Annotated in this window: 43 protein-coding genes, 1 pseudogene and 1 riboswitch (1 of these 45 only partly in view); of the genes and pseudogenes, 21 read left to right on the top strand and 23 right to left on the bottom strand. The window is 34.7% G+C overall.

All coding sequences use genetic code 11. From position 1 onward, the window contains the following. The first annotated feature begins 124 nt into the window (after positions 1 to 124). Positions 125 to 988, top strand: a complete 864-nt coding sequence (locus IC221_RS15565; protein WP_188169850.1) for an AraC family transcriptional regulator — start codon at positions 125 to 127, stop codon at positions 986 to 988. 15 nt (positions 989 to 1,003) lie between these two features. Then, positions 1,004 to 1,114 (top strand): annotated as a pseudogene (locus tag IC221_RS29920) (AraC family transcriptional regulator); the annotation flags it as partial. 64 nt (positions 1,115 to 1,178) lie between these two features. On the opposite strand, the gene IC221_RS15555 reads toward IC221_RS29920, so the two are convergent. The 4 genes from IC221_RS15555 to IC221_RS15540 are packed head-to-tail and all read right to left on the bottom strand — an operon-like array spanning position 1,179 to position 6,341. Further along, complete coding sequence (locus IC221_RS15555; protein WP_188169849.1) at positions 1,179 to 2,252, bottom strand: YncE family protein; 1,074 nt, start codon at positions 2,250 to 2,252, stop codon at positions 1,179 to 1,181. A gap of 6 nt (positions 2,253 to 2,258) precedes the next feature. Next, complete coding sequence (locus tag IC221_RS15550) at positions 2,259 to 4,205, bottom strand: TonB-dependent receptor (RefSeq protein WP_188169848.1); 1,947 nt, start codon at positions 4,203 to 4,205, stop codon at positions 2,259 to 2,261. Further along, positions 4,198 to 5,334: an InlB B-repeat-containing protein gene (locus IC221_RS15545; RefSeq protein WP_188169847.1), complete on the bottom strand. Its 1,137-nt coding sequence runs from the start codon at positions 5,332 to 5,334 to the stop codon at positions 4,198 to 4,200. The genes IC221_RS15550 and IC221_RS15545 overlap by 8 nt, the downstream gene beginning before the upstream one ends. Positions 5,335 to 5,387: 53 nt before the next feature. After that, on the bottom strand, positions 5,388 to 6,341 hold the full coding sequence (locus IC221_RS15540) for an InlB B-repeat-containing protein (protein ID WP_188169846.1): 954 nt from the start codon (positions 6,339 to 6,341) through the stop codon (positions 5,388 to 5,390). A gap of 122 nt (positions 6,342 to 6,463) precedes the next feature. After that, positions 6,464 to 6,647: riboswitch (cobalamin riboswitch) on the bottom strand. A 342-nt stretch (positions 6,648 to 6,989) separates the two neighbouring features. Between IC221_RS15540 and IC221_RS15535 the strand changes: the two genes are divergently transcribed. From IC221_RS15535 to IC221_RS15515, 5 genes are all read left to right on the top strand, one after another. Beyond that, entirely contained in the window at positions 6,990 to 9,209 is a 2,220-nt protein-coding gene (locus tag IC221_RS15535; RefSeq protein ID WP_188169845.1) for an NADP-dependent isocitrate dehydrogenase, read from the top strand. Between the two features lie 313 nt (positions 9,210 to 9,522). Next, a complete protein-coding gene (locus IC221_RS15530) occupies positions 9,523 to 10,173 on the top strand; it encodes a bifunctional 2-polyprenyl-6-hydroxyphenol methylase/3-demethylubiquinol 3-O-methyltransferase UbiG (RefSeq protein ID WP_188169844.1) in 651 nt (216 codons plus the stop codon). A 41-nt stretch (positions 10,174 to 10,214) separates the two neighbouring features. After that, complete coding sequence (locus tag IC221_RS15525) at positions 10,215 to 10,748, top strand: OmpH family outer membrane protein (protein ID WP_188169843.1); 534 nt, start codon at positions 10,215 to 10,217, stop codon at positions 10,746 to 10,748. Positions 10,749 to 10,821: 73 nt separating this feature from the next. Next, positions 10,822 to 11,337 carry an OmpH family outer membrane protein gene (locus tag IC221_RS15520; protein ID WP_188169842.1) on the top strand — a complete coding sequence of 172 codons (516 nt, stop codon included), beginning with the start codon at positions 10,822 to 10,824 and terminating at the stop codon, positions 11,335 to 11,337. Between the two features lie 35 nt (positions 11,338 to 11,372). After that, entirely contained in the window at positions 11,373 to 11,879 is a 507-nt protein-coding gene (locus IC221_RS15515; protein ID WP_188169841.1) for an OmpH family outer membrane protein, read from the top strand. A gap of 89 nt (positions 11,880 to 11,968) precedes the next feature. Here the strand turns inward: IC221_RS15515 and IC221_RS15510 are convergent, their stop codons facing one another. From IC221_RS15510 to IC221_RS15480, 7 genes are all read right to left on the bottom strand, one after another. Continuing rightward, on the bottom strand, positions 11,969 to 13,081 hold the full coding sequence (locus IC221_RS15510) for a DEAD/DEAH box helicase (RefSeq protein WP_188169840.1): 1,113 nt from the start codon (positions 13,079 to 13,081) through the stop codon (positions 11,969 to 11,971). Between the two features lie 270 nt (positions 13,082 to 13,351). Beyond that, positions 13,352 to 13,822 carry a hypothetical protein gene (locus tag IC221_RS15505; RefSeq protein ID WP_188169839.1) on the bottom strand — a complete coding sequence of 157 codons (471 nt, stop codon included), beginning with the start codon at positions 13,820 to 13,822 and terminating at the stop codon, positions 13,352 to 13,354. Between the two features lie 161 nt (positions 13,823 to 13,983). Next, the gene (locus tag IC221_RS15500) at positions 13,984 to 14,847 is read right to left on the bottom strand and encodes a hypothetical protein (protein ID WP_188169838.1); all 864 of its coding nucleotides are present in this window, start codon (positions 14,845 to 14,847) and stop codon (positions 13,984 to 13,986) included. 154 nt (positions 14,848 to 15,001) lie between these two features. Next, complete coding sequence (locus IC221_RS15495) at positions 15,002 to 15,787, bottom strand: helix-turn-helix transcriptional regulator (RefSeq protein ID WP_188169837.1); 786 nt, start codon at positions 15,785 to 15,787, stop codon at positions 15,002 to 15,004. Between the two features lie 17 nt (positions 15,788 to 15,804). Further along, entirely contained in the window at positions 15,805 to 16,515 is a 711-nt protein-coding gene (locus IC221_RS15490; RefSeq protein ID WP_188169836.1) for a LuxR C-terminal-related transcriptional regulator, read from the bottom strand. A gap of 163 nt (positions 16,516 to 16,678) precedes the next feature. After that, positions 16,679 to 18,004: an NCS2 family permease gene (locus IC221_RS15485; RefSeq protein ID WP_188169835.1), complete on the bottom strand. Its 1,326-nt coding sequence runs from the start codon at positions 18,002 to 18,004 to the stop codon at positions 16,679 to 16,681. Positions 18,005 to 18,034: 30 nt separating this feature from the next. Beyond that, positions 18,035 to 18,826 (bottom strand): hypothetical protein, encoded by a 792-nt coding sequence (locus tag IC221_RS15480; protein ID WP_188169834.1) that lies wholly within the window; start codon positions 18,824 to 18,826, stop codon positions 18,035 to 18,037. A 595-nt stretch (positions 18,827 to 19,421) separates the two neighbouring features. On the opposite strand from IC221_RS15480, the gene IC221_RS15475 reads away from it, so the two are divergent. The 11 genes from IC221_RS15475 to IC221_RS15425 all read left to right on the top strand — a co-directional run bounded on the left by IC221_RS15475 (position 19,422) and on the right by IC221_RS15425 (position 37,373). After that, on the top strand, positions 19,422 to 21,296 hold the full coding sequence (locus IC221_RS15475; RefSeq protein ID WP_188169833.1) for a WG repeat-containing protein: 1,875 nt from the start codon (positions 19,422 to 19,424) through the stop codon (positions 21,294 to 21,296). A gap of 201 nt (positions 21,297 to 21,497) precedes the next feature. Further along, entirely contained in the window at positions 21,498 to 23,438 is a 1,941-nt protein-coding gene (locus IC221_RS15470) for a serine protein kinase (protein WP_188169832.1), read from the top strand. A gap of 75 nt (positions 23,439 to 23,513) precedes the next feature. Further along, positions 23,514 to 24,692, top strand: a complete 1,179-nt coding sequence (locus tag IC221_RS15465; RefSeq protein ID WP_044207405.1) for a DUF444 family protein — start codon at positions 23,514 to 23,516, stop codon at positions 24,690 to 24,692. A 48-nt stretch (positions 24,693 to 24,740) separates the two neighbouring features. Next, positions 24,741 to 26,129, top strand: a complete 1,389-nt coding sequence (locus tag IC221_RS15460) for a SpoVR family protein (protein ID WP_188169831.1) — start codon at positions 24,741 to 24,743, stop codon at positions 26,127 to 26,129. A 183-nt stretch (positions 26,130 to 26,312) separates the two neighbouring features. Then, entirely contained in the window at positions 26,313 to 28,097 is a 1,785-nt protein-coding gene (locus IC221_RS15455; protein ID WP_188169830.1) for an ABC transporter ATP-binding protein, read from the top strand. Positions 28,098 to 28,294: 197 nt separating this feature from the next. Further along, entirely contained in the window at positions 28,295 to 28,774 is a 480-nt protein-coding gene (ndk, locus tag IC221_RS15450) for a nucleoside-diphosphate kinase (RefSeq protein ID WP_044207472.1), read from the top strand. 867 nt (positions 28,775 to 29,641) lie between these two features. Next, entirely contained in the window at positions 29,642 to 32,752 is a 3,111-nt protein-coding gene (locus IC221_RS15445; protein ID WP_223241399.1) for a TonB-dependent receptor, read from the top strand. 12 nt (positions 32,753 to 32,764) lie between these two features. Further along, on the top strand, positions 32,765 to 34,333 hold the full coding sequence (locus IC221_RS15440; RefSeq protein WP_188169828.1) for a RagB/SusD family nutrient uptake outer membrane protein: 1,569 nt from the start codon (positions 32,765 to 32,767) through the stop codon (positions 34,331 to 34,333). Positions 34,334 to 34,351: 18 nt separating this feature from the next. Continuing rightward, complete coding sequence (locus tag IC221_RS15435; protein WP_188169827.1) at positions 34,352 to 35,566, top strand: glycan-binding surface protein; 1,215 nt, start codon at positions 34,352 to 34,354, stop codon at positions 35,564 to 35,566. 264 nt (positions 35,567 to 35,830) lie between these two features. Beyond that, complete coding sequence (locus IC221_RS15430) at positions 35,831 to 36,598, top strand: transporter (protein ID WP_188169826.1); 768 nt, start codon at positions 35,831 to 35,833, stop codon at positions 36,596 to 36,598. Between the two features lie 112 nt (positions 36,599 to 36,710). Continuing rightward, positions 36,711 to 37,373 (top strand): energy transducer TonB, encoded by a 663-nt coding sequence (locus tag IC221_RS15425; protein WP_188169825.1) that lies wholly within the window; start codon positions 36,711 to 36,713, stop codon positions 37,371 to 37,373. Between the two features lie 498 nt (positions 37,374 to 37,871). On the opposite strand, the gene IC221_RS15420 is transcribed toward IC221_RS15425, so the two are convergent. The 12 genes from IC221_RS15420 to IC221_RS15365 all read right to left on the bottom strand — a co-directional run bounded on the left by IC221_RS15420 (position 37,872) and on the right by IC221_RS15365 (position 50,534). Continuing rightward, positions 37,872 to 38,465 carry a DNA-3-methyladenine glycosylase I gene (locus IC221_RS15420; RefSeq protein WP_188169824.1) on the bottom strand — a complete coding sequence of 198 codons (594 nt, stop codon included), beginning with the start codon at positions 38,463 to 38,465 and terminating at the stop codon, positions 37,872 to 37,874. A 188-nt stretch (positions 38,466 to 38,653) separates the two neighbouring features. Then, complete coding sequence (rny, locus tag IC221_RS15415) at positions 38,654 to 40,252, bottom strand: ribonuclease Y (RefSeq protein WP_188169823.1); 1,599 nt, start codon at positions 40,250 to 40,252, stop codon at positions 38,654 to 38,656. A gap of 91 nt (positions 40,253 to 40,343) precedes the next feature. Further along, the gene (locus IC221_RS15410; protein ID WP_188169822.1) at positions 40,344 to 40,631 is read right to left on the bottom strand and encodes a cell division protein ZapA; all 288 of its coding nucleotides are present in this window, start codon (positions 40,629 to 40,631) and stop codon (positions 40,344 to 40,346) included. Between the two features lie 171 nt (positions 40,632 to 40,802). Then, the gene (locus tag IC221_RS15405) at positions 40,803 to 41,360 is read right to left on the bottom strand and encodes a hypothetical protein (RefSeq protein WP_188169821.1); all 558 of its coding nucleotides are present in this window, start codon (positions 41,358 to 41,360) and stop codon (positions 40,803 to 40,805) included. A 66-nt stretch (positions 41,361 to 41,426) separates the two neighbouring features. After that, positions 41,427 to 43,856 (bottom strand): phenylalanine--tRNA ligase subunit beta, encoded by a 2,430-nt coding sequence (gene pheT, locus IC221_RS15400; protein ID WP_188169820.1) that lies wholly within the window; start codon positions 43,854 to 43,856, stop codon positions 41,427 to 41,429. 156 nt (positions 43,857 to 44,012) lie between these two features. Further along, positions 44,013 to 45,071 carry a GAF domain-containing protein gene (locus IC221_RS15395; protein WP_188169819.1) on the bottom strand — a complete coding sequence of 353 codons (1,059 nt, stop codon included), beginning with the start codon at positions 45,069 to 45,071 and terminating at the stop codon, positions 44,013 to 44,015. Between the two features lie 27 nt (positions 45,072 to 45,098). Beyond that, on the bottom strand, positions 45,099 to 45,674 hold the full coding sequence (locus IC221_RS15390; protein WP_188169818.1) for a methyltransferase domain-containing protein: 576 nt from the start codon (positions 45,672 to 45,674) through the stop codon (positions 45,099 to 45,101). A 79-nt stretch (positions 45,675 to 45,753) separates the two neighbouring features. Further along, the gene (locus IC221_RS15385; RefSeq protein WP_188169817.1) at positions 45,754 to 46,344 is read right to left on the bottom strand and encodes a glutathione peroxidase; all 591 of its coding nucleotides are present in this window, start codon (positions 46,342 to 46,344) and stop codon (positions 45,754 to 45,756) included. Between the two features lie 83 nt (positions 46,345 to 46,427). Further along, positions 46,428 to 46,850 carry a hypothetical protein gene (locus IC221_RS15380; protein WP_188169816.1) on the bottom strand — a complete coding sequence of 141 codons (423 nt, stop codon included), beginning with the start codon at positions 46,848 to 46,850 and terminating at the stop codon, positions 46,428 to 46,430. Between the two features lie 15 nt (positions 46,851 to 46,865). Then, positions 46,866 to 47,840 carry a M28 family peptidase gene (locus IC221_RS15375; RefSeq protein WP_188169815.1) on the bottom strand — a complete coding sequence of 325 codons (975 nt, stop codon included), beginning with the start codon at positions 47,838 to 47,840 and terminating at the stop codon, positions 46,866 to 46,868. Between the two features lie 31 nt (positions 47,841 to 47,871). Next, a complete protein-coding gene (locus IC221_RS15370; RefSeq protein WP_188169814.1) occupies positions 47,872 to 48,510 on the bottom strand; it encodes a hypothetical protein in 639 nt (212 codons plus the stop codon). 197 nt (positions 48,511 to 48,707) lie between these two features. Beyond that, complete coding sequence (locus IC221_RS15365; RefSeq protein ID WP_188169813.1) at positions 48,708 to 50,534, bottom strand: DUF885 family protein; 1,827 nt, start codon at positions 50,532 to 50,534, stop codon at positions 48,708 to 48,710. Between the two features lie 162 nt (positions 50,535 to 50,696). On the opposite strand from IC221_RS15365, the gene IC221_RS15360 reads away from it, so the two are divergent. From IC221_RS15360 to IC221_RS15350, 3 genes are all read left to right on the top strand, one after another. Next, entirely contained in the window at positions 50,697 to 53,474 is a 2,778-nt protein-coding gene (locus IC221_RS15360) for a D-alanine--D-alanine ligase (RefSeq protein WP_367397774.1), read from the top strand. 36 nt (positions 53,475 to 53,510) lie between these two features. Next, positions 53,511 to 54,344 (top strand): PASTA domain-containing protein, encoded by an 834-nt coding sequence (locus IC221_RS15355; RefSeq protein ID WP_188169812.1) that lies wholly within the window; start codon positions 53,511 to 53,513, stop codon positions 54,342 to 54,344. Positions 54,345 to 55,079: 735 nt separating this feature from the next. After that, positions 55,080 to 55,349: the beginning of a porin gene (locus IC221_RS15350; RefSeq protein ID WP_223241398.1), read on the top strand. It continues 1,026 nt past the right edge of the window; only the first 270 of its 1,296 coding nucleotides appear in the window; the start codon lies at positions 55,080 to 55,082; its stop codon lies off the right edge, out of view.

Here is a 55,349-nt window from a genome sequence, read left to right as displayed (position 1 = left end):
TAAAAACAGCTTAATTTAGCATCCTTATATTTATACTTTTACCATTCGCAAATTTTTGGTGAGCGAAAGGTCAGTAAATTACATTTCAACTTCCATTTTATACGCTCAACAATCTCTCATCTTGATGAAAACAATTCGATTTCAACAAAGTACAGGCTCTGAATTATTAGATCAACTACAAAGATATTTTGGAGGTAATATCAACAAGAACAAACTAATTTTTGATAATAATAAAGTAAACGGAGAAGTTACTTTTTATAAGGTATTTGATGGTATGGAATTATTGACTTTTGATATCAACCATAACTCAGATATTGAATTTATAATTGAATCCATAGAAAATCAGGATGATAAACAGATGATTATTCGTTTTGAGTATTCTTCTTCATTAATTTCAGATATTGTTGAGAAAAAAAATATAGAAACTAACGGAATGTATATTCACAGTGCTAACATTCCTTTTGTATTAAAAAGTAAACCTTCAGATAGTACAAAATGGTTAAGTATTCGTTTGACAAAGTCTTATGTTGAAAAGTACTTAGAGGAGACTGAAAAGATTTTAAGTCAAACTTTCAGTACTGAAAAAACATGGGTGATCTACGATATAATTCCAGTTGAAATTCAATTGCTTTTGCATAGTATATTCACTATCCCCGATTCAGTTTCAATACCACTAAGAAAAGGAGTGATTTTCGGGAAGTCTATTGAAGCATTAGGTGTATTATTTGATAGAGTTTTGTCAAGAGAAGTACCTAATGAAAATGATGGTATAGGATTGCATTCAGATGATTATAAAGTCATGATTTCAATAAAAGATTATCTTTTAGAAAACTTGCATAAACAAATTTCTCTTGAAGAAATTTGCGAGAAGTTTTATGTATCTAACTCTAAATTAAGAAGAGATTTTAAGAAAGTATTTGGAACAGGCGTGAAACAGTTTGTGATCAATACAAAATTAGAGCAGGCTAAATATACTCTAATCAATTAAGGAGTTTCTGTCACTGAAGTAACAAGACTATATGGATATAACTCAATTTCTAAGTTTTCAGAAGCATTTAAAAAGAAATTTAATATTTCCCCAAAACAAGTAGCTAAAAAATATAGCTATTTATAAAGCTTGATTGATGAAAGGAAGATGCTTTTCTTTCATTATGAGGACTAAAATTATATTGATTTTCTTACTGAAACACAATTTCATTAGGAATTACACCCACCTTAAAAGAGTCTAACTTTACACCCTCTTGGTTGTATTTGAAAATCCAACCTTTCTGAACGTAATCAATCGCATCTGCAACATAGATATCATTATTACGAGGAGATACACCAAGTCCGTAAAAAAGGCGTTTTTCTTTTGGGATAATGGAAGTGGGAGTGGAGGTTTCGATGGGCAAAGCAAATACATCTTTTTGAATATAGTATAAAATGTCTTTTTCCTTATTGATACGAAGTCTGGAAGGCATACTAAGGTAATCATTTGCAGAGAGATCTAGGGTTTTTATTATTTCAAATTGAATGGGATCAACTTGAACAATAGCAGGGGTAAGCTGAACTAAACCTCCATTACAAAGCACCCATATTTTGTCATTTTTATCAACCTGAAGGTCAATAGGCCCGTAAGGAAGTGCTAAACTATCTACAATAGCATCGGTTTGTGCATTGATTTTTAATAAAAACTGTCCACCTTTTCGGCTGTCATATACTGTTCTGGTTTGTGTCATGTAAACGAAATCACCCACTTTACACATTTTTTCGGTCCACCCTGATGTTCTAACTTCTTTTTGAATAGTATTAGAATCAAGATTTAGAACATAAAAACGATCCGCATATAGTTCAGTTATGTAGGCTTTATTTTCATCTATTGGTAAAAGATAACGCGGACTACTTCTTGGAATTTCGATTCTTCCAATCCATTTAGCGGTTTTGGTTTCTATGATATCCACTCTCTCTGAATTATTGACACATATATAACCTTTTTCTCCAATAATGGTCATGGATTGAGCGACATTTCCTAATTCAAAATCATTCCTTTGTTTGTAAATTTCTTCATATACGCTATCCGATTCATATTTTTTGAACGAGAGTGTACCATGTCCCCAATCGAAATTACCCTCATTGATCACAAATAAACCTTCCTCAAAAGTAACTTCCTCAGGCACTTCTGGTGTGTTAGAAATAGGCATGCTGTCCTCAACAGTATTGCATGCATCAAAAGAAAGGGTAACTAATATGAAAATAAGAATCGGAAAACGCATATATGATTATAGTTTATAAGTAAAGGTGAGTTGATATACTCGGCCAGGCATTGGTTTTCTAGCAATAGACTGATAGTGGAAAGCGAAAACATTTTCGATTCGAGCCTTTAAGTCGAATCGATGTTGACGAAAGGAGAACTGCTTACCTATACTGAAATTTGTGAGATAATAAGGAGGTAAATATTCGCTTCCATCAGTTTGTGTTAATCGCTTTCCGTATATCTGCTGTTCCACTATCCCGTACCAAGATTTGTAATTTGCTTGTATATAACCTTGAGCACTAAAGACAGGAGTATATATTAATTGTGTGCCTACTGATTGGTCTAGTTCATCATAAGCCTCTAAGTTTTCTGACTTTACATAAGATACAGAAGCATACCCAATCCATTGCCAGTCACTCTTATGATAGGTCAACTGTAAGATTTGTTCAATACCACGACTGTGTACTTTCTTTAAATTTTCTGGACGCCATAAATTACTGACCGCCGGCTTCCAAACTATCCAGTTATGAATAATAGAACTGAATGCAGTGATGTCATAGCTCAATCTCCAATTATTTTTCCAATGCGATTGAATACCCAAAGTTCCTTCATAAGTCCATCCCTGTTCTGGTAATAGATCAGGGTTTCCAACAGGGTACCAATAGCGGTCATTCAAAGAAGGAGCATGGAAGTTTTTGGAAATATTACCTCTAAGACTATAAGAGTATTTTCCATTTTGATTCCATTGGTATTCTATCCCTAAGGAAGGCAAAATAGGTTTGAGATCACCATCTATCCATTGTTGTCGAATAAGAAAACTCATGGACAATTGTTCTATAGGGAAATAATCAAATCCACCATATAGATCAATGGTGTTTTGATGCACATCAATAATTGTTGAGTCGGATGAAGCTTGGTATTGATTACTGCTAATTTTGTCCCAAGTATAATCATAACCACCTCTTAAAAGCAGTTGATCATGAACTTGATACGACGCTCTAAGGTGTGATTGGTATTGATATGAAGTTGAATTAGAATGGGTGGTTTTTGGCGTTTCATCATTACTTAAAAGCTTTTCATACCATAAATAATCATGAATATAAGCGTTATTCCACTCCATTTTGAAATTGTCATGATTGACTTTCCAAGTGACTAATCCTCTAAATGATTCATCACCTTGTTTTGAATCACCATATCTACTATCCATAGAAGGCGTCAACTTTCGTTCACTATTCTGATACCAAATATTACCTTGTAGCGTATGGTTTTCATTTATTTTATAGCCGACCTCTTGCAATGCTCCATATTGTATTTGTCCGGAGTGATCATTGCTCCAGGTTGGGGTTTCAGGTTGTAATGGATTGACAAACTCAAAAAGGTTTCGACCGTCTTTATAAAATAGTTTGGTAGTACTGCTCCATTTTTCATTTGAAAAAGAGATGCTACCATTTGTGATTGAATTTTGTAATGTATTATAAGTTTGAGAGAAGATAACTTCCTGTTTTTTGTCCCAGTTTAATTTACTATTCATCTGTATGCCACCCCCTAAACCACCTGTACCATAAAGTAAACTGGATGCACCGTAATTGACAGTGACTTCATCGGTGAAAGCGACAGGAAATAGTGAAAGGTCAACCTGACCCAGCATAGGTGAGTTCAGGTTGATTCCATTCCAATACACTTGGGTGTGACTGGCACCCGTACCACGGAAAGAGGGAGTAGCCGTACCTCCCGCTCCGTAGCTTTTGATAAATATGGGAGTAGTTAGGGTTAGTAATTCTCCTAAAGAAGCTGACAAATACTGATCAATTTGCTCTTTGTCAATTTTAGTGTTTTTGAAACTGATTCTCTCAGGTATGCGTTGCCCGATGATTTCCACTTCGCTTAAGTAAGTAGTTGAATCAATTTGTGCATTTGCCTGCGAAAACCAAAAGCAAACGATCAGTAAAAGTCTAAACTTATAATTATTCATTTGTAGGAAGTAGACTGATATCTGCCGCTTTAACAATTTCTGGAGAACGCTCTCCAAGCCAGTGTGCAATTTCAGTAGTTGCTGTATATACTTTTACAAAGTCTATTGCAATAAGCTCTACTTTCTCTCCATTTTCATCTACAGCATTACTGATATCAAAAAGGTCTGCACTTCTTAAAATTCCTTCATTCTCATACCCTCTGTTGTCTGCATAACCCCAGTCGTAAGCAGGGTTGTGGTAATATTTCCACTCACCCATATCCTCAAACCAAGTATTAGACTTTAGTTTAGTACCTGTAAATGTGATTTCATCCTCTTCATAAAAAGTAGGGAACATAGGCTGTTCATGGAAAGGTTTAACTGGAGTAAAGTCCATTTCACCTTCGTTTTCAGTATCACCATACTTTTCTTTATATTTAATAATATGTTGATCTTCCTCTGGGCCAGGTCTGTAGTAAGTGATAGAATAATTGTGAGTGGTTTCATCTTTGTAATATTCACTCCCAGCTAATTCATACCAAGGCTCATCATCATCTGCTATGCCGTTGTGATTCAAATCTTGACAAACCATTACGATACCTGGCTCACTATTGTCTTCAAATGAATTTCCGTAAATAGCAATATCGTCTCCTTCTCCATTCATGATAGAGTGGTCAAATTTAAATGTGACATTTCCTCCAAAAGTCCCTAATGAGATAAATTGATACGAATCACCAATGATATTGACAACAGAGGCTTGGTCATCTACTTTGTTTAAAAATTGTCCTGGAGCAGGTGAGAAGTTTAATACTTCCGTGATATATGGGGTCGCATTTGGATTGACAATAGGAGTATAGATAGCATCCCACGTTGCCGTTAATGTAAATTCTTCTTTTACTGGTTCCCCAAAGTCATAAGGCATATCGTTTTTTAACCACGTTACAAATTCAGATCCATCCATAATTGGATCATTTGGTTTAGTAACTGTATCACCATCAATGATCAATTGTGATTCAACAGCTGAACCTCCTGCAGGGTCAAATTTCACTTCATGTAAAATGCTTTGATCTTCTTGAGAATCACAACTCGCAATTAGCCCAAGAATAGATAAGAATAAAAGTTTGTTTAGTATAGTAAGTCGTTTTTTCATTTTTAGATAAGTTCAATAGCTATTGCCCAAATTGAGCAATAGCTGATTTAAAATTATATATTGTCAGTAAATTGTAATTCTTCACCTCTTAAAACAGAAATCACTTTTCCGTCTACCTCAATAGTTTTTACAAACTTGTTTTGTCCTAACATTGCTTCAATTGTAGCAACATAGTCTTCGGAAACGTTATCATAAGTACCTTCTTCAGCTCCTAAAGTTTTGATATAAACTTCCGTTTCACCTATCAATACTTTCACTTCATCTTCGCTTGTGAAAGTCACTTCTCTTACATTACCTCTTACCACTTCATTAAAAAACTCAATACCATAACGCATTGGAGCTAACCATTTTGAACCATTGTAAGCATTTGTTCCTGTTTCATCAAATTCTTCATTTCTTCCATACCCAAATCCTAGTTGAGGAGAAGACATGTAAACATCTTTTACCAAATCAAAAACAAAAGTTTGACCTTCAATGTGTGTATCATTTTTAGTGAATTTCAACGGGAAAGAAAACATTCCGAAATTGGAGTGATCATAGAAGTCTTTTGAGCTGTTGCCTTCAGGATCAGTAATGTAAGCTTCAGTTCCCCAAGCCCAACCGAACATTAAATAATTGATTTGAGCTTTTACCAACATATGTTTTTGTGATTCCATGGCTTGGAAGTCATCAAGGGAAATAGTTTGATATGTTACTTCAGTTTCACCCACTGAAAACATATATTTTGCTTCAATACTGATAGGGGATGTAACAGGTGTTGCAAAGTCATACGGTTCATTTTCGTGATACCACCCAAGGAAATCAGATCCTTCTTTTTGAGGGGTTTCAGATGGTTCTGCTACCGTTTCGTTTTCAATGACAGAGACAACAACATCACTGTCACCGTTATTGATACGAAAAGTTACGTCAAATAAGGGGAGTTCTTCCGTTGCTTTTTCACAACTCGTGAAGCCTACGGCTAAAATTAGGAAAAGAAGATTGATTAAGTTTGTAAGCTGCTTTTTCATTTTAAACTAGAAAAATTGTTTTTCAACAACTTACGGGATGGAGAGACACAACTATTTATTGTGCAGATTAGCGCAAGCAAAATGCAAAAAAATACCTCCAACTTTATTCCCGAAGTTGTCTTTTCGATTAATATAAAATTGGTAGGTCTCCTGACTTTCTCCTTTGTTACTCCTTCTCATTCAGATCAAATGAATAATGGTTATCTGTAACAAATTTTTGATTGAGATTTACAGTTGCGGGTACAGTCCTAGAATTACACTAGGTTCCCTGTTATTCTTCTCAGAACCAATTATGATACAAAATTGCAGGGTTGGTTTAAGAGTTTTTATGATGTAAGTCAGTGTTAACATATGATTGATAATATCGACTAAAGTAAACGATTGTTAATCTTGTTGAAGGTTTTGCGAAGAAATTTTATAAAAAGCTCAATTAGAAAATCTTTAAAAAAATAGGTGTTTGACGCTGTTTTTTTGTTTTTTAAGATAAAAAAATTACTAAGAAAATGATTTTTGTTCTGATTTTCTAAACATTTATTAAATTTGCAACTTGAAAATTAAGAATGCTCTAGGAAAGAGTAGATTTAATTAAACAAAACAACAAATTTCGGCAGCATTCAGTGTGTTTCCCTATCACATAAGAAAAAAGACATGGCAAAAGCAAAAATTATTTACACCAAAACAGACGAGGCACCAGCATTAGCTACCTATTCGTTTTTACCAATCGTAAAAACATTCGCAAGTGCAGCAGGCGTTGAAATCGAAACAAAAGATATTTCTTTAACAGGACGTATCATTGCTAACTTCCCTGAGAATTTGTCAGAAGACCAAAAGATCGGAGATGCTTTAGCGGAACTAGGTGCTTTGGCAAAAACACCAGAGGCGAACATCATCAAGTTACCAAACATTTCAGCTTCTATTCCACAATTACAAGCTGCAATTAATGAGCTTCAAGCATTAGGATACAATATTCCTGATTATCCAGCTGAGCCTGCCAACGCTGCCGAAGAGGAAATCAAGAGCAGATATGCAAAAGTTTTGGGTAGTGCTGTAAACCCTGTATTGAGAGAAGGAAACTCTGACCGTAGAGCTCCAAAAGCAGTGAAGAATTATGCAAAGAAACACCCTCACTCAATGGGTGCTTGGACGGCTGATTCTAAATCACACGTGGCAAGTATGCCTGCTGATGATTTCTATGGTAGCGAAAAATCTGTTACAGTAGACAAAGCAACTGATGTTAGCATTCAGTTTGTAGGTGCAGATGGTTCAACTTCTGTATTGAAAGAAAAAGTAGCGCTTTTAGAGGGTGAAATTATAGATGCTTCAGTGATGAACGTAAAAGCTTTAAAAGCATTTATCGCTGAGCAAGTGGCTGACGCAAAAGCACAAGGTGTATTGTTCTCATTACACATGAAAGCAACAATGATGAAGGTTTCTGACCCTATCATCTTTGGTGCAGCAGTAGAAGTATTCTACAAAGATGTATTTGAAAAATATGCTGATTTATTCAACGAGTTAGGCGTTACAGCAACTAACGGTTTGGGTGATGTTTATGCAAAAATTGCAGGTCACGCAAAACAAGCTGAAGTTGAAGCGGCTATCGAGGCAGTTTACGAAACAGCTCCTGACTTGGCAATGGTTGATTCTGACAAAGGAATCACTAACCTTCACGTTCCTTCAGATGTGATTATTGACGCTTCTATGCCAGCAATGATCCGTACTTCTGGTCAAATGTGGAACAAAGCAGGAAAACAACAAGACACGAAAGCGGTTATTCCAGACCGTTCTTATGCGGGTGTTTACCAAGCTACAATCGACTTCTGTAAGCAAAACGGTGCTCTAGACCCAACAACAATGGGTTCTGTATCAAACGTAGGTTTGATGGCACAAAAAGCAGAAGAGTACGGTTCTCACGATAAAACATTCCAAATGTCAGCAGCAGGTACTGTAAAAGTAGTTGACGCGGCAGGTACTGTATTGATCGAGCAACCTGTAGGTGAAGGTGATATCTTCAGAATGTGTCAGGTGAAAGACCTTCCAATCCAAGATTGGGTGAAATTAGCAGTGAAGAGAGCGAGAGCAACAGGTACTCCTGCTGTATTCTGGTTAGACGAAAATAGAGCGCATGATGCTCAATTGATTGCTAAAGTAAACAAATACTTAGCGGATCATGATACTGACGGTTTAGAGTTATTGATCAAAGCTCCTGTAGCTGCAACTCAATTCTCATTAGAGCGTATCGTGAAAGGTGATGATACAATCTCAGTAACAGGTAACGTATTAAGAGATTACTTGACTGACTTGTTCCCTATCTTAGAAGTAGGTACTTCAGCAAAAATGTTATCAATCGTTCCATTGATGAATGGCGGTGGATTATTCGAAACAGGTGCAGGTGGATCAGCTCCTAAGCACGTTCAACAATTCATCAAAGAGGGGTACTTAAGATGGGATTCATTGGGTGAGTTCTTAGCGTTAGCCGTTTCTTTAGAGCACTTAGGTGAAACGTTTGACAATCCTAAAGCGAAAGTATTAGGAGAAGCATTAGACGTAGCTACAGGTCGTTTCTTAGATAATGATAAGTCGCCAGCAAGAAAGGTAGGTGGAATCGACAATAGAGGTTCTCACTTCTACTTAGCGTTATATTGGGCACAAGAGTTAGCTGCTCAAGACAAAGATGCTGAGTTAAAAGCTCAATTTGCTGAGTTAGCGAAAGACTTGACTGAAAATGAAGAGAAAATCAACGCTGAGTTGATTGGTGCTCAAGGTAGCGCTCAAAGCATTGGTGGTTACTACCATCCTTCATTTGATCAAGCTTCTAAGGCAATGCGCCCAAGCTTTACTTTAAATGATGCTTTAGCACAACTTGTATAAGTTATAGTGTTATAATACATAGATCAACCCTGTCTTGCAAAAGGCAGGGTTTTTTATTTGTTGAAGGAATTTTGGAGCTAATGTGATTAAGGAGGTGTTCAATAGTACTTTTTTTGGAATTATTGAAGATAAATACCAGAGGATGTAATAAGTTATTTTTCTATCTGTTAAATATATATAATTGATTTTTAGATTCTTTTAGGATCATTTTGTAAGGTGTTGTTATCCTTGGGTTTATTTGCATTATTTTTGTATAATGTGATAGCTGTATTTATTACGTTTAAATATAAAGTCCTCATTTTAATATTATATTATGCTAGCGAAAGATAGTAACGCTTCATTCTATTCAAACATGCCGTTAGATATTTTCATGGGTTTTGCTGAGAAAATTGGGCTCTCAGAGGGTGAAGATGTTGATCAAATATATGAAGATATAAAAGAGAGTTCTCTTCTCATCGAATTCGGTTCAGGGTATGGAAGAGTGATTCAGGCTTTAAAAACAAAAAACTTCCAGGGTCAAATTGTTGGGATAGAACGAGTACACGAATTAACTGAAATTTTAAAAGAAAAGGCATCAGAAAATATTACAATTGTTGAAGATGATTTATGCTATTTAGATTGGCATAGAGAAAAGGCCGATACTATTTTGTGGATGTGGTCGGGTATTTTGGAATTAACGCCCGATGATCAGCAAAAAGTAATCACAAAGGCGTACGATATGCTTGTCGATGGTGGTCAATTGATTATTGAATGCCCATTTAATGATTCCATTTCTAAGGTGGGAATGTTATCAAATGATAAAAAAATTGTCGTAAAGGAAGCTTGGGGTGTCTTAGATGCAACACTTGTTGAAAGTAATGATATTGAAAATTACTCCTCTAATGCAGGTTTTTCATCTCATTCTCTACGGAAATATGAAACGACTACAAATTTGACAAGAGCAATTTATACATTGATAAAGTAAAATATAATAAGCATATTTGACGAAATTATGCTAAAAAATATATGAAGAACTTACTCCTTATTAGTCTGTTCTTTTTGATCAACGTTCCGTTGGCATCGGCTCAAAGATTTGGTTACATTGACTCTCAAGTAATCATAGAGTCTTTACCTGAGTACAATGAAGCTGAGGATAAACTAAGAAAACTAACGGACAAATGGTTAAAAGAGCTAGATGATATGAAAAAGGAGGTGGAAGACCTTGAGCGTGCTTACACACATGAAGAGATCTTACTGACTCCTGAAATGAAAGCTGAAAAGCTTGAAGCCATTGCTAGTTTGAAAAATGATATGAGAGAGTTTCAAACCAATCATTTTGGATATGAAGGCCTTTTATATTCTAAAAGAATGGAGTTTATGAAACCGCTACAAGACAAAATAGCAAAGGCTTGTGAGGCAGTAGCGAGACAAAAAAAGTTAAATTTTTTATTTGATAAAGCTTCAGATATAACTTTAATCTACTCAGATCCACGTTATAACTATACTGATTTCGTTTTAGACGAACTTGGGGAGGGAGATCCTGAGGATTCTCCAAGATAATTTATATTTTTGCAAGGAAAACCGTACTAATCAGTTAGTGTTTTTATAAATAAACAGAGAAATTAATTACGCAATGAAGAAAATCTTATTCGCGCTTTGGTCGTTGATGATGCTATCTTCAGTGGCAATGGCTCAACAAAAAGTAGCCTATATCAATGAGGATAGTGTGATTACTTCTATGGCAGAGTTTAAAACGCAGCAAAAGATCATTGAGTCTTATGCAAAGCAGTTTAAAACTCAAATAGAAATGAAACAACGTACTTTGCAAGAGAAATACCAACAGTTAATGCAAGGTCAACAATCAATGGCTCCTGCTGAGATTCAAGAAAAAGAAAAAGAGTTACAAGCTCTACAACAAGAAGTTCAAGAATTACAACAAAGAGCTTCACAAGGTATTAATAAAAAACAAGCTGAAGCGATGGAACCTCTAATGAAAAAATTAGAGTCGGAAGTAGAGGCAGTGGCCAAAGAAGGTGGTTATTCAATTGTTATAGCCAAAGGTGTTATGGCAAGAATAGGAGCTTTCCTAATTGACGCCAACGGTGAGGACATTACTGGTAAAGTAATTGCCAAAATGAACGGTCAATAGTCAAATTAGTTTTTAGAACTTACAAACGAAGAACAATGAAATTAAAAGTTATATTCGCATCTTTATTTGCAGTGATGCTTATGAGCTTCTCAAATGAAAGTGCAGCTCAAACTAAAATCTTTGCTTACGCAAACCTTGATAGTGTAGTAAGATCAATCCCTGAATTTGAAACTAAAATGAAGGAATTGGAAAGCTATCAAAACCAGTTGTATACTTCTATGCAACAACAAGAGCAAGAGTTTCAATCGAAGTATGCAGATTTCCAACAGAACCAAGCAAACTGGTTACCAGAAATCATCCAGCAAAAAGCACAAGAATTAGAGTTGTTACAGAGAAACTTACAAGAGTTCCAACAAACTGCTCAGCAAAACTTTGCAAAGCGTCAAAATGATGCCATCACTCCTTTACGTCAAAAAGCTGAAGCGGCATTAGCTGATGTAGCAAAGGCACAAGGATACCAATATGTATTACCAATCGAAATGTTGTTATACAATGATGGTGCTGATGATATTACTGAATCTGTAATTCAGAAAGTAAAATAATTTGGTATACCACTAAGGAATACCAAAAAGAAAAGGCTAGGTTGATTTCAATTCAACCTAGCCTTTTTTATATCTTGAAAGTCGACTTCTTAATCGAAGATCTGTTCCATAGTAATACCGAACTCGTCTTCAATCTCATCCAACTTGCTCAATTCTTTCTTGCTCACAATACATAAAGATACGCCAGACTTGCCTGCTCTTGCCGTACGGCCACTTCTATGTGTAAAGTACTCTGTTTTATCTGGAAGTTGATAATGCACTACATAGGCTAAATCTGCAATGTCAATACCTCTTGCCGCCAAATCAGTAGCTACCAAAATTTGTAATTTATTGCCTTTGAAAGCACGCATTACTTTGTCTCTTTCCTTTTGATTAAGATCTCCGTGAATAGACTCTGCTTTGAATTGCTTACCGTGTAACTGTTTTGCGACTTGTTGTGCTTCCGCTTTTGTTTTCGTGAAAATAACCCCTCTTGCATCACCTTGCTGACGGATAAACCAGTTCAGTGTTTCCATCTTTTGCTTTTGCTCCGCTAAAATGTACTCGAACTTGATTTTCTTGTTGATTACATTAAATTGATTTACCTCAATACGATGAGCATCCTTAGCCATGTATTTTTTGATGATTTCCTTAATTCCGGCAGGGAAAGTAGCAGAGAAAAGCCATGTTGCTTTCTTATGAGTAGTTAATCTTAAGATCTTAGCGAGATCTTCTTTAAAACCCATACTCAACATTTCATCAGCTTCATCCATGACCACCGTTTTTACATAAGATAGGTCAATAGCATTTCTGTCTACCAAATCCAATAAACGGCCAGGAGTGGCTACTACAATGTGTGTAGGGCGTTTAAGATTGTTGATTTGCTGATCTAATGAGGCACCACCATATACTGCTTCACAAAATATCTTATGGTAGTATTTTGTAAAACGGAAAAGTTGTTTCTGTATCTGTTGTCCTAACTCTCTTGTAGGAGATAAAATCAATGCTTGGGGTTGAGGGTTTTTAGGATTGACTAATTGAAGTAGAGGCAATCCAAAAGCGGCTGTTTTGCCTGTTCCTGTTTGTGCCTGTCCAATAAAATCCGTGCCCTGATTTAATAAAAATGGGATTGATTTTTCCTGAATAGACGTCGGCTCTTCAATTCCATTTTCTTTAAGTGCTTTGATAATTGCACTTGAGATTCCTAATTCCTTGAATGTCATTATGCTTGTTTTTAATGCTTTCGAGTGCAAAGGTAATCTGAATAATTGGGATTCTATTAGTTATTAGGAGGATATATACATTCTTTAAGAAGAAAAGGGGGAAAGCTTTTCTTCTTAAAGAATATAAGTACTAAGACAAAAAATGAAATTGAATGAACGGTGATCTATTTTTGGTTTAGTTCTTACTGTTATTAAGGTCACAAATTAAATGTGATAATTTTGATCGGTTAATAACAAGTGGACAATGAAGATGTAAAAGTCAAGTTGAGTTTAAATTCTATAGAGGTTTACCCATTCAATGTAGATGATTTTGGGGTTGTCTTCCCACATCTCCTGAGGTAGTTCTATTTCAACAAATGATTCTTCTTTTACAATCCTTTTCTTTTCAGCTCCTTTATAGGTAGCGATGTATTGGTGATTACCAACACCAGCAGCATGAAAATGCTCGAAAAGGTGTTCTTTGTCAAGATTAGTGTAAGCTTTGAATCCTTCTAAACGGGGGAAAGGAAGCTTCACTGTAATTGATTTAGGCCATACGTTGCCCTCGGGTAAGGTAATAGTACCTTTTCCAATCTCTGAAATTTCATTAAAGACAATTACTTTTTGTTCGTCGTCTCCAATCATTTCCACTTCATGGATTCCTTTGGTTGCATCGTAGCTTAGTGTAGTGTTAATCTCTTCTGAGCTATTGCATCCTGAAAATATCAGTAGAATAGCAGATAAAATAAATACGTTTCTCATTAAGGCAATACAAGATATTCTGAGTGACTTTTACATGTTTCCATAATATATAAAAAAACTAAGAATAACTTGTGGATTTTGAATAATATAACAAAAAAAGAGTGAACTTTTATAAAAGAACACTCTTTTGATTAAGTCTTAATAAGAAAGTTTTGTGTTTCTTAATAGCCTAGTTTTATGATGTTTAGATTGTTGGCATATTCGCTGGTAATCGCTAATTCATTTGTTCTCTTAATGTAAATCATCCCACTTGGTCCATCACTAGAAGATTGGATAATACGGGGTTCTCTTGAAAGTGAACTGTTGATTTTTATAATTACATTTTCCTTATGATCGGCTCCCCAAGCTGTCAAATAATAGCTCATAGAACCATTGAAAGTAATGTCTTCTAAGTAAGGGAAATCCATGATCTGTAACTTCAATTCAACCGCTTTATCCTTTGGAGAATAAGCATATACGCCACCTTCTGTTTCAAGTGAACTAAGAATTAAAATATCTTTTGACTTTTTATCAAAATAAATTCCTGTAGGTGAAGGTACATCTGTAGTGATAACTTCAACTTCTTCAGACTTTACATTCACACTAAACACTTTAGAGGCTTCTTTATCAGAAATATATAGAAGGTTTCCATTGCAAGTAATAGCATGTAAAGCCTTAGCTCCTGCAACTTCCACGTTAAAAACTTCTTTATTGTCTTTTATATTAAAACCCTTTACCCTGTTTGAGTCCGCTACATACAATGTGCTATTCAAAATAGTAACACCTCTTGGATGTACTAAATCTTTTGTAACGAATACAGCTCCTCCTCTACGGCCTCTTTTAATAATTCCATGGTTTCCTGAGGAACTAATAAAGAATAAACCTGATTTTTCATCGAAAGCAATATCATGTGGAGATTGAAGTTTTGCATCAGGATCTGCTGAAAGTGTTTTTTTGCTTTTTTTCTTCTTTGCTTCTTTGTTTTGTCCCGATACGGTACTAAAAAGAGATAAGGTAATTAATAAACTAAATAATAATTTATACATCTTGCTAGATATTAAGTCTATTTGGAGTCTTGTTTGGCACAAAGATAACAGAGAATTCAAAGATGCATAAATTTTCAATTGTGATATAAAGTTAAAATGGTCACTTTCATCACAAGGAGAAGGGAATATTGAAGCAATTTTTTCAACTAAATATCTACAGCAAATTCTGTTTATAGGCCTCTGTAGCGAGGTGAATGATATTTTTCTTCTTATTTTTCTTAATCATGTTTTTCCGGTGACGGTTTACTGTTTCAACGGATATATTTAATGTTTCAGCCATTTCTCTTGTATTCAATCCTTTGATGACATACTGTAATATTTCTAGTTCTCTTTTGGATAAAACCAGAGAAGGTAGAGCTCCTTTGGTACGATGTTCTGAAAGATCAAAGTGATGTTCTTCCTTACTTTTCATATTATAAAAAGAGATCCTATTATCCTGTTCTATTAAAGAATGGGAAATATCAGTCACTACAGAGAAAAACTGCTTAATTTTTCCATTCTCAATTATAATTGGAATATCATGTTGAAGAAAAGAGGTGATTCTTTCGTTTTCTCTTTTTATCCTGAATACAAAACTTGACCGAAACAAAAAGGGGGCTTTTTCGTCGAACAGAGCCAAGTGCTTTTTAAAAACAAAATCTATCGCATTTCTGTAAATTACTTTGTCTTCTTCGACTAAAAAACGGTCAAGATCATGAAATAAATAATCTAGTGAAGTAGTTGAAGTAGGACCTTTATACTCTACTCCCGAATTTTGAAGCAAAGTAAAACTATAGTTCTCAATGTCAATTAAGAAGTGCAAAGATTTCCCAGGAAGAATATACTCCTTTTCCCTCTCAAACGAGTCATTAATAAAGTCTTTATGTTGTAAAGCTGTAATAAAGTAATCACTATTTTCTTTGTAGGTATTTTGAATTTGTTCAATAAAATTGACTAACATTTATCTTTTATTTTGAGTTAAAAGATTTTTTGAAGTATAGCCTTTTGAATAGCCACCATAATATTTGGGGTGTTTGTTTTCGAGATGATATTTTTTTTGTGAGTTGAGATGGTGTGGATACTAATATTTAAAATAGATGAAATGACATTGTTTGAATACCCTTCTGATACCAGCTTTAGGATTTCAATTTCTCTTTTTGTCAGTTTACGGATATTAATAACCTGTTCAAAATTTTCAATAGTATCCACATGATAATAAGAAGGAAGCTTTTGATCATGAGCGATAAAACTCAGATTAAATGCTTTCGTTTTGTCATATTCTTTTTTGATAATTTGATTATAAGCTAAAACATATTTTAGATGGTTACTATCATCAAGTTCTAAGACTCTAACCTGTACTAAACAAGGGTATACATTACCATCTTTATGTAATAATGGGTAATAGTAAAAGATGGTGTAATGCTCAAGATTTTCATAGAAATGATGAACAAAAAAAGGAAGTAATTCACCCAACGTTTTTAAGATAGGTGCATAATCTTTTGGAGGGGTTAAAGAAAAATTAGAATTGAATAAAGCTTCATGAAGAGCATATCCAGTCTCTTCTGTAAACGAAGGAGATAGGTACTCAAATCTTAGTTTAGTACAATCATAGATATAGTGAAAAGTACTGTTGCCAATACTCAGAAATCTCTTATGATCTTCTAAAATATTATCAAAATCTACAGGCATGTTAATAGTATTGGGAGCTTCCCTAACGAATTATAGTATAAAGATGTGGTAATCACTAACCAAGGTAAAGCGTAATAATAAGGATTCTACTTCAATTATACCAAAAAAAGCCAATAATATCTTAAAATAATATCATTGGCTTTTCAACTTATTTTTATCAGTGTTACGAGATAGCTGAAATGTAAAGATTAATAGCCGATAAAAGGCCAATTACCCACATTACCTTTGAAATTCTACTTACTTGTCCACTGCAAATTGCAATAATCAAATAGGAAAGAAAACCGAAAGTCAAGCCATTACTGATACTGTATGTCAAAGGCATTAAGATAATGGTTAAAAATGCTGGAGCACCTTCTACCAAGTCATCAAACTTAATTTCTTTGATATTTTTAAACATATAAATACCGACCATCACCAAAGCAGGAGCTGTAGCAAATGCAGGAACTATAGTTACAATTGGTGAGAACAATAATGCGATGGCAAATAACGCTGCGGTAAATACTGAAGCTAAACCTGTTCTTGCACCTTGTGAGATACCTGAGGCCGATTCTATATATGTTGTCGTTGTTGATGTACCTAATAATGATCCAATGACTGTAGCTACTGAATCAGCTTCTAGGATTTTACCAATCTTAGGTATATTTCCTTTTTCATCAACCATTTTGGCTTCGTATGAACAAGCGACAATGGTCCCTACTGAATCAAATAAATCGACAAACATAAATGAGAAAATAGGAGCAATAAATGCTAAATCTAATGCACTCATGATGTCCAACTTAAAGGCTATTGGAGCAATAGAAGGAGGAACTGAAATTAATGATTCAGGCAAAGCTACTTCACCTGCTATCATGCCTACTACCGTCATGACAATGATACCAATTAAAATACCACCTCTCACTTTCATTGTCTCTAATACAACAATAAATACAAGACCTAATAAAGCAATAATAGTAGGTGTACTTAAGTGACCTAAAGAAACGAGTGTAGCAGGATTAGACACAACCAATCCCATACCTTTGAACCCAATAAAGGTGATGAAAAGGCCGATACCTGCCGAAGTTGCCAATCTCAACGAAAGAGGGATCGCATTAACGATTTTCTCTCTTACACCAAGCACTGTTAAAATGATGAACGTAACACCAGAAACGAATACAATTCCAAGTGCAGTTTCCCACGGTAAACCTCTGCCTATTACAAGAGCATAGGTGAAAAAGGCATTCAATCCCATACCTGGAGCCATTGCAAAAGGAACTCTAGCCCAAAATGCGGCTAATAATGTACCAATAAGTGCAGCGACACAAGTAACAGTAAATAAAGCACCTTTGTCCATGCCTGCATCACCCAAAATACTTGGATTAACAAATAAGATATAGGCCATTGTGAGGAAAGTAGTGATACCACCAATAGCTTCCGAACGGATTGTTGTATTATGTTTTTTTAAGTTGAAGAAGTTTTCAATAAAACCTCCTTTATTATGACTAGCTTCCATTGTTGGAGTTGTTTTTTAGTGTTGAATAAATTACCAAGTTAGACGTACAGCAGCTTGAGGAGCAGTCACTGATATGAATTCATTGTAATGCATGTATACATCTACACCCACTTCTAATTTTGTGAATTCATCAGGCATAAAATGTTGACCTAAGTTGTATAGCACTCTAGGTTGAGCAAGGAAGTCAGTTCCCCAGTAGTAGTGGTCTTTTCCATTGGGAATAAAATCAAAGAAACCTTGTAAGCGAAGTCCAATTTTTCTTGATAATGGAAGGTCGTAAACACCCGTGATTTGTGCTAAATGATCCGTGTTTTCAGCAAAAGTAGAGGCTTTATAATAAACCATTAATTTTAGGAATGTATCGTAGTTTGCAGTTTTGAAAGTCATACCTACACCGCCTAGTAATGCATAAAAACTAGAGTAAGAAACGTTCAATTGACCTTCAACAGAGAAGTCTTTGAAAATCCAGAACCCAAGGTCTTTACCCGTGATTTTGTTTAATGACAACCAAGGAGACCATTCCGTATATAATCTGATAGGTCCGTTGTGAGTAACATTACCGTCAAAGTCTGTATCAGGTATCATGTTGTCTGCTGCCATGAAGTTGATAAATGCATAGTTACCACCATAACTCCACTCAGATACGTGATCTAATGTGATAAGCCACATGTTACCGTTTTCAGTATTGTTACCGAATTGAAAATCTTCGTTGCCAGAACCATAAGCAACTTGTGCAAATGTAGAATTGAAATTCTGAGCCTTTGTAACATTAAAAGTAAGTAAAGTAAGTGCGAAGAATACGAAAGATAATAAATGTTTCATATGTAGTTTTAAATAATGAAAAGATCAAAAAAAGGATAATCTTACCAAACAGTACTGTAGGGTTAGATTATCCTTTTGATTATATAAAGAGGACTAGAATTGTGATACGATCTTACTAATAAGCAAGACCGATCACTTTCTCCTTTATTTCGTGAAGCGTCAATAATTCGACCTAAAAAGCTTGCAAACATTAATGCTATTCTGTTTACATTTTTAATAGGTAACTTGATTAGAAAGGTAGGGTTTTGAGGGATAAAGAATTGAGAGTGTAAAATGCTATTTGCAAAAAAAGCATTGTAAGTCTCTTTTTTTAACAAGATTGAATAGGACATTAAATTGCCTATAAAACTCATTTTGTTTTTTATTTTTTCCAAATCACACTAATAATAACACCGTGTGCAATATTATTAATTTCGTTAAGAATTGAATAAAAAATTTAAATAATAAATATAAACGAAAATGGAAATGTTAGTAATATTTACGCGTTCTATGGAATTGATGTAGGATTGATGACTATTTTAAAGTTCATTTTTACAGATAGTGTTTCATTAGATTTATCTTAAGTAACCCATTTAATTATTTTACAAAACAACCTATGAAATTATCAGTACTTCTTATTCTTAGTTTTTTGGTCTCAATGCTTACACCAAAGCAGCTTATTCCAGTAGAAAAAAATGGCAAATGGGGATATTGTGATCAGAATAAGCAATTGGTGATCAATTACCTGTATGAAACAGTTACGCCATTTAATGCAAAAGGAGTTGCCATTGTATCCAAAGGCGGTAAGTATGGAATAATTGGAAAAGATAATCAATGGAAAGCAAAAGCAAAGTATGCGAATATCAAGTTTACGTTGGAAGAGGATGAAATGATAGTGAGAAACACCAAAGGAAAACAAGGTATTATTAATGCTGAAGGAGATAAGATATTGAACTTAGAATATGATAGTATTAAGCCGTTTGATCACAATCATTCTTACCTCGCTTACAAAAATAACCTTTGTGGTCTTTACAATACTAAATCTAAAAAATGGAATCTTCCACTGGAATATACTGCCATTACATTTAACGAATATGGTTTGCTGGAAGCAATGGATGAAAGTTCATTAGGTCTTATCAATGAAAAAGATTACTCACTGACTTCTAAGGGGATAGTGGTCAATAAAACAAGGGGAAGTAAGGAATTTAAATCCATAAATTTTGAACAATGGGAGGACTTAACTGTTATAATCACAAATAATGGATATAACATTATGAATAAAGAGGGGAAAGTACAATTAGCAGAACATACAGACAAAATAATCAAAAAGATTGACAGCGAATATTATAACTCAAATGGTTTTAAGCTTCCCCATAATGCAAAATATATTGCTGGAGATAAAGTATACGTAGAAACTTCAGGGCAACAGATAGAAGAACATCAGTTAGATGAATATTTAGTGGAATCTAAATTGGATGATGAAATCAAAATTAAGAACGTACCTCATTCGAAGAAATACGCATTGTATAAAGAAGGGAAAAAAGTCTCTTATGAATATGATTCCATCAAGTCATTTAATGACGACTTTTTACAAGGAATAACTTATAAGGATAATCAAAAAAATGTCTCCTTATTACCAATTTCAGAGAAGAATAAACTTAAAATTCTTCCTGTTGTCGATCATTTTCATTCCGTTATTAATTATATCTCCAACGGTAATGATCCAACACGAGAATGGGTTATTCTAATGAATGAAAAAAAGCAGCAAGGCATCTTCGATTTGAATACTCAAAAATTTGTAGTGCCACTGAAGTATGAACAATTGTACATTCCATTTGTAGAAAGTTATGGACTGGCATTGGTGGGACATACAAATGATCAATTTGCTTTTTATGATATACATCTTCAAAAACAAGTTACTGATATGAAATATGACGCTAACATCTCACAAGAGTGTATAGATGAAGGTTACTTGTTTTTAGAAAGAATGGGAGAAGGTGTAGAGTCCAAAAGAGTAATGGATATTTACGATTTAAATGAAAAAAAACTGACAGGGAAAAAGATAGATGGATACAATATAATTAAGCGAAAAAAGAAAGGAACCGTTCACTACAGTAATAATAATAGCGGATGGGAAACGAACATTGATTATGAATTAAGTGAGTTTGCTCCTGAGAACTTTGCTTCTTGTTATCTTCAAGATCAAGGTGATGGACAAATCACAATAGGCTTTTTGGATCGGAATTTTAATATTATTATTCCTCCAAAATATGCAACCGTTGAATTTAGTAGTTTGAATAATCCATATCTTAAGGTAACGGACTTTGAATTTAACGAGGGAATCATTGACGTTAATGGCAAAATAATAATTCCTTTGGGTAAATATTTATCGGTAGGAGCGATGGAAGATGGAATTGCACCCGTTGAAGATTTAGACGGAAATAAATTTTTTGTCAATAATAAAGATGAAAGGTACATCGTAAATCCTTGATATTTAACATATTATTAGTTGTTAATGCGTTACTTACTTCGTATATTATGAATACAAGTACTCATTTACTTTCATTGTATCCAATTAAAAACAGAAATAACGATACTTTATTTTAACCCATATACCATTTAGAATGTAATGTTTCTCAATTGCACAAAAATTAGAAACATCGTTACATAATGAAACCAAAAAATAACAACTATGAATGCCGCAAATGATCAAAATGAATTCAAAAAGCTTTTTGACTCATTCCGTAAAGAAAAGAATAAAGCGGAAGAGAAAATCTCATTTTTGGATTATCTAGAGATTGTACAAAACAATAACGATTTGGGTGATCTCGCTCACAAAAGAATGTATAAGGCCATTACCAAAGATGGCGTTTCGCACCTAGACACCGATAAGGACGTAAGGCTTAGAAGGATATTTGGAGCACATACCAAATTGAAAAGTTATAAGTTCTTTGAAGATGAGTTTTTTGGAATTGAAAAAGTATTACAAAAAATAGTTAGGTATTTTCATTCAGCCTCGCTGAAAGGAGAGGAAAGCCGACAAGTCTTATTTTTAGTAGGACCTGTAGGTGCAGGGAAATCTTCATTAATAGAAAAATTAAAATCAGGACTAGAAAAATTGAGTCCTTTTTATTTCTTAGAAGGTTCACCCATGAATACAAATCCACTTTGTGCTATTCCTCCAGAACTCCGCCCGGAGATGGAAAGCCGTTTGGGTGTTGAAATTGAAGGAGAATTAGACCCTGTAACGCAGTTTAAACTTGACAACGAATTGAAAGGTGATTTTACGAAGTTCAATGTCATCAAAAGAGATTTCAGTATTCGTAAAAGACATGGTGTAGGTATGGTTCCACCTGTTGACCCTAATAATCAAGATACTTCAGTACTCATTGGTTCTGAGGATATTTCAAAACTAGACCGATACAGTGAGGATGATCCAAGAGTCCTTACATTAAATGGTGCTTTTAATGTGGGTAACAGAGGTTTAGTGGAATTTATTGAGGTATTTAAAAATGAAATTGAATACCTACATGTAATGTTAACTGCTACTCAAGAAAAAAGAATTCCCGCTCCTGGTAAACATGGAATGATTTATTTTGATGGTGTTATTTTAGCCCACTCCAATGAAGCGGAATGGAATCGATTCAAAGCAGATCATACGAATGAAGCAATCTTGGATAGGATTGTAAAGATTGAAGTACCTTATGTATTAGAAATTTCAGAGGAGATAAAAATCTACCAGAAGATTATCAATAAATCAGATTTTAATGCTCATATCGCTCCACATTCATTGGAAATTGCATCAATGTTTGCCATTCTGACCAGGTTGAAACCAACCAATAAATGTGACCTCCTTACCAAATTGAAATTGTATAATGGTGATGAGGTAACAGAAAATGGACAATCGAAAAGAATTAATGTCTTAGAGTTAAAAGAGGAGCATGAAGATGAAGGAATGAGCGGTATTTCGACTCGTTTTATCATGAAAGCATTGGATAATGCCCTTTCTGATACGGAAACAAATACAATTCACCCAATTGCGGTTTTAGATGCTTTACAAACGAAGTTGAAAGAAGAGCCGTTAGCCGGAGATGTGAAGAGTCATTATATGGATATCTTGAAGGATATACTTTATAAGGAATACCTAAAAATGCTTGAAATTGACATTACAAAAGCATTCGTACATGCTTATGACGAACAAGCAGAATCACTCTTCCAAAACTATTTAGATCATGTAGAGGCTTATGTATTGAAACGCAAAGTACAAGGGCAGAACAATGACGAAATGGAGCCAGATTTAAAATTCTTAGGTTCTATTGAACAACAAATTGGTATTGCAGGTACTGCTGCGGATGGCTTCAGACAAGATGTAATGAGTTATGTGACTCATATTTTAAGAAGAAATGGGGCATTACATTACACAAGTTATGAGCCATTGAAGGAAGCAATTGAGAAAAAACTAATGGCGTCAGTAAAAGACATCACAAGAATTATTCTTAAAGCTAAAACAAGAGATGAGGGACAAATGAAGAAATACAACGCCATGGTAGAGCAGATGATTACCATGGGATACAACGAAGAAAGTGTAGAAGCTGTATTGTCATTTGCATCCAATAACCTTTGGAAAGACTAAGTATTCTAATAAAAGAGCATGTTAGAAAACATGCTCTTCCCATTTTTTGAAATTTAGGATTAAACTTAGTGAAGTATGGCTATTTTTAAAGAATTTAGTAAGCAGAAGAGAGACCGATCTGTAGCAGACCGTCAGCGGCATAAAGAATTAGTCAAAGACAAAATCAAGAAAGGAATCTCTGATGTTATTGCCAATGAATCCATCATTGGTCAATCAAAAGATAAGAAAATCAAAGTTCCAATCAGAGGTTTAAAAGAGTACCGTTTTGTATACGGTTCCAATAAAGGAAAAGGGGTAGCTCAAGGCACTGGAAAGGAACAAAAAGGACAGGTGATTCAAGACCAATCAGCTCCACAAAAAGGAAAGGGAAAAGGAGAAGCTGGAGAGGATGCAGGTGAGGATATTTATGAAACAGAAATTTCTTTGGAAGAAGCTGTAGAATTGATGTTCGAAGACCTGGAACTCCCAGATATGGATCAGAAAAAGTATTTCCAGTCTGAAACTGAAGTACTTCGGAAGTTGGTCGGTTATCAAAAGAAAGGAATCAGGGCACGTTTGTCGAAGCGGAAGACAATGATGAATCGTATTAAACGAATGAAAGCAAAAGGGGTGGATAGTGCCGCTTTGAAAAATTCGGATGAAACGTTTCCATTTCACAATGATGATCTTGTATATAGAAGGCTACAAGTAGACGTTGAAGAACATTCAAACGCTGTAATATTGTGTTTGATGGATACTTCCGGTTCTATGGATCAGACTAAAAAATACCTTGCCCGAAGCTTTTATTTTATGCTGTATACTTTTCTCCAATCTCGTTATGAAAATACAGAAATTGTATTTATTGCACATCATACAGAAGCGAAAGAAGTGACAGAAGATGAATTTTTTCATAAAGGAGAGTCTGGAGGAACAAAAATATCCTCAGCTTATATCAAAGCATTGGATATCATAGAAGATCGTTTTAACCCAGCGCTTTGGAATATCTATGCATTTCATTGTTCTGATGGAGATAATTTTGCATCCGACAACAAAGCAGCTATTGAAGCCGCCGAAAAACTAACCCAAGTCTGTAACTTATTTGGATATGGCGAAATTAAGCCAGACATGGGATACTCTTGGTCAACAATGTTGGATGAGTTCAAAAAAATACAAGAAGAAAACTTTGTTTCCTTAAGAATGAGGTCAAAAGAATCTGTTTGGCCAGCGCTTAAGAAATTCTTAAACAAAGACAGAAGTAATACAATGATGGATTAATGAGCAGACCGATGATCAATCATTAATTCTTTAAAAATATAACAAAATATGGATTGGTCCTTAGATGATTTAGCCCGTTGGAATGATAAAATAGAGGAAATAGCACAGGAATGTGGGTTAGACTATTATCCTCAGGAATTTGAGGTGTGTGACTACCACGATATGATTGGCTATCAATCTTATGTTGGTATGCCGTCAAGGTATCCTCATTGGAGCTTTGGAAAATCATTCGAAAAACAAAATACGCTTTATAAAATGGGAGCTCAAGGGTTGGCCTATGAAATGGTGATCAACTCAGACCCGTGCTTGGCGTATTTGATGATTGACAATCCTTTGTCGATGCAAATCTTAGTGATGGCACATGTTTATGGCCATAATGACTTTTTTAAAAACAATATTAATTTTTCTCACACGAAGCCTGAATTCGTATTAGAAAACTTTAAACTACATGCAGATCGAATTCGCTCTTACATAGAAACACCAAGTATTGGTTATAAAGGTGTGGAACGGATTTTAGATGCTGCACATGCTATTAGTTTTCATGTGGATAGAAATCAAAGAATTGTCCGATTGTCTGAAGAAGAGCAGAAAAGCCATTATTATGGAGCGTTGAACAAAGATCGATCGTATTGGGATGAGTTAAAAAAGGAAGAAACAGAAGAAGAGTTTATACCATCTTTATCAGAAGATTTGATCTTATTCTTGATTGAGAATAGTCGCTTTCTGGAAGATTGGGAAAAAGATATTCTTAATATTGTCAGAGAAGAAACGCTCTATTTTCTTCCACAAATGGAAACCAAAATTATGAATGAAGGATGGGCAAGTTTTTGGCATTATACCATCTTGCATAAACTAAAGTTACCGCCGTCTATGCATGTAGACTTCATTCGTTCTCATAATCAGGTGATTCGTCCGCATGTAGGAGGTTTAAATCCCTACCATATCGGTTTCAATATCATGGCCCATTTGGCAGGAAAAAAAGACATGTTTGAGTATGAAATCAACCCTCAAATATTTGAAGTTAGAGCAGTGGATAGAGACGTTTCATTTTTAAGACGTTTCTTAACAAGAGAGTTAATGGAAGAACTGGGTCTTTTTGAATACCAAAGAAATCATGGTAAGATTTCAGTAAGCAATATTTCAGATGATATGAAAGGCTGGAAAGAGGTGCGTGACACTCTGATTGCTCAAACCGGTACAGGAAGTATTCCGATCATCAAAGTAAAAGGCATTGCACCTATAAATAACACACTACAATTGGTGCATGAATTTGATGGAAGAGAGTTGGAATTAAGTTACGTCCACAAAACAATGCAGCATATTGGCACGCTTTGGTCTGATTTTCCGGTGAAGCTAGAGACTAATATTGAAGGGAATAAAGTAATTTGCTGTTATCAGAAAGGAGAATTTACAGTAGAGACCGATTCTGAATTTTAATTTTCAAAGGAATTACTCAAACTTCATTGATAAAACAATGATTAATATTTCTAAAAAAAGCTTCATCGTTAAAAAATGAAGCTTTTTTAGCATTAATAAGTGCTTGCTTTGTATTTTATTGGTGATTTAAATTACTTTTGCAGACGGTATTAAGTAAAGATTGTTTTGGGAATATTTAGAAACATGGCGCGTAAAGATTCTGGAGAGAAGAAAAAACAGCGTTTAGACAAGGGAAGTATAAAAAAACTGAGAGGTATATTTCGGTTTATGATGCCTTATAAAGGTGTTTTTACATTAGGTTTAATTAGCCTTTTCTTTTCTAGCACTATATTATTGGCATTGCCCAAATTGATTGGAGTATTGATGGATACAGCACAAGGTAAAGTGACTATTCCATGGCTTCCAGATTTAAAATCTGTAGGTTTAGCTCTAATGGGAGTTCTATTGTTTCAAAGTATATTTTCATTTTTAAGAGTATACTTTTTTGCAAAAGTAAATGAAAATGCCATTGCTGATATTAGAAGTGCACTTTATCAGAAGTTTATGTCACTTCCAATGTCATTTTATGATAAAAACCGCTCTGGAGAGTTATTCAGTAGAATTACTTCAGACGTATCGGTACTACAAGACACATTTTCAACGACATTAGCAGAGCTATTTAGACAAATTGCTACATTGGTTTTTGGTGTTTCCATCTTATTTTATGAAAACCCAAAGTTATCTTCAATCATGATTTTGAGCTTTCCAATTTTGATTGTTTTTGCGATCATTTTTGGTAAATTCATTCGAAAGCTTTCTAAAAGTACACAAGATGAATTGGCAAAAGCGAATATTGTTGTAGAAGAAACGATCCAATCAATCGGGACTGTAAAGACATTTGCCAACGAGGAATTTGAAATTAAAAGATACGGAAACAATTTATCTAAAGTAGTAGATATTGCGTTAAAGTCAGCCACTTATAAAGGTACATTTATTTCATTCATCATTTTTGTATTGATGGGTGGAATTTTGGGCGTACTTTGGTATGGAACTTATATGGTTTCTGTAGGTGAAATTTCAATTGGTAGCCTTACAACATTTGTGCTTTATACAATGTTCATTGGTGGTTCATTAGCAGGGCTGGGTGATATTTATGGCACTCTTCAAAAAGCAGTAGGTGCTACTGACCGTGTGGAGGAAATTTTAGTAGCAAATTCAGAGCATGAAATTGATAAAGAAACAATTCCAAAATTAGAAGGAAAAATCAGTTTCAAAAATGTCAAGTTCTCTTATCCAACTCGTAAAGAAATTGAAGTTCTAAAAGGGGTTAACCTTGAGATTGAGAAAGGAGAGAAAGTAGCACTAGTGGGTAAATCAGGTGGTGGTAAATCAACCATCGCACATTTATTACAACGTTTCTATGAAATTGATAGTGGAGACTTATTAATTGATGGTAAATCTTCAAAGGATTATAACTTGATCGGGTTTAGACAGCATGTAGGTGTTGTTCCTCAAGAGGTATTATTATTTGGCGGTTCTATTGCTGAAAATATTGCTTACGGTAACCCTGAAGCTACTGAAGCTGAAATTATCGATGCCGCTCGCAAAGCCAATGCACTCGAATTTATTCAGTCTTTCCCAGAAGGAATGGAAACTTTGGTAGGAGAGAGAGGTGTAAAGCTTTCTGGTGGTCAACGTCAAAGAATTGCGATCGCAAGAGCTATCTTAAAAGACCCTGCAATTTTAATTTTGGACGAAGCAACTTCAGCTTTGGATATCGAATCTGAGAAGTTGGTGCAAGAGGCGTTAGAAACGTTGATGGAAGGAAGAACAAGTTTGATTATTGCTCACAGACTATCCACAATTCGTAATGCTCATAAGATTGCAGTGTTGGAAGAAGGACAGATTGCGGAAATTGGTAACCATAATGATTTAATTAGTGAAGCAGAAGGAGCATATGCCAAGCTAATTCAGATGCAAGATTACTAATAAATCTCCTAGGAGGTATTGTAAATCAAAATATAGGAAGCTAGAAATAAGGATAAGACCTTGTTTCTAGCTTTTTTTTCTTGTGTAGGAAAGAACTTTAATATAAGTTTGTTTAGAACAATTAAATGATAGGCTATCTATAAATAGAGTAACATTTAATTGTAGGCCAAAATAATAATACACTAAACGAAAAACATATGTTTCAAGACAACTATGCTCCACAAAAAGGTACCTTCACATTTACTATGATCAAACCCGGTGAAGAAAACCAAGACTACATTGGAGAAATCCTTACAATGATTCATGAAGCAGGCTTCAGAATTCAAGCCATGAAAATGGTGAGGCTAAGAACAAAACAAGCAGAAATGTTTTACCGTCATTTATCCGATCAACCTTTTTATCCAGATGTAGTAAAATACATGACATCAGGGCCAGTGATTGCAGCAGTGCTTGAAAAAGAGAATGCAGTAGCAGATTATCGTAAATTAATCGGTGCAACTGACCCATCAAAAGCGGAAGAAGGTACAATTCGTAAAAGATTTGCAAAATCTACTGACAGAAATGTTGTCCATGGATCTGATTCAGATGATAATGCTGCTGAGGAAGCATCATTCTTCTTCTCTTTCAGTGAGAGATATAATAAAGATGGTCACTGTTTCTTCGGTTGGGGTAAATAAGAACTTTAATTATTATAAGTATACCTGTTCAAAATTATCTATAGCTTCAATGCATTTGAATTAAACTCAGGTTTCGTTAAAATTTTTTGTCTTACCTGAGGTCAATTCATTCTACATTTATAAACTATATTTAATTATGATCAGCCACTTAAGACATAAGAGAGGGTAGTAATATAACTTATATATTGCTGCCTTTTTTTATGTGATGGGAGATTTATTTAAGTGATATTCTCCTTTTTTTATGTTTTAGACTCTGAATAATGATTCTTTACATAAGTGTTGTAAATACATCTATTTTAAAAATTAACGTATTTTTAAGTTTGTTTTGGTATTAAATGTAGTATTTATTTTGAAGGGTTTAAGTTGTTGATTATAAATATTTTAAGGTGTTTTGGTAGTAATAATGTAGTATAAATATCGTAAAATTGAATTTGATTTTTTTTGATGTCGAGGGATAGTATTTCTTAACATTGCTATATGAAATTTTAACAGCTGTTCTATTTAACTCTTACACATTAAAATTATATAAGTATGAAATAGCAAGACCTTACTCTTTAACATAAAGCAATTAAAGAAATAGTAATAACAACTATATAATCTGTCATTTTTATAACTACAACACTTTCTTTCTTTTAATTATTACAAATATGAAAATGAAGAATAAGATTATACTAGTAAAGTAATACTATAAGACGACAATTGAGCTTAAATCCTTTTTTAGTCTCTCTACGAAAGGTAGGACAGTTAATGTAAATGGAGTTTAGTACTCTCTTCTATTTATCCAATGTCCTTTGAAATGAAATACTATCGCTTATCAAAAAAACAAACATGCAGTATTACAACTCAAAAAGAAACATAAGAGTTTTGATGTTTCTTATATCCTTGTTGTGTTCTCTTCAATTATACGCACAAGAAAGGGTGATCACAGGACAAGTCCTTGATGCTGATGATCAATCACCGATTCCTGGAGTGAACGTAGTAGTCAAAGGTACTTCAATCGGTACCGTAACAGATTTTGATGGTCATTATAAGTTGGCGTCAAGTACACCAATTACAGAAATAGTGTTTACTTATGTAGGTTATAAAGACCTGGTAAAAGTTGTAGGCAGTACTGATGTGATTAATGCAAGCCTTGAGGCAGATTTAGAGCAACTAGAAGAAGTAGTGGTGGTTGGTTATGGCCAAATGAAAAAGTCTGACTTAACAGGTTCTTTAGTTTCTGTAAAAGGAGAAGCACTTCAGAATACAGTTTCCACGTCAATGGATCAGGCGTTGATCGGTAGGGCAGCAGGTGTAGTTGTTACTCAAAACTCTGGACAGCCAGGGGGTGGAGTATCAGTAAATATCCGTGGAGCAAGTTCATTTGGCTCTTCAGAACCTCTTTATGTAATTGATGGTGTTCCTTTTTCAGGTAATGCACAAGGCACAAGTTCAGGATTTGGCTGGGCAGGTGGAGGTGATGGACAAACAGCAGTGAGCCCATTATCAACAATCAATAATAATGATATTGAGTCAATTGAAGTACTAAAAGATGCTTCAGCAACGGCAATTTATGGTTCGAGAGCAGCTAATGGTGTAATACTCGTTACGACAAAATCTGGGAAGTCAGGTAAAACGAATATTGCTTATGATACCTTCTATGCACTTCAGGAAGTTCCGAAGAAATTGGATGTTTTGAACTTGAGAGAGTTTGCAACTTACATGCAGGAAATCGATAGAGATTATAATAGAAGCAGTGATCCTTACTTATCAGACATTTCTTTATTAGGAGAGGGGACAAACTGGCAAAATGAAATTTTTAGAGTTGCCCCAATGCAAAGCCACAACCTAAGTCTAACAGGAGGTAATGATAAGACAAACTTCGCTACTTCATTAGGTTATATGGACCAAGAAGGTATTATGGTTGGATCAGGTTTCAATAAGTTAACAGGTAGATTGAATGTTAACCATAAGGCAACGAATTGGTTTAAGATAGGAGCTTCTGTCAACTTTGGTAATACCACTGAAAATATCACTTTAAATGATGATATTGATGGTGTAATCTCTTTATCATTAAGACAGCGTCCTGATATTCCAGTGAAAAATTTGGATGGTACTTGGGGAGGACCAAGACCAGAAGATGGTATTAATTTTCTTAATCCTGTAGCTCAAGCAGAACTAAGAGATATGAGTTTAGAAAGAATGAAGTTCTTTGGTAACCTCAACGCTGAAATTGATCTACACAAGAACCTTAAGTTTACAACAAAATTAGGTTATGACTTTGGTATTACCAACAACTATGGTTTTGACCCTACTTATGAAATTGGGGCTGTAGTCAATAACGTCAACAAAAGTAGAAGACAAGTTGATCAAAATAAGTTCTGGGTATTGACTAATTTCTTGACTTATAACAAGTCTTTCGATAAGGTGAAAGTAAGTGCTATGTTGGGCCAAGAAGCACAAGAGGCATCATGGCAAGGATTAATGGCCTTCAGAACTGATTTCGTGACAAACGATATTACAGAAATTAATGCTGGTGATGCAGAAACAGCACAAAATGCAGGTTACAAAGGAAGTCATGCATTAGCCTCTTATTTTGGTCGTGGACATATTGATTTCTTAGATAGATACATGATTACAGCTACTTTCCGTTATGATGGATCGTCTAATTTTGGCCCAGAAAATAAGTGGGGTTTCTTCCCGTCTTTTGCTTTTGCATGGAAAGTGAAAAACGAAAGCTTTATGCAAAATGTTGACAAAATCAGTGATCTGAAATTTAGAGTCGGTTATGGTGAAGTAGGTAATCAAGACATAGGAGGTTACGGTTATGGTACTGCTTTAACGAACTACGCAACAAAGTGGGGGATAGGTCTTTTACCTGCCAATTATGCGAACCCTCTATTGAAATGGGAAACGTCAAAATCAGTCAACTTAGGTATTGATTTAGCAATGTTTGAGAATAGATTAGAACTAATTACTGAAGTCTATCAAAAAAATGTAACAGATCTTTTAATGGACCTTCCTTTACCGATGTATATGGGTTCTCAAGGTACCGGTTCGATAAAAGCACCGACGACAAACATTGGTGAAATGACAAACAGAGGTGTGGAAGTGACATTGAATACAATTAACACTACTGGTGCCGTAAAATGGTCTACAGGAATCACATTTACAGCGAATAGAAATGAAATTATATCTACAAGTGGTGCAACAATTAATGGTGCAGTGCAATATGGTAGAGACCGTATCACAAGATCTAGTGAAGGTCAACCTATTGGTTTATTCTATGGTTATCAAGTAGAGGGTGTTTTCCAAGATGCGGCAGATGTTCAGAACCACGCACAACAATCAGATAAGATTGACAGATTGAGCGGTACATGGGTTGGTGACTTGAAGTTTAAAGATATCAATAATGATGGCGTGATTAACGAAGAGGATATTACACTTATTGGTGATCCAAATCCTGATTTTACATTTGGTATCAATAATACTGTAGAATGGAAAAATTTTGACCTTAACTTGATGTTGACAGGAAGTGTAGGAGGTGATATTTTTAATTATACAAAACGTACTACAGAGGAATTAACAGGAGCATTTAACCAATCAGCTACTGTGAAGGATAGAGCTATTTTATCAAGCAATGATAATTCAATTGAAGGTGTTACGCTAGTTAATCCAGGAGCTTCATTACCAAGAGCAACATCGGGTGACCCGAATGCGAACAACAGAATCAGTGACCGATATATTGAAGATGGATCTTATTTACGTATTCAAAACCTATCAGTAGGCTATAGCTTACCATCACACATCTTAAATAAGATACATTTAACGAAGTTGAGAGTGTATATGAACTTCCAAAACCTCTATACATTCACGAATTACTCAGGTTTCGATCCTGATGTAGGAAATTACAACCAAAGCTTGATTTTAAAGAATGTAGATAATGGTAAATACCCATCACCAAGAATCTATACATTGGGACTAAACGTACACTTCTAAACCATCGAGAAAATGAATTTTAAAAAATATATAGTGTTATTCATTACAGCAACAACTTTAGTGGCATGTAGTGAAGCTTTTCTAAACCGTCCACCTGAAGACGCAATCACTGAAGATTCATTCTACAAATCAGAGAAAGAATTGAAAATGGCCACGGCAGGTTTGTATAATGTGGTATGGTTTGATTACAATGACAAAGCAAACTTTGCGATCGGTGATGGTGGAGGTGGTAATTTTGCTACCAATGATGCAGGATATGATGCATTCTGGAGATTTGCAGTTACAGGTACAAACTACGTTTTGGCAGAAGCTTGGAGGTCACTTTTTACGGTTGTAGGACAAGCCAATAGTGTGATTCGTAATGTAAATGAAAAAGCGGATGAGAGCATTCCTATGGAAGCTAAAAATCAAGCCATTGCGGAAGCACGTTTTATGAGAGGGGTTGCCTATTTACAATTAGCGTTGTTGTGGAGAGAAGTGCCTATCATTGAGGATAATGTACCGTTAATCAGTAATCCGATTATCCCAAAAAATACAACAAGTAACGTATTCCAATTCGTTATCAATGATTTAACATTCGCTGCTGATCACCTTCCTGAAACAGACGAACCAGGTAGAGTGACAAAATGGTCGGCAAAAGGAATGTTAGCCAAAGCTTATTTGTATAGATCAGGTGTTGGACAAACAGGGAGCCGTAGTCAAGATGATTTAAATATGGCCAAGTTACATGCAGGAGATGTGATCAGGTTGAGTGGATTGGAATTAATGGACAACTATGCAGATTTGTATAAGATTGAAAACAATAACAGTCCTGAAAGTTTATTTGCCTTCCAATGGATTTTTAATGGAGGATGGGGTACTCAAAATACACATCAAGCTTACCTTGCCCCTGAGGGAAAACTAACAGGTGTTGGTGATGGCTGGGGAAGTGGCGGTGGAGCTGCTCCTAGTATCAAAGAATTGTATGAAGTAGGTGATGAAAGAAGAAAAGCAACTTTTATGTATAAAGGTGATTTCTATCCTGAATTAATGAAAAGTGAAGGCGGATACCTTTATGAATTAGAGACTTATCCAGCGGCTTCTTCTGTAAAAAAATATGTAGTAGGTTCTCCTGATGATAACGATGGTCAAGTAGCTTTTATGCGTACAAGTTTAAACACTTATATGCTAAGACTTTCAGAGGTTTACTTAATCTATGCTGAAGCAGCAATGGGCAATAATGCTTTTACTTCAGATGCTGATGCATTACAATATTATAACGCTGTAAGAGAGAGAGCGGGACTTGATGGAAAGTCAGCAATCACTTGGATGGATATTTTTAATGAACGACGTGTAGAATTTGCAATGGAGGGCCACTTCTGGTACGACCTATCACGTTGGAGCTTTTTTGATCCTCAAGCAGTTGTAGATTACCTTTCAACACAAGAGAGAGGTTCATTTAGTTGGACTGATGGCAATCCTGTTCTAGAGTCAAGAACTTATAATGTGATTGAGTCAGATTTGATTATGCCTTATCCCGAAGCTGATGTGGTGAATAACCCCTTATTAAAAGAGGCAGCAGTAGAATATAATTTCGAGTAAACTAAAATTAAAAACATTATGAGAAGATTATTTCTTCCAATATATATAATTGTTGCATTGGTAATGCAGGGATTATTCTCCTCTTGTACAAATGAAACAGAGGATGCTCCAGCCATTTCAATGGTAAGATATACAGACCCAGATTTGGCTGATCAAGATTTAGCAGAAGTAGGATTAGGTGAAGTTATTGCCATTGTAGGTAAAGGTTTAGGCTCAACTGTTATGGTGACCTTAAACGATATGGAATTGTCCTTAAGCCCAGTTTACATTACAGATGGTAGTGTGATTGTAACAGTTCCTGATGATGTTCCTACAGTAGCCACAAATAGTTCAGTTTCAAATAAACTGGTGGTGACGACAAGTAATGGGATGATTGAGAGAGATTTAATCGTATTACCTCCTGCTCCTTCTATTGAAAGTATTAGTAATGAATTTGCGAAAGCAGGTGATTCATTTAAGTTATCAGGAAAGTATTTCTATTTTGTTGAAAAGGTAGTTTTTCCAGGTGGAATAGAAGTAACTACAGGACTTAATGTAAATGATGAGGCTACTTCTTTGACACTTACAGTGCCTGATGGTGTTACAGAAGCAGGTGCAGTAGAAGTTGTAACGGCTTCAGGGACTTCATCTACAGCTCCAAGGTTTATGTTCAATGACAAAACTGGTATGGTGTGTAACTTCGATGACCTTAATATCTTCTCTTGGGGAGTGGGTCCTGGAGCTTTTAAAACAGAAGATGGTTTAGATGGTGTTTATGTACATACTTATCAAGATTCACCAATTACTCCAGGTTCATGGTGGGACAATAATTGGGTAATCGCCATGAATGGTTATGCCGGTCAAGGTTTGAATGGGGCCGCTAGTGACTATGCTCTTAAGTTTGAAGTAAATGTTGGAGCTCCATTAAATAGTGGTAGAATTCAAATGCAGTTTATTGGTGATAATGGCCCTCATTTCTTATGGAAGCCATGGGAAATCAACAAGGATATGACAAGGTATTGGGAGTTTACTGGCGATCGTGAGCCTTTCCAAACAGAAGGTTGGGAAACGATTGTAATTCCAATTGAGTTATTCCGTTATTCGGGAGGTGCAGGAGCACCTGTTGGAAATGTTGCAGATATTGATGGACAACCGATTCGTTTTGCCCTTCAAAATGCAGATGATCCAGAGGGAGAAGAAATCCCGATGTTAGACATCAAATACGATAATATTCGAATCGTAAAAATCAAATAAATACAATTGAAGAGGTAATACTTCAGTTGTTGAGTTAAGCAATAGCTTTTCCACGTTAATTTAGTCTTTAGGCTACTCTGTTTTAGGGTAGCCTATTGTTTTTTATCACTGTAGAAAGTGTTCCACTGAGTATTGATTTGATGTAATGAATAATTCAACATCCAAGAATATAACTATCTTTTCTTTTTATTTCATTTTAAGATGAGAGCCTCAGAAGAGTATTTTGTTTTAGTTAATTTATAAAAAGCAATCATCTTAAATATTATGAATTACAAAATACTCACTCTTGTATCTTTCTTTGTTTCAATCTCAAATCTTTCCTATGCTCAATTTAGTGAAACAGTTTCTTCGGATAGACCGGGCCAAACCTATAGTGCATCTACTTTAGGGAAACATGTTTTTCAGTTACAAACAGGGTTTAATTATACGGAAGAAAAAGATGGAGATGTTGACCGAAGTAACATTAATAGTAATACTTTTTTAAGACTTGCTTTGAGTGAGAGGTTTGATTTGGAAGCTTTGGTGATTTATCGTAGAGATAAAGCAAGAACACAAGGCGAAACTTCGGTAGTTGCTGAGGGTATAAGTGCGACCGAATTAGGTTTTAAATATAGCGTATTAGAAAATGATGGATGGATTCCAAGTATGGCTTTTCAAGGAAGGGTACTTTCAAGGTTAGTGAATGATGATTATAAAAGATCTTCTCCAGGTATGTTGATGAATGTAGCCACCCGAAATCAAATCAACAATTGGTTGGCCTATAATATGAATGTAGGTGTTACTTTTCCAAGAAGAGGAATTTCTACTTATTTGGTTCCTGCTACTTTTAATTTCTCTGCTTCTTTGGGGAAAAGGTGGGGAGCATTCATCGAGCTTTATGGTAATCTGAATGATTTTGAGCCAGGAGTTGATGGAGGTTTTTCTTTTTTTATCAATAACGACTTTATGTTGGATTTATTTGGAGGTGTTGCATCAGAATCATGGTTTGTAGAAGGAGGTTTGTCATATAGAATAAAGTGGAGGGAAGATTAAATTTGCAAATAGGTGAACTTCTTACTTTATTTACATAATACGTACACATTCAAATATATAATAATACTACAAGCAACACGTTATATATTCACAAGCCATATATACTCTTACAATGAAGACGCTACTACTCCTACTTATCATCGTCATTTCGCCTCTTAAAATATTGGCTCAATTAACACCTGAGGAAATTTCGAAGGACTATATTCGTTATGCTTATGAGTTATTAGAGCAGGAGGAGTACGATAAGGCATTGATCAAAACAGACGAAATAATCGCATTACTTCCAAGAACCACTTCGGAAATTCAATACATTAGATCTTTGGCACATCATCATTTAAATCTAAATGATATAGCAAAGAATGAGGTAATGGAAATGTACAATTACCCAATGACCGATGAATTGAGAATGCATGCCAATGAACTTTCAATGTTATTGGATCACGAAATGAAAACAGCTTCTGCTGAAGATTCTGATACTATTTATGCAATGCCTGAAACTTCGGCATCATATCCAGGAGGTATGGGTGAGTTTTACAGTTGGTTTCATGCAACATTTGAAACAAATACAGCTACCAAGAAGGGAAAAGTATTTGTTGAGTTTATTGTGAATAAATACGGTAAATTAGAAGATATCAGAATCCTAAAAGGTATTGAAAGTAGTGTAGATGATAAGGTAGTTTCTATTTTAAGAAGTTCACCAAAATGGATGATTGCTCAACAGAGTGGTAAGCCTGTACAACAAAAAATGGTTTTGCCTTTTACCGTGGAATATTAAATTATCATCAACTTTCAATAGGCCTTTCTACAAGCATTTATTGGATCTACTTTCAAGCTTCCTTCTTCTTCATTTTTCCATTGATGAAAAACGAAGCAAAAAATCTAGGCTTAGAAGTCAAAAGCTAAATTTCATTCCTCTCGCCTAAATGATTTTAAACTCGCTTTGCTCAAACAAGAAAATCATTTTTAACGGCTCTATACATGAAATTCTTCACGCTTTTCCCTTCAAGGCCGAGGGAGATACTACTAAATGATTATCCGATTACATTATCAAAAGATAAAGGTTTTATAATTATCTTCTAAAATGCAGTTTTGTAGGGGCGTTGCATTGTAACGTCCTCGCGAACCACAATACACTACCCTCAGTGTGCTTGGTGAATTCTAAACTAAAGTTTCAGTATTTAGATCAGATGATACCTTGTGATCCAAACTATAATCTGATTAGGAAACACCTCTTGATAGTTATCTCTAATTGAGTATTGAAGAATGAGAATATTTAAGCTCTTGGGCGAGCCAACTTCTGCACTTCCTTGTGTCTAAAACAATCGACAGTATGATCATTGATCATACCCACTCCCTGCATATAAGCATAACATGTAATACTCCCGACGAATTTAAAACCTCTCTTCTTTAAGTCTTTACTCATTCGGTCACTAATGTCCGTTTTAGTTGGTACTTCTTCCATTGTTTTCCAATTATTTTGGATCACTTTATAATCCGTAAATTGCCAGATATACTCTTTAAAAGTTCCAAATTCTTCCTTTACTTTCAGGTAGGCTTTAGCGTTACTGATGATTGCTTTTATTTTTAATTTATTTCGGATAATTCCTTTTTCTTGCATTAAGGCTTCAACATAGTCATCATTAAACTCAATAATGGCTTCTGCTTCAAAATTTTCAAATAACTCCTGATAATTCTTCCTTTTGAGCAATATCATATGCCAATTCATACCTGCTTGTTGTCCTTCAAGACAGAGCATTTCAAAAAGTTTACGGTCATCATAAACAGGGACACCCCATTCTTCATCATGGTAGTCTTGATCGATTTTATGATGTGTAGACCACTCACATCTAGTTTTATTGTCTGACATAATTTGAATGTTTAGGAAGATATTAGGAATGTGGAAAGACGAGTTTATGCATTCGAGTTGATGAATACTACCCTCTCTTTCAATTCAAAATATAATAATAAAAAATCGTACTCTTACCTTGAAATAAAGGAAATAAAAAAGGTCGACTAAATAAATAGCCGACCTCTAAAAATATATTTTTGTCTGTCTTATTTCGCGAAATGTACTGAGCGAGTTTCACGAATTACAGTTACTTTGATCTGTCCAGGATATTGCATTTCTGTTTCGATCTTGTTGGCAATATCAAATGATAATTGACCAGCATCTTGATCAGGAACTTTATCTGCATCAACCATTACACGTAACTCTCTACCTGCTTGGATCGCGTAGCATTTGTGAACACCTTTGAAGCTCATTGCTAAACCTTCCAATTCTTTCAGACGTTGGATGTAAGATTCCATCATTTCACGTCTAGCACCAGGTCTAGAACCACTTACAGCGTCACATGCTTGAACGATAGGAGAAATAAGCGTAGTCATTTCAATCTCGTCGTGGTGAGCACCAATTGCATTACAAACCTCAGGGCTTTCACCATATTTCTTCGCTAGGTTCATACCTAAGATTGCGTGAGGTAGTTCTGGCTCTTCTGGCCATACTTTACCAATATCGTGAAGAAGACCGGCACGCTTCGCTACTTTAGAGTTCAAGCCAAGCTCTGAAGCCATTGTGCTTGCCAAGTTAGAAACTTCTCTAGAGTGCTGTAACAAGTTTTGACCATATGAAGAACGGAAACGCATTCTACCTACCAACTTAATTAATTCAGGGTGTAAACCGTGAATGCCTAAGTCAATAACAGTACGCTCACCGATTTCGACAATCTCGTCTTCAATATTTTTCTTTGTTTTGGCAACTACCTCTTCGATACGAGCAGGGTGAATACGACCATCTGCTACTAATCGGTGTAAGGAAACTCTTGCAATCTCTCTTCTTACAGGATCAAATCCAGAAATAATGATTGCTTCAGGCGTATCATCAACAATGATTTCCACACCAGTGCTTGCTTCTAAAGCACGAATATTTCTACCTTCTCTACCAATGATTTTACCTTTTAGTTCATCACTTTCTAGGTTGAAAATAGAAACGCAGTTTTCAATAGCTTGTTCAGCGGCAGTTCTCTGTATAGCAGTGATTACCGTTTTACGTGCTTCTTTAGTAGCTGTCATTTTCGCTTCTTCCATGATATTTTTGATATGCATGGATGCCTTAGTGCGGGCTTCATCTTTTAAAGCTTCAACAAGTTGCTCTCTCGCTTCTTCCGCTTTCAAGTTGGCTACTTTTTCAAGTTGCTCTACTTGTTTCAGACGAAGTTGTTCAGCCTCCTCTTTAGCTTTAAAAGTAAGTTGTTTTTGATGTGCTAACTCTTCAAAGCGCTGCTCCATTTCTTGATCTTTCTTTTTGAAAGATTCAATCTGTTTTGCAATTACAGCTTCTTTTTGCTTGTGCTTTGATTCTTGTTGTTTTAAACGATTTTCGAACTGCTTAAGTTTGTTTTCGTTTACGCTGAGTTGATTTTTTCTCTTTGCCGTTTCAGAGTCAAAATCTTGTTTCATTTTCAAGAATTTCTCTTTAGACTCTACAAGTTTTGACCTTTTGATGCTCTCCGCTTCCTTCTTTGCATCTTTTACAATGTCTTGTGCTTTGTCTTGTGCGGCTGTTTCCATGCCTTTCAAGACTTTCACCAATAAAAATCTGCCAATCGCTACTCCTATAAGTAGACTGACAACGGCAGCTAAAATTATTTGTTCCATGTTGTACGTACAGATGTCTGTGCGTAGTTCGGTGACTACAGTTGAATAATATATATGTTCAGGAACTACAAGATCAAAAAAAGAAGAAATATTAAGGTAAAATTTCGTCTAGTTGTTTATTGATATCATTCACACGACTAGCGATATTCTGTAACTCCTCTTGTTCTTTCAAAGCTTCCACCACAAAATCAAATGCAGTAATAACAAGTAGATCTTTCATTTCAACACCAGAGAGGTTTTGACGCTTTTCATCCACAATCTGATTGAGGCGTTCTGCTGCTTTTTTAAGCAGATGCTCTTCAGATTTGCTGGCTTTTACGTTGTATAATTTGCCACAAATGTTCAGTTGTATGCTCTCTTTAGTGGATCTTAATCCCATGCTTAGTACTACAAGTTTTTTTGGTTATCACCCCATTAGGGTAGTTATTGCAATCTATGTGAATATGAATATTAAACCGAAATTTTCTTCGATCTAAGTAAAATTCCCTTTTAAAGAATAAATGTACTTTAATTATTGGAATTTTATATCTTTTTCAGTCAAAAAAGTAACTTACCCTTGAGAAAGTCTTTCGATTTCCTCATTAAGAAGCTCGATTTCGGCCTTATTTTCTTCTTGTTCCTTTAAAAGTTGCTGATTTTCTAATTGAAGTTTTTCAAGAGATTCCACAAGTGGTTTTAGATCTCTGATCTCCATTTTCAATTTCTGAACTTCCATAATTGATGCTCTTTTTTGTTCATTAAAAACATCAATGGTTTCATTTTTTTCTTCGATCTCTTTTCTTAACTGATCAATATCCTGATTGAGAAACTGAATCACACTTTGTTGTCCTTCGGAAAGTTGCTGTGCTTCATCTCTTTCCTGTTGTAAAGTACTTTTCTCATTCATTAATTGATCAATTTGTTCATCTCCCTTGTTGATCAATTCCTGTAAACGGTCGCTATGTTCTTGTACATCTATCGTTGCATCTAACTGTTTTTCAGTCTTAATGCGATCTTCGTTTAATTGTTGAATTGTAGTTTGAGCGTTTTTATAAAGTGCTTGCAGGGTGTTGATTTTTTCAACCAATAGTTTAAGTTCTTCGCTTAAATTGGGGATGATAGTTGACATAATTGATCAGAATTAAAAAATGAAACCACTCTCTATTTTATTAAAATAAAGAGTGGCTAGATAAAACTATTTACGGATTACAGCACCAAGCTGATTTTCGAAAGCTTTGATTAATGCATTCATACATTTATCAATAGTCTTATCATTTAAAGTTTTATTTTCATCTTGAAGAATAAAGCTTACTGAGTAAGATTTCAAACCTTGTGCAAGGTGCTTACCTTCATAAACGTCAAATACATTGATATCCTTCAATAATTTTCTTTCTGTTTTCTTTGCAATTTCCTGAATTGAAGCAAATGTAGCTTTGTTGTTCAATACTAAAGATAAGTCTCTTCTTACTTCAGGGAATTTAGGTAATTCTTTGAATTTGTAATCTGCACTGTACATTTTCACTAATGCAGACCAATCAATATCAGCAAAGAATACTTCCGTTTTTACACCTGCCAATTTAGCAGCCTTAGGGTTAACCATACCTACAGTTGCAATTACTTGCTTTCTTGCAGTGTAAGTCAAACCGTAAGCGAAAGTATCGTTCTTCACATACTCCTTAGAAATACCTTGAATATTTAATCTTTCAAAGATTCTTTCTACGATAGAAGAGATTGTATGGAAGTCAGCATTTACTGCTTTTCTGATCCATGACTCATCTGATGAAGTACCTGAAACGAATAACGTTAGGTGCTCTTTTTCAGTGTAACCTTCTTCTCCTTTATGGTATGTTTTACCAAATTCGAAAGCTTTGATATTCTTCTGCTGACGTCTGATATTTCTATCAATTACTTCAAGACCAGAGAATAACATAGACTGACGCATTACATCTAAATCAGCTGATAAGATGTTTAAGATTTTTACGTCTTTTGATTCATCGATATCCGCTAAACCTGTTGAATACTTGCTAGTAGTCAATGAGTTGGTCATGATTTCGAAACAACCGCTTCCTGCAAGCATTTCAGTCACTTTTGTCTGAAGAATTTGCTTGTCTTTCTTAGGAAAACTTGCTAAGAAATCAGTCGATAAAGACTCATCTAATGTAACACTGTTGAAACCATAAATTCTTAAGATCTCTTCAATGATATCCGCCTCTCTTTGTACGTCCACTCTGTAAGGAGGAACTGAAACTTTGATAGTTTCTTCAGTACGCTCTAAAATAGAGATTTCTAAACCTTCAAGAATAGAGATAATTCTATCTTGTGGAATATGTTGACCGATCAAACGATCTACATTTTTGAATTTTACATCAATAATGAAGTTCTCAATAGGAGTAGGGTAGATGTCTACAATCTCAGAAGAGATTTCGCCACCTGCGTACTCTTTGATCAACATTGATGCATATTTCAATGCCGTAATACACATGTTTGGATCACAACCTCTTTCAAAACGGAATGAAGAATCTGTTTTGATACTGTGTTGTTGAGATGTCTTACGAACAAAGTCAGGGTGGAAATAAGCACTTTCTAAGAAGATGCTTGTAGTTCCTTCAGTTACACCTGAATCTAAACCACCAAATACACCTGCGATACACATATCCTCAGAGGCATTGGCAATCATCAAATCGTTACCTTTTAATTCTCTTTCCGCTTCGTCTAGGGTAGTGAACTTAGCGCCTTCAGTAGCAAATTTCACGTTTACTTCGTTGCCCGTTACTTTTGCTAAATCAAAAGCGTGAAGTGGTTGTCCTAATTCATGTAAAACGAAGTTCGTAATATCCACTACGTTGTTGATAGGAGCTAAACCAATAGAATTTAAACGTTGCTTAATCCATTTCGGAGATTCTTTGATTGTAATTCCAGAAATAGTTAAACCAGTATATCTTGGACAAGCTTCTTCCGCTTGAACATTTACTTTTACAGGAGTAGAAGTGTTATCTACTTTAAAGTTTTCGATTAATTCTGCTTTAGTAGCCTGCTTGATTTCACGATCCAATAATACCTTCAAATCACGAGCAGCACCATAATGCGAAGAACCATCTACACGGTTTGGAGTAAGACCAATTTCAAAAACTTGATCATTCTCTAAACCAAAATATTTTGCAGCAGGAGTACCGTTGGCTAAATCAGTGTCTAAAACCATGATACCGTCATGAGAAGTACCCAATCCGATTTCATCTTCAGCACAGATCATACCTAGTGAAACTTCACCACGGATCTTACCTTTTTTAATTTTAAAACTTTCTGTTGGAGAAGGATAAAGTTCAGCACCTACAGTAGCTACTACAACTTTTTGTCCTTTAGCGACATTAGGAGCACCACATACAATTTGTACAGGCTCTTCCTCACCGATATCAACTTTTGTAACTCTTAATTTATCTGCGTTTGAATGTTGCTCACATTCTAAAACCTCGCCAATAACTAAACCTTTCAGTCCACCTTTCACTTCTTCAACTTCACCGATTCCTTCTACCTCTAAACCAGAACTAGTTAAAAGCTCATCAATTTCCTGTGGCGTTTTGTCTTCTATATCAATTAGGCCTTTTAGCCAATTTAAGGAGATTTTCATATATCGCTATTTTTGCCGGAAGCGTTAAAAACGCCACCTTTTTATTTGTTTACTTTCACTAAAAATTATGGAATTGCAAAAATACAATTTTCCACGGCAAAAATAATAGGTTATTGCAAGTTCTTGCAATAACCTATGTTTTGTTTAGAATTTATATTAAAGTTGTCCCCTTAATTTCTCTATTTCTTCATTTTTTAGCTCAATTTCTTTTTCTAGAGCATCAATTTTATCTTCTTTTTCAGTGACAGATGTTGCCAGCTTTTCAATTTTGGCCTTGTAATTTTCCTCTGTAACACTCATTTTCTCAAAAGCTTTCTTTAAAACCTCTTCATTGTTTTTGGTTTTAACATTGGCCGCTTCCATTTCTTTTTGCTTTCGGTGCATTTCTTCTTGAGTGGCTTGCAGTTCTTCAACGTTCTGTCGCATTTCCTCTTCCTGAGCTCTCATTTGCTCTGCCTGTATTTGAGAGTCCTCCAATAGTGTTTTCATTCTATCAGAATTTCTTGTAGCCGCAATAGTTGAAGCGATAGTTTCACCCAATTTTAGTACAAACTCTCTTTGGAACTCAGGCATTTCTTTGAGCGAAGCTAATTCAATTACACCATAAACTTCTTCATTCATAAGCATGGGTGCAATGAAAAGGTTGGTAGGTCTTGCTTGCCCTAAACCACTTGAAATGTTTACGTACTGATCAGGAATTTCTTTGAGGAACATTGGTCTTTTTTCGATGAAAACTTGCCCTACTAATCCTTCTCTAGGTTTTACATTTCGATTAATGTATTTTTTTCTTTCATAAGCATAGGCTGAAATCAACATTAATTCTTTTCGGTCATCAATATTATCATCCACAATGAAAAGTCCACCTTGAGTCACACCAAGATAGGAAACTAGGTTATTGATGATTTGATCACAAAGTTCTTCAAGATTACTTTGAGAAGTTCTAAGAATATCAACAAATTTTGTAAGTCCCTCAGAAACCCATGCTCTTTCTTCCTCAATCACTTTTAACGCTTTTCTTTGCATTCTCAAAGCATTAATAGCTTCCATTAAAGGTTCCTCTTCTTTTTCATTGAAGTTGTAATCTTCCTTTTCTTCAAGGAGGGCATTACAATACTCCAAAGCATTGTCAAGGTTTGCTTTTAATTTGCTGTTTTCTTCCTTTAATCTGGCATATTGATCAAGCCACAGAACTTTAATACCAATTTGTCTATTCATCTTTAGAAAATTTCTATACTTTTTCAGCTACTTCTCAAAACTAAAAAATAATTCATTCCCGCTTCTTGGTGGAATGCTGTTGTAGCACCTTTCAAGTATTTTTATATCAAACTTTGGTTCGAACAGGGATAAATACTCTTCTTTACTTCCTCCAAAAGGTGGGCCATTTTTTGTAAGCTCAAAGTCAAAGAGTAATCCACTCAATTTACCACCTTTTTTCAGTAAACGATACATTTGCTCCACATATTGTTTTCTAAGGCTAGGATTCAAAGCACAAAAAAATGTTTGTTCTAGTATCAGATTAAAATGACCAATGTCTATTTGGAAGAAATCACTGCATAGTAATTGCTCTTCAGGAAAATCAGGACACCTTTTCTTTACATTTTGAAGCGGAGCCTCTGAGATGTCTACAGCATAGCAATTTTTGAAACCCAGTTGCCACAAGTATTCTATTTCATAGCCATTACCTACGCCGGGAATCAAGATCTTCAGCTCTTTGTCCTCTAGTTGATCAATATATTCTTTTAAAGGCGTACTGATGTATCCAATGTCCCAACCTGTATTGTTGGATTCGTATTTTTCGGTCCAGTATTGTTTGTCCATAAAATTAAAAAACCTTTCAACAGGAAGTTTTTAGACTACTCCCAATTGAAAGGTTGAATATTAAAAGGATTAATAAGTCTTATTTAGAAATAGCATCTATTAGGTCAGTGTCTGTAGGTTTAACATTGCTATTGAAAAAGTCTTTCAACTCACCTTTTCCATTGATGAAGTACTTACAGAAATTCCATGATGGAGCTTCGTCGTTCCATCCATTTTCTTCAGGGTCAGATAACCATCTGTACAACGGGCTTTGGTCTCCGCCTTTTTTTACATTTACTTTTTCCATCATAGTAAACGTAACCCCGTAATTTAATTTACAAAAAGATGCAATTTCTTCACTTGATCCAGGTTCTTGTCCTCCAAATTGATTACAAGGGAACCCAAGAATTACTAATTCTTCTCCATACTTTTCGTGCAATGCTTGTAACGCTTCATACTGAGGAGTAAAACCACATTTAGAAGCTGTATTGACAATCAAGATCTTTTTTCCTTTCAATGTTTGAAAGTCAAGGTATTCTCCGTTTAATTTCTTCATTTTAAAGTTATAAAACTGAGACTCCCTTTTTCTGTCTTCGAAATTTACAGAGTCCGGGCTCGATTTATGCACTTTAGTACAAGCCAAAAGTGCTACACAACAAGTAAGAAGAGTTATCGTGAAAAAATTTTTCATAGGTTTGATAGATTTAGTGAGTGTCCAAATATTGTATAGTAATATATGTTGATAATAAATGTAAATTTATGTATAAAATATAATTAATCCAAGGAGTTTGTGAGCCATTCTGTAGCATTAACTTCGTCATCAAAGTATTGCAATTTAAAAAGATCTATTTCACTAGTTGTTTTATCTAGGATTTTCTCAAATGACATTTGTGAAAAAATATCAGAGGAAACGATGAAAGCCATTTTTTCTAATCCAATCTTTACATTAAGAGGTACACTTTGCTCATTTATCCAATCCTGAGTTTCAGGAAGTACATTATAATAGGCTCTAATGGCGTCTACCAAAATGAGCTTTGGAGCTATTTCTTCTGTTACTCTAAGGTAGGCTATTATTTCATTTCTATATAATTCTTCAGAGATGTTAATAGGAGTATTCCAAGTTGATTTTAGAATTTTTGAAGAATCATCCCATTCAATTTTTTGAAAATCACTTTTGTATTTTTCTAAGTAATTCATAGTATTTTTTAAAGATTAAATTTGAGTTATTGCATAAAAAGTACCTTTGATTACTTCATTCATTCTTTTGAAATCCAAACTCTCAGGTGTATCATTTTTAGTATGATAGTTGGGGTTTCTAAAAAAAGATGTATCTGTAATCATAACAGCATTTTGGTTGAAGTGCCAATAGTTTCTGTGATCAGAATTAGCTAAACCTCTGATATTGGAAGGAGCATTAATCGAATAAATAGGTGTTTTTGATGTTTTTTTCATTGCCTGTTTTAACTCCTTTACAGCAAAATGATTGGAAAGGTTTCCTACAATTGCTATAAAGTTTGCTTCTTTAGGATATAGCTTATCCAAAAACTTAATAGGATAACTTTGGCTTCCTGGCTGATCATTAAAATAACCAATCATTTCTAAGCAAACCATAAGTTTCGTTCTCACATTATCATTTACATTTCGTTCTGCATGCACATAACTTCCCATTCCTTTAGTAGTGAAAAAAGGTCTTTCTTCGTTGGCATACGCCACTAATTCTATGCAGAAATCTAATTTTGGTTGATGCTGTTGTAATAAACGAGCAATTTCAATCATACCAGCGATTCCGCTTGCATTGTCATCTGCACCATGTTGATCTCCAAAAGTATCATAATGTGCTCCCACTACAACTCTTTCTTTGTTTGGATCTCCATAGAATGCAATTATATTTTTATATTCTTCTTTAGCTGCTTCGAAGTTCTGAATGATGGGGTTATACCCAAAACTCTTCAACTGATCAAAAATATAATCTACAGCTTCTTTTTGAGCGTCTTTGTTTTTATAGTTTCTATAATCACTCGTTGAGCACAGTGCTCTTACATGTTTTTCTAATTCAGATGCACTTGATTGGATATCATTCGCTGCTGTATTGGAATAAGAAGAAAGGGTAGGCATGTACAAAAAGTAAATACCTATTATTGGGAGCATTACAACAATGAATCCTAAAATATAGAGGAGTGCAAGCATTTGGTTGATAAATTTTTAGAGAAGTAAGTGGTTAATCTTTTTGTTTTTGAAAAGAGGAATCCGATAAAATGCTAAAATCTAATAGTTTACTCATTTTAATAGAATAGTTGATATTAATATCATTTCTTTCATTAACGGTATAGCTAGTGCTTTTATTGGATTTGTCATCCATCTTCTTTACTCTTAAAATAATACCTTTTTCTGATAATGGTGTCTCTAAGGAAGAAGATTCTTGAATTATCATCCAAAAACCTTTTTTTAATCCATAATTATTAAACTTTGAGTCTTGTGTGAGTACAATTTCAAGTTTGTTGTCATGATCTACAAATACATTAGGTTCATTTTCAATAAAATTATATTTCTCTGAAATACTTTTGTTTGAATCAAAAAAGGATAGAGGACCACAGATAGCATATTGACTACTATCTAAATGACAAACAACAATCATTTGATTGAGTTTGATATCAAAAATAATGACATCATTTCCTTCCAATTGAGAAGTCATAGCAAAATACTCTTCTTTTTCTGATGTTAAGATGTAGTACTCTATACTTTCTGTAGGGCCAATTTGTTTTATCTTAAAAGCAAAATCAAAATGATATTGATCAGGATAAATGGACTTGTCAGATTTTTCTTCTAAGAATTGTGCAAATGAAGAAATCAGTTGCATTGATTTTTGTGCACTACTGTTATAGTTATGAAATAAAAAACAAAGTGTAAAAAATGCTATTTTAAGACCAATGGACATAAGGACAATTATTAATGATAATATGTGAATGATCAATTTTACAACATAAAAAAATCCATTACATTAAATGAGTTTAGAGATCTAATGTAATGGATGTCTATTGAATTATAAATTAATAATTATAAAGTTGCTGTGTTTTTTTGGATGTAATCATCGACTAAATTTTCTAAAATGGATAGTGGTAGAGGTCCATTGCATAGTATCACTTCATGAAAAGTTCTGATATCGAATTGATCTTCCATTTCAAGTTTTGCTTTGTCTTTTAATTCCAAAATTTTCATTAATCCAATTTTATATGCTGTTGCTTGTCCGGGCATAACGATGTGTCTATCAACCATTTTTTCGCATTGCCCATAAGCCGCAGGCGTATTTTTGACGTAGTAAGCTATTCCTTCCTCTCTAGTCCATTTTTTAGCGTGAATTCCAGTATCTACTACCAATCGGCAAGATCTCCATAGTTCCATTGCCAAACGTCCAAAATCAGAATAAGGATCACTATAAAACCCAAGTTCCTTCGGTATAAGTTCTGAGTAAAGTCCCCAACCCTCAATGTAGGCTGTATAATGAGCTTCTTTTCTAAATTCAGGGAGGCTTTCTAGTTCTTTTGTTAATGCAATTTGCATATGATGACCCGGTATTCCTTCATGATAAGCCAATGCTTCCATCTCATATTTCGGCATTTGATTCATGTCATAAAGATTAGCATAGTAATAGCCCGGTCGAGAACCATCTGCAGCTGGAGAATTATAAAATGCTTTACCTGCCGTTTTTTCTCTAAAAGGTTCTACTCTTTTGACTTCAATGGGTGCTTTAGGTTTTGTGATGAAAAGGTTGTCGAGCTGCTTTCTCATGGCATCAATGATGCTTTTAGCATCTGCTAAGTAAGCCTTTTTACCTTCATCCGTGTTAGGATAATAGAACTGAGGGGCATTTTTCATGTAAGTAAAAAATTCTGAAAGACTTCCTGTAAAGCCTACATTTTTCTTGATGGTATTCATCTCTCCATGAATTCGAGCTACTTCTCTTAATCCCATCTGATGAATTTGTTCTGCTGTAAAGTTGGTAGAAGTAATTTTTTTAAGACAATAAGCATAATATTCTTCTCCATCTTTTAAGCGCCAAACGCCTGCATCATTATTGGCTCTTATTTCTTGTTCTTGTAGTGTCTGGATCAACTTTTTATAGGTAGGAGCAAAGTTTTGCTGCATGGCAACATTGAACTTTTCGATCAACGCATTTTTTTCATCTTCATTGAGCTCTACATGATCTATTTTAGTGTAGAAGTCTTGAGCAATAGGGTGTGTTTTTTCAGAATTTGAAATGGGCTTTCCCTCTAAAAGATTATTGCAATCACTCAACACTTTGCTGAAAAGGAATTTTGGAAGTATAAAACCTTCTTTTTCACTTTGAAGAGCGTTTTGAATTTGTTGCTCCATCATCCCAGGGATTTTTTCTACCCTACTGATATAATCTTCAGCATCTTTTTTAGTGCTGATTTGATGAAAACCAATCAAAAAAGAAGCAGGGTTACTTTGTGCTCCATACATTTGATTGAAAACGTAATCATACTGATGAAACCGTTCTCCTTCCAAATCAAGTTCAAGCTCATACTTAAATAACTCTAAGCTTAATGCTCTGTCTTCAGTGTAGTTGGGGCTTTGAAATGCATTGGCTTTTCGAAGGGCATTCCTTTTGTTTTTTACACTCTTCAAGAATTGTTTTTCAGAATGATCGTTCCATTGATCATTAAAGCGTTTGTCACCCCTGTAGGTCATTGCTTCAGGGTTTTGCTCTAAATCAGCATTAAAAACACTGTCGAAAAAGATGTCTAGATTGGTGTTTTGCTGTTCTGCTTTACTGACTTGTGCCTCATTTGTTTTATGACAGCTTGAAAAAATTGAGGAGAAAAGTACAGTAGTTAGTAGTAGTTTGAAATAATTACACATAATATGTCCTTGTAAAGTTTAAATAATTATTTACAAAATCATATAATTTTCATCTTAATCCAATTGAAAGTGAAATAATTATCATGAATGAATCCTATTTTTATAAACAAACTCTTACAAGGTGAAGCATAGTGCTATTAGATAATAAATTTTCTTGTATTTTTGAGACGTAATTGCCTAGAGAAAACAGAGGAAGAGCCTTTGACTTTCTTGGGAAACAGAAAAAATGATATCATGATCAAAGTAGGGATATTTTTTGGAGGTATTTCACGAGAGCGCGAAATCTCGTTTGCAGGTGGTAGAACTGTTTATGATAACTTAAACAAACAACTTTTCGAACCTGTTCCAATGTTTGTAGATAGTTTAGGCCATTTTATTCATTTAGATTGGTCATATGTATATAAAGGTACTGTAAGAGATTTTTATCCACCTGTAAGTAGCATTCCAAGTGAGTTACAAGGATTTCAGATGTATGTGGAATCTTTAGGTAAGCTTTCTGAGGAAGAGGCTGCGGATATGGCATCAAAAGTAGGTAAGAAAGTAAATCCAAGTGATTTTGCAGGATTATTTGATTTTGCCTTTTTGGCGCTGCATGGCCCTTATGGTGAAGATGGAAACTTACAAGGTCTTTTGGAATGGTATAATATTCCTTATTCTGGTGCAGGAGTATTATCATCTGCAATTGGAATTGACAAGATTACGCAAAAAAAACTCTTTACTGACTTACAGTTAACAACTCCTTCTTTTGATGTGATCACAGAGGAAGATTTATCTTCTGATAAAATCAATACTACTTTCCAATCTTTAAAAGATAAATTGGGAATGCCGTTGGTAGTGAAAGCACCAAGACAAGGTTCTTCATTGGGTGTAAGTATTGTAAAAGAGGATAATGTAGAAGCTTTCCATAAGGCAGCTAAAAAATCACTTTTCATCGAAGAAGTGGAGCAATCTTTTTGGAAAGGGTTAGACGAAGATGCAAGAGTGCGTTACATTCATGATTTCACGGATGTACGTCTTGGAATTGGCCTGCCAGTTTATGTATTAGGAAATGATGATTTGGTGATTTATGATCCAAAATCATTATTGGAGTACCTCAATGAGCAGTTGATTTCTAATAATAAAGAAATTGTAGCACTTCAATCTTTAGATGCTGAAGAGGCATTGTTGATTGAAGAACATATAAAGGGTAGAGAATTCTCATGTATTGTCATTGAAGACGAAAATGGTAATCCTCTTGCTCTTCCTCCTACTGAAATTGTAAGAGGAAATGAAGGTGTATTTGATTATAGATCAAAATATCTTCCAGGTATGAGTCGTAAAGTAACACCGATTGATCTACCTATTGAAAAGGTAAGAGAGATTCAATTAGACTGTGAAAACTTATATAAGAAATTACAGTTTGATGTTTATGCTCGAATTGACGGGTTCGTTACAGCTGATGGAACAGTTTACTTAAACGATCCAAACACGACTTCTGGAATGATGCCTTCTTCGTTTTTCTTTCATCAGGCAGCTGAGATTGGATTAAACCCATCGCAGTTCTTGACGTTCATTATTCGTACATCGTTGGCTTGCAGAATTCGTTCAGGTAAGAACACAAGGGTGGCAAAGCCGATGTTGAAAAACTTAGATCATCAGATCGAGGCTTTGAGTGTGGCAGATAAGCAGACGAAGAAAGTAGGGGTAATCATGGGTGGTTATTCTTCGGAACGTCATATTTCTGTTGAAAGTGGAAGAAATATCTATGAGAAATTAGCTTCATCAGATAAATATGAAGCTATTCCAATATTTTTAACGGGATCGCATGATCAGCATGAATTGTATGAATTGCCGATTAATATCATGCTAAAGGATAATGCTGATGATATCAAGTTAAAGATCAATCAGGCCTTGAATGGTGAGAAACACGATGTGTTGGTAGAGGCGATTCAGAAAGCCAAACCAATTACTCAAAAATATGCGGCAGATGCTTGTTTTGATCCTAAAACGTTGAACTACGACCTGTTAAAGGAAAGAGTGGATGCAGTATTTATTGCCTTGCACGGTAGACCTGGTGAGGATGGTGCTGTACAGAAACATTTAAACATAAAAGGAATTCCTTACAATGGCTCTGATGTTGATAGTTCAGAAATAACGATTGATAAATACATGACTACTGAGATCCTTCGTAAATCAGGAGTTTTTGTAGCTGAACATATGTTATTGCAAAAAGAGGATTGGTTATCGAACCCTTCTGCTGCTATTGATCAAGTAGAAAAGGATTTCAGATATCCTCTAATTGCAAAACCTGCAGATGATGGTTGTAGTTCTGCAGTAATGATGATCAAGTCAAGAACACAGCTTGAAAACTTCGCCGAAGCAATTTTCAGAGAAAGTGATGAAGTAGAAGAAAGCTTAAGAATAAAGCTTGATTTGGATAAAAATGAGGAGTTCCCAAGTAAGACATGCATTCTTGTTGAAGAATTGATCAGTCCACTGGATTCAGATCATTTCTTGGAGATTACAGGGGGTATGCTTACGAAATGGCATGAAGATGGATCACGTACATATGAAGTATTTGAACCTTCAGAGGCTTTAGCAAGTGGTGAGATCTTATCATTAGAAGAGAAATTCTTAGCAGGAGAAGGTCAAAATATTACACCACCTCGTTTTTCACCTAACGCAGATGAGCAGAAATGGATTTCTGATGCAGTGAGAAAAGATTTGGAACACGTAGCGAAAGAATTAAATGTTCAAGGTTATTGTAGAATAGACGCATTTGTGCGTATCTGGAAAGAAACAAAGAGAGTAGAAACTATCGTCATTGAAGTAAACTCGCTACCAGGGATGACACCTGCTACTTGTATTTTCCACCAAGCTGCAATTAACGGCTACAAGCCTTTTGATTTTATCGATAGTATTTTAGATTACGGAATAAAGAGAACTGAAGCTAAGTGCTAGGTAAAATCTAGTACTTCAATCATAGCTAAATTAATTATGGATCAAGACAAACTGAAAAAGTTAATTTTTGGAGATACTCCTTCTGCATTGTTGATTAATGTGGTATTAATGGTCGCAGCCGCCTTTTTGTTGGCGATCATGTTTTTTTATTTATATCTCCCAACATCAACAAAGCATGGACAAACTGTAACTGTTCCCGATATCGATAGTTTATCGATCGAGGATGCAACCAAGAGATTAGAATCGGCAGGGTTGCGTTTTGAAGTTTTTGATTCTGCAGCTGTCAATTATAACCCCGACTTGCCTTACCTTACAGTGTTGTCTCAAACACCTTTGGCGGGTGAGAAGGTAAAAGACAATAGAAAGATTTACTTGACCGTGAACCCTTCTAAGCCTGCAGCAATTAAGTTACCTGATTTGATTGATGGCTCATTGAAAAATGCAGTAGTGAGAATTAAAAACTTAGGTTTGAAAATAGGTTCAATTAATAGAAAGCCAGACCAATTTGTGAACAACGTCTTAGAAGTGAAATATAAAGGTAAATCTATTTCAAAAGAAGAGTTAATTCGAGGTTTCAAAGTATTGAAAGGTACAGAGGTTGATTTAGTAGTAGGTGATGGTATGGGTAATCCACTGACACAAGTTCCTAACCTAATCGGTATGACTGAAGGAGACGCTGAATTCACTTTGTATGGTTTAGGCTTAGGTGTAGGTAAAGTGAAGTATGTTCAATATGACACTATTCCAGGTGTTGTAGTAAGACAATCACCTATTCCAAATATGAATGAGGAAACAGGAAGATATCCTAAAATGAGACTTGGAAGAACTGTTAATCTCTGGGTTTCTGAATTCTCAGGAAATAAGAAATAATAATTTTTGCTAGTTATATAAAAGCATTTGAAGCCGCCCGTTTTGGGTGGCTTTTTTTGTGTCTAAAATTCGAGATTAACGACGTTTTATCATGTATAAAGTAATTAAGAATTTATCATATAGTGACTTCTTAGTGGTGTATCATTCTATTTCAAAGAAGGTTGTATAAAGGCATGTTTACCTATCTATTTTGAACTATCAATTGTCAATTGATAATTGATGGGAACTTCATATATAATGATTTGTAAATGAATTATTTAGTTTGTTTTTGAGTTTTAAAGATTGTTGTTAGGGTATTAAGTTTCGTTATGTTATTTAAATGTTAATAATGTGTTAAGTAAATATATTTTGTAATAATAAATCAATATAAAGTGATTTTACACCTCTAATTTTAACGTTGTTAATATATAGTTAACATTAACGCGCTTTAAATGTATATATAGTGAATTGTAAATAACTTTAAAGTTAAAATTTAAATATTAAGGTTTTTCTGTTTAAATGTTATTAATACGTTTTTTGCTGATATATAGCTTGTTGAGATTTTGTGATTATTGATTTTGTGCATTTTATTATTCTTTAAATCTAATACACAGCAACATTAAGTACATAAATATTCATTTTTATTTCCTTAAAATGTATTCAATGTTAACTCAATATTAATTATTGATTTTTAGTGGGGATGTAAAATATTTCGGTTTAACATTGCAACCGCAAACACATTATCGAAATATATTAATGGAACAGTTACTTACAATTTCATGGAAAAGATTCACGATGTCTTTTCTTTTTATAGTTACAACAGCCTCTTTATCATTTGCACAAGATTCATTTAGAAATGAGGAAGTAAAAATTGATTCTTTATTCAATCCTGACCAAGATGGTGAAGGACTTATTCAACAGTCTTTACCCAAAGATTGGACAGACAGAATAAAAGTAAGTGGTTATATCCAAGCGAGATATAACGGACTTTTTGAGACAAACCCTGATTTGTCAGTACCTCAGATG

The organism is Flammeovirga sp. EKP202 (genome assembly GCF_014534745.1).
Lineage (GTDB): Bacteria > Bacteroidota > Bacteroidia > Cytophagales > Flammeovirgaceae > Flammeovirga.
This window is presented reverse-complemented; position numbering and strand designations above follow the sequence as displayed.

Coding starts and splice junctions, on each gene's coding strand:
- IC221_RS15420 (WP_188169824.1), bottom strand. CDS start 38,465: ATGTCAGACAATAAAACTAGATGTGAGTGGTCTACACATCATAAAATC.
- rny (WP_188169823.1), bottom strand. CDS start 40,252: ATGGAACAAATAATTTTAGCTGCCGTTGTCAGTCTACTTATAGGAGTA.
- IC221_RS15550 (WP_188169848.1), bottom strand. CDS start 4,205: ATGAATAATTATAAGTTTAGACTTTTACTGATCGTTTGCTTTTGGTTT.
- IC221_RS15545 (WP_188169847.1), bottom strand. CDS start 5,334: ATGAAAAAACGACTTACTATACTAAACAAACTTTTATTCTTATCTATT.
- IC221_RS15390 (WP_188169818.1), bottom strand. CDS start 45,674: ATGGACAAACAATACTGGACCGAAAAATACGAATCCAACAATACAGGT.
- IC221_RS15440 (WP_188169828.1), top strand. CDS start 32,765: ATGAATTTTAAAAAATATATAGTGTTATTCATTACAGCAACAACTTTA.
- IC221_RS15490 (WP_188169836.1), bottom strand. CDS start 16,515: ATGCCTGTAGATTTTGATAATATTTTAGAAGATCATAAGAGATTTCTG.
- IC221_RS15370 (WP_188169814.1), bottom strand. CDS start 48,510: ATGCAACTGATTTCTTCATTTGCACAATTCTTAGAAGAAAAATCTGAC.
- IC221_RS15365 (WP_188169813.1), bottom strand. CDS start 50,534: ATGTGTAATTATTTCAAACTACTACTAACTACTGTACTTTTCTCCTCA.
- IC221_RS15510 (WP_188169840.1), bottom strand. CDS start 13,081: ATGACATTCAAGGAATTAGGAATCTCAAGTGCAATTATCAAAGCACTT.
- IC221_RS15475 (WP_188169833.1), top strand. CDS start 19,422: ATGAAATTATCAGTACTTCTTATTCTTAGTTTTTTGGTCTCAATGCTT.
- IC221_RS15480 (WP_188169834.1), bottom strand. CDS start 18,826: ATGAAACATTTATTATCTTTCGTATTCTTCGCACTTACTTTACTTACT.
- IC221_RS15445 (WP_223241399.1), top strand. CDS start 29,642: ATGTTTCTTATATCCTTGTTGTGTTCTCTTCAATTATACGCACAAGAA.
- IC221_RS15530 (WP_188169844.1), top strand. CDS start 9,523: ATGCTAGCGAAAGATAGTAACGCTTCATTCTATTCAAACATGCCGTTA.
- ndk (WP_044207472.1), top strand. CDS start 28,295: ATGTTTCAAGACAACTATGCTCCACAAAAAGGTACCTTCACATTTACT.
- IC221_RS15520 (WP_188169842.1), top strand. CDS start 10,822: ATGAAGAAAATCTTATTCGCGCTTTGGTCGTTGATGATGCTATCTTCA.
- IC221_RS15380 (WP_188169816.1), bottom strand. CDS start 46,850: ATGAATTACTTAGAAAAATACAAAAGTGATTTTCAAAAAATTGAATGG.
- IC221_RS15555 (WP_188169849.1), bottom strand. CDS start 2,252: ATGCGTTTTCCGATTCTTATTTTCATATTAGTTACCCTTTCTTTTGAT.
- IC221_RS15535 (WP_188169845.1), top strand. CDS start 6,990: ATGGCAAAAGCAAAAATTATTTACACCAAAACAGACGAGGCACCAGCA.
- IC221_RS15385 (WP_188169817.1), bottom strand. CDS start 46,344: ATGAAAAATTTTTTCACGATAACTCTTCTTACTTGTTGTGTAGCACTT.
- IC221_RS15525 (WP_188169843.1), top strand. CDS start 10,215: ATGAAGAACTTACTCCTTATTAGTCTGTTCTTTTTGATCAACGTTCCG.
- IC221_RS15485 (WP_188169835.1), bottom strand. CDS start 18,004: ATGGAAGCTAGTCATAATAAAGGAGGTTTTATTGAAAACTTCTTCAAC.
- IC221_RS15565 (WP_188169850.1), top strand. CDS start 125: ATGAAAACAATTCGATTTCAACAAAGTACAGGCTCTGAATTATTAGAT.
- IC221_RS15395 (WP_188169819.1), bottom strand. CDS start 45,071: ATGAATAGACAAATTGGTATTAAAGTTCTGTGGCTTGATCAATATGCC.
- IC221_RS15435 (WP_188169827.1), top strand. CDS start 34,352: ATGAGAAGATTATTTCTTCCAATATATATAATTGTTGCATTGGTAATG.
- IC221_RS15465 (WP_044207405.1), top strand. CDS start 23,514: ATGGCTATTTTTAAAGAATTTAGTAAGCAGAAGAGAGACCGATCTGTA.
- IC221_RS15405 (WP_188169821.1), bottom strand. CDS start 41,360: ATGTCAACTATCATCCCCAATTTAAGCGAAGAACTTAAACTATTGGTT.
- IC221_RS15355 (WP_188169812.1), top strand. CDS start 53,511: ATGGATCAAGACAAACTGAAAAAGTTAATTTTTGGAGATACTCCTTCT.
- IC221_RS15540 (WP_188169846.1), bottom strand. CDS start 6,341: ATGAAAAAGCAGCTTACAAACTTAATCAATCTTCTTTTCCTAATTTTA.
- IC221_RS15430 (WP_188169826.1), top strand. CDS start 35,831: ATGAATTACAAAATACTCACTCTTGTATCTTTCTTTGTTTCAATCTCA.
- IC221_RS15495 (WP_188169837.1), bottom strand. CDS start 15,787: ATGTTAGTCAATTTTATTGAACAAATTCAAAATACCTACAAAGAAAAT.
- IC221_RS15515 (WP_188169841.1), top strand. CDS start 11,373: ATGAAATTAAAAGTTATATTCGCATCTTTATTTGCAGTGATGCTTATG.
- IC221_RS15505 (WP_188169839.1), bottom strand. CDS start 13,822: ATGAGAAACGTATTTATTTTATCTGCTATTCTACTGATATTTTCAGGA.
- IC221_RS15375 (WP_188169815.1), bottom strand. CDS start 47,840: ATGCTTGCACTCCTCTATATTTTAGGATTCATTGTTGTAATGCTCCCA.
- IC221_RS15460 (WP_188169831.1), top strand. CDS start 24,741: ATGGATTGGTCCTTAGATGATTTAGCCCGTTGGAATGATAAAATAGAG.
- IC221_RS15455 (WP_188169830.1), top strand. CDS start 26,313: ATGGCGCGTAAAGATTCTGGAGAGAAGAAAAAACAGCGTTTAGACAAG.
- IC221_RS15425 (WP_188169825.1), top strand. CDS start 36,711: ATGAAGACGCTACTACTCCTACTTATCATCGTCATTTCGCCTCTTAAA.
- IC221_RS15500 (WP_188169838.1), bottom strand. CDS start 14,847: ATGTATAAATTATTATTTAGTTTATTAATTACCTTATCTCTTTTTAGT.
- IC221_RS15410 (WP_188169822.1), bottom strand. CDS start 40,631: ATGGGATTAAGATCCACTAAAGAGAGCATACAACTGAACATTTGTGGC.
- pheT (WP_188169820.1), bottom strand. CDS start 43,856: ATGAAAATCTCCTTAAATTGGCTAAAAGGCCTAATTGATATAGAAGAC.
- IC221_RS15470 (WP_188169832.1), top strand. CDS start 21,498: ATGAATGCCGCAAATGATCAAAATGAATTCAAAAAGCTTTTTGACTCA.